This is a genomic window from Streptococcus sanguinis (assembly GCF_020729765.1).
Taxonomy (GTDB): Bacteria; Bacillota; Bacilli; order Lactobacillales; family Streptococcaceae; genus Streptococcus; species Streptococcus sanguinis_Q.
This window is the reverse complement of sequence record NZ_JAJEPD010000082.1, coordinates 1-52,140: the sequence shown is the minus strand read 5'-3', so window position 1 is coordinate 52,140 and position 52,140 is coordinate 1. Positions and strand designations below refer to the sequence as shown.

Below are 52,140 nucleotides of genomic sequence, written 5' to 3'. Positions count from 1 at the left end.
CACCTCATTATCGTCAATAAACCCGAGGGGATGAAAACCCATGCTAATGAACCAACAGAGCTCGCCCTGCTTAATCATGTTTCTGCCTATGTCGGTGAGACCTGCTATGTCGTTCACCGGCTGGATAAGGAAACCAGCGGCGCTGTCCTCTTTGCCAAGAACCCCTTTGATATCTAGGTCAATACCTTGGGCACTTGCATATTGCTCCATTTTTTTCATCAGGATACTCGTGGACATACCCGCTGCACATATTAATAAGATTTTCATTGTCTTTCTCCTTCTCTATTGGAATACAGTTCAATCATCTCAGTGATAAGGTCAATGGCCAAGAGACTCGTCATAAAATGATCTTGTGCATGAACAAGCAATATACTCAACTGATGACCGTTTCCTTGTGCTTCTTCCTGCAATAAATCTGTTTGGGAATGATGGGCTTTTAAAATAACACTATTTGCCTCATCCATTAATTCCTTAGCTGCATCAAATTCTGCTAGTTTTGCTTTTTTTAGTGCTTCAAAAGCTAAGGATCGGGCTGCACCAGAATTGGCAATTAAGGACATGGCAATAATCTCCGCTGAACTATTCCATTCTTCCATACAAACTCCTCCTTTCAATTTGACTTCTTACCCAAAGTTTACTATAGCTCTATTCTACTGTCAAAAGCGTTTATATTTTCTTAATATACAGTTTTCTAGCTTAGTGTATCCATTTTCAAATGCCATTCATACTCAATTTATTATAAAAAATTTAAAGCAACAGTTTCTTGCGTGCTTCACCTCTGGTACTCTGYTATTTTYAARTAGKTCCYTTAATATATTTTAGWACCTATCGTAAAATTAGTGTATAAAAAWTAATCGTTTTTTATGATAATGTATAACACAAAGCTAAAGAGTATAAAAAAKCRYTAAAAWMMGTCTCATTTCCCTMARGGGGTTACTTTCCACAARGGCTTATTATATACTTAATTTATGAARATTATTAGAGAACTCCAAGTCACTTCAGATGAATTTTATGACTTCTTGGAAAGCGAGTTTCTGAATCAAATCAATCAAACTGACAATCAAATAAAAAAGATAGATAGGTTAAAGAAAGGACTTCGTTACTCAAAATTGTCAGACAATGTCTATACCAAGACTGATTATGAGATTCTGGACTATCGTCGCCATGAAACCTATGTCATTCAAATCTCGTCCCACAGTGAAAAAACGATTACTTCCTACAAGACCAAGCCTTGCTCAAAAGGGCTTGAGGTTACGCTAGAACAAGAACAAAATAAATTGACAAAAAATTCAAAAAGCAAGCTCATCAAGTGGATGGGAGAGCTTCTCTACTTTGGTCGCCTTTCGGAAAATCTTTATAAGATTCAAGGGGAAATCGAGAAGGCCAGAAAAGTGAAAACTCAGTAAAAAGCAAATCCAATCCATACCTTCTTTTCTGCGCCCAGATTTTTTATGACTCGCAGATATTCAGATAGTTCAAGGAGTAGATTATGAAACAAGGCATCACACCTCAATATTGGAAACAAGAAAACAACGGTCGCTATTTCACTAAAGAAACTAAAATATTCAGCCCTCTGCCTATTTTGACTGATACCTTACGGGCTCATCCAATAGCAAGAAATGATAGACAACTAGCTTTCCCTGCCATTCATTTCATAGAAGGGATTTCCCGAGAAGTCGGACAAGAGGTCATGCAGTCCTTTTCACTTCCCTATCCATCCGACCCTGAAGCGCACATCGTAAAGATTGCTCAAGACGGCATTTTCGTTTATGCCTTGTCCCAACGCGGCTTATTTTATGGGGTCATTTCAATTATCCAAATGTTGCAGGATGGCTACTTACCTTATGGCTTGGCCTACGACGAACCCGTCTGTTCCGAGCGTGGCCTCAAGGTCTTTTTACCATCTCGTAAGAATATGGATTTCTTCAAGCAATTTGTGGATATGCTTGCTTTCTTCAAGTACAATACCCTCATGATTGAAATCGGCGGTGCTATGGAATATAAAAAACACCCTGAAATTAATCAAGAGTGGATTAAATATTGTGCTGATATGGCTGAATACTCTGGCAAGACCAAAGAAATCCAAGACTATACCTTCCCTTGGTACAAGAATGCCATTCACATGGAGAATGGTGACGGGGAGTTTCTAAGTCAAAATGATGTGAAAGATCTGGTCCTCTACTGCAAGGAACGATTTTTTGAAGTGATTCCTGAGGTTCCCTCTCTTGGCCACTGTGACTATCTGATGCTTGGTCACCCAGAAATCGCAGAAATCCCTGAAGATCCTTATCCGGATACTTACTGCCCATCAAATCCTGCCTCTTATGAACTCCTATTTGATGTTCTGGATGAAATCATTGAGGTCTTTGAACCTGAAGTCATCAATATCGGACATGATGAATACTATTCAATTGCAATGTGTGAGCGTTGCAAAGGGAAGTCTGGAGCAGACATCTTTGCAGAGGACATTATCAAGATTTACGACTACCTTAAGCAGAAAAATGTCCGAACCATGATTTGGGGAGACAAGTTACTGAAAAACGCTATCGTTCCTGATGCAGGGCCTTTTGGTGGAGCAGAAATCATCATGTACACTCCCCAGTTCAAAAAAGATACAGGCAAAAAAGTTGGCATCATGCCGGCAACCTGGCAGGCCATTCACCAGATTCCCAAAGATGTCGAGATTCTCCATTGGCTCTGGAGTTTGGATGAAAAACTGGAAGATGAAGTCTTGGAAGAAGGCTTTAACATCCGTTATGGTAATTTTGAAGGCTATCTCTTTCCACATTGGGCTGAGCACTTGAAGAAGGGCAGCAAGGGAGCTATCATCTCCAACTGGAGCACTTTAAATGAGGTAATCCTGCAGAGAAATGTCATTTTCTTCGGCTTGGCCTATGCTTACGAGATGTTTTGGAATCATGACTATCGCGATGAAGACTATGCAACTATCCGTGATAAAACCTTATCATATCTCTTCCATTACCACTATCCTGACCTGCAAAACCACTCGCGCAGCCTTGAAACACTCGCGCATCCTAGCTGGATTGAAATTGGCTATGCTACAGACTATTTTGTGGAATACCAATGGTTTGTTGATGGCGTCTTCCCTGAAATGGAAACCTATCAAATCGGCAATATCCTACTAACCTATGCTGATCAAACCGAGTTCACTGTTCCTATTATCTTTGGAGAAAACATTGGCAAAACAAGTGTTAACTGGAAACGGTCTACCAATACTAACCCTCTACCTGGCGAACCCATCTATAAGGTAGATGAGCAATTATTTGAAGTCTCGCTTAGCACCAAACCTTATCAAAAAGACGGCCAGACTTTCTTTGCCTTTCCAATCCAAAATCCTTATCCAGAAAAGGAATTGAAGAATGTAGAGGTTCAAACAGAAGCTAACAAAGATTGTCAAATTTTTGTTGATCAAATTGCCTATTATCACTAAATTTGAGGCTTATTTCAAGCTATCAGGTAGAAAGAGCGAAGTTTATTCGAAATCAGAATCATCCAATTCAAAAAAACCAGAAACTTTCTAGACATCAGGTTACTGGACATACTGATTGCTTATCCTATTTGAAACGAAAGGAGGTGGGAGAGTGAGTGAAAAGAAAACATTTCTGAAACAATTCTTACGTCTCAGTCTACCGTTTTCTCTTCAATTTCTACTGGCTAGCGCTGTCAATCTAGCTGATGTTGTCATGATTGGACAGCTAGGGGAAAAACAAATCGCAGCTGCTGGTGCTGCCAACCAGATTTTCTTTCTCTTGACTATTGTACAGTTTGGTATCGGTAGCGGAGCTTCTGTCTTCATGGCGCAATACTGGGGAGCCCAGCGAATTGCTGATATGAGAAAAACCTTGGGATTAGTCTATATGCTGAGCGGACTCATCTCCGCTTCCTTTACCTTAGTCGCTTTACTTTTTCCCAAGCAACTGATTGGTTTTTATATTCATGATACCGAAGCTATTCAGTTGGGCGCCCAGTACTTATCTATCGTCTCCTGGACCTACCTGATGACAGCTATTACAACTTCTCTGGCTACTATGTGTCGCTGTAGTAACGAAGTTTTCTTACCAACTCTTGCAAGTCTCCTATCCATGGCGACCAATATCATTGGCAATGCCGTCCTTATTTTTGGACTGATTGGGTTTCCTAAACTTGGACTAGTTGGTGCTGCTATTGCCACCTTTATAGCTCGATTGCTGGAGCTTTGCTGGTTAGTCTTTGGTGTCTATCGAACAAGGATGGCTGGAGCCGCTAGCATAGCTGAACTCTTTGCCTTTCACAAAGACTTCGTTTATCAATTTTTGAAAAAAACCTTACCAGTCGTCTTCAATGAAGGCGCTTGGTCGCTCGGAACATCGATTGGCTTGGCCATTATCGGACTATTAGGTACTGAAGTTGTGGCCTCTACCCAGATTGCTAGCGCCATTGCCCAAATTGGTTTTGTCTTCGTACGTGGTGCAGGAAATGCCGTAGCTGTTATGCTAGGCAATACCATCGGGGAAAACCAAGTAGAAAAAGCCTTACAAGATGCCAAGCGCTTCTTACTTTTATTACCTCTCATCGGGCTCATCGTCAGCATCCTACTCATCTGGGCCATGCCCTTAGCCCTGAAACTCTACAACTTAAGCAATCAGACAGAGCAGCTAACCATCCTGATGATTCAGTTAAATGCCCTGTTGTTTATCCCAAAAGCTTTTAGTGTTGTTTTAATCGTTGGGATTTTACGTAGCGGAGGCGATACCAACTATGCCTGCCTGCTAGATATTTTACCTGTTTGGCTCTTCAGCATTCCACTTGGCTATGTCCTAGTTAGCCTGCAGGCTCCCATTTGGCTAATCTTTCTTGTGATAAATGGCGAAGATATTCTCAAACCAATCTGGGGCATCCCTCGTGTCTTCTCAGGGAAATGGCTGCATAATCTTGTGCAAGAGCACATGTAAAAAAGCATCTAAATCACAACATTACCACAGAAATCGGAAATGTATATCCCGACTAAAAAGGTAATGAGAGTTAGGTGCTTTTTTATTGGTTTGCGACTCCAACTTACAATTTTATAATTTGCGCAGCATCTGAATTAAAACACTGACCTCTGCGTCATCTACAATAATCTTAAAGCTTCGCTCCACCGTTCGGATGATTTTCCTAACGTGCTTATAATCATCAGGGAATTTTTCGATAACACCAGCAATTTCTTTACTACTCTTCTTCAAGCATTCTCCTGAAAGGGTCCGCTCCACTAGACACGCAATATGAACAAACAAACCTATTGTTTGCTCCTCTGTCAGCTGATAATAAAAATCAAATTCATCTAAAATAGCAGGAAGAATCTTTTTAATCTTAGCTAAGGAAGTATAGACAAATTGATCTTCTAAAAATTGGTAAACTTTCTCATAATCGTAGCTATTGACAGAGGTCGGTACAAACATCAATAATTTATCTAGGTGCTCCTTGGGCTGCTCAAAAACATCTTTAATGGAAATGAAAGGGATACCCATAATTTGAGGGTCGAAAGTTCCAACAAAAGCATGAATTTGATASGTCTTTCTTAAGGCCATCACTTCMTCAATCAACATTTCCTTATTAGCAACTGACAAAGCAATGACACGGTAGCCCAGCTTTGAATACTGATCAAGATAGTGCTTGAGCTGAAGAGAACCGCCTTCGCTGGTATAACAGAGTGTAATGATGATTTTTTCCTGGTCCCGATTTTTATAAAGCTGATTCATTTCCATATGAAAAGCGTGAAAGACACTGTCAATATCATTTTCTATCAAACAGCGCCGTGCAATCCCCATGCCAATCATAGTAATGGGAATTTCAAATTCTCTGATTTTAATCAGAGTTTCTTCTCGAATTTTATCCAGCATTTCCTTAATCGATCCCATATCATAGAGAACGATGACCCCTAAACCTTGGTCTAGCTCCTCAATTTGCTCTTTTAATTTACAATAGCTTTCCTCTAGAGATTCTTCTAATAGAATATCAAAGCCATACACTTGGCTATTTTTAGTCAGCATCTTGGTTGACTCAGCCAAGGACTTGGCAACCCCTTTACCATGCAGAACGTAGAGCAAGATAGGTCGTAGACTATCTTGTTTCTTTTCGGATTCAATAATAAACATGGTTAGGATGACGATTTCATCTATTGGAACMGCTAGTTGAAATCTTGTTTCTAGCTGCCTAGCAAATTTAGAACATTGTGCATACTCTATTGGATAATCCCGAATCACTTTCACAATAGCATCATTATCCAACTGCCGATTTAAAGACCCTTTCTGCTTAAGCATCGCATTGACATGAAGGCTGATGCCGTAATACGCCGTCGAATTAAGCTCTATATTGAGTTCTTTTTGAACAGATAGAACAAAGGCTTGTACCAACTGGATTACTTCAGCAGAAACAATCGTCTCAAGCTGATTAAGATTTTCCAACTCATCTTCTTTCTTAACAAAAGGTTTGTATTCAATATAGCTTTGAATATAGTTTCTCACTGCCTCAAAAACATCATCCTGCTCAATGCCTCTTTCTGATAACTGAGAATATTCTGATTTAATTTTGTTATATAAATCATCCGACTCTTGCTCTGGAAAATCCAGCAATCCCAACTCCTTATCATAAATCAGCACCTTACGTTTGCCAATCAATTCATCAATTTTAACTACATTATGACCACCTAAATGCCGAATTCCTTGATAAGGAATGGGCAAATCGTCATTACTAAGTGTTAAATCTTTTAGATCCGACCTCAGACTTCTTACAAAAGCATTGGCACAAGCAGTTCGAACTGCATATTCTAATTCTTTTATATTGCTAATATTCGCTGATAGGATGAAGGAATGAATGACATCACGCGGCACTTGAATATCATGCGCGGAATTCTTTGATTCAATAGCTAAAAAGTAATTTAGTAACTCTAGCTTTTCACTAATCKGTCGATTCAGATAAGAAGGCAGCTGGATTACAACAGGAAGTTTATTGGATAAATGTTCAGATAGCTTAGCGCTACTTCCGATAATTACCAAACCTTTCTTCTGACGTCTCTTTTGTTCTCCTTCTCTGTGATTCAGCCAGGAAATCAATCTATTTTGATCCGCCGAAGATAGAACTTGTATGTTATCTATAAATAAAATTCCTTCTGCCACTTTCTCAAATACAGACTTCGTCGCCTCTGAGCCAAATAACAACTTCAGCAAATCATCCAGAACATCAATATAGTCTAAGCAGTTAATTTTTTCAAACAACTGAGGTTTACTAATCGCTTGATTTTGAATGGCAAACGCCATCATTTTATTAACGAAGTAAGTTCTACCAGAACCAATCTCGGATAAAATGAGTACAGGAAGGGCATAATTTGGGTATAGAATAGCTGCTTGTGCTAACTGGATGGCTGTTCGCAAACTGCCATTTTCACCTATAATGCTTGGAAAATCCAAGGGATTTTCCACAAATATCTCTTTTAATTGGTATTGAACTGGCCGTGTATTTCCTTTAACGAGTATCCCTTCTTTTACCAATTGATTCAAAATAGTGCTCACATTTGAGCGTTGCATTCCTAAAGCAGCAGCAATTACTTTCGTTTCAAGGCCTTGCTTATTATTCTTTAGTAATTCTTGCTCTAGATATTCTAAGACTAGTGTTTTGGCAACCTTCATATTCTACCTCACTGATATTTTTCTCCCATTATCGTCATTCAATTTATCTTATACTGCAGCTTGATTCACCTACTTAGAGCCTTAGAACTTACTCCCTATCATCCTGTCATTTCCTTATCTAAACATTATAAATTGAAGCAAGAGAATGATAGAATACATAAAAGCCAACTGTTAATGAGTGATATAAACAGCCGGCCTTTTTCTTTATCATTCAGGAATGAAATTCTTTATTCATTCTTTTATCAGAAAACCAAGTCGTAAGGGGACTCCAACTTGTCCGCTAGACTAGCTAGAAACTCCGCTGCGGGCTGACCATCTACGACTTGATGGTCAAAAGTCAAGCTGAGCGGCAGGAATTTTTGCTCGTAGACCTGTCCTTGGCTGTCAAGAGCCAGCGACGTTTGCAGGGCACCAACTCCTAAAATCGCCACTTCTGGTGTATTTAGGATAGGAGTGAAATACTCAATTCCTGATCCCCCGAGATTAGTAATACTGAAGGTTGAACCTGAGTAAAGAGCTGGATCCAAAGTTCCTTTACGAGCTTGATTGGCTTCCGTTTTGATAGCTAAGCCCAAGTCAGCCAGCGTTAGCTTATCCACGTGACGAATGACTGGCACCACTAGACCATCACTAAGTGCCGTCGCAATACCGATATGAATATCTTCTACTTCCTGATATTGACCATTGAAATACCAAGCATTGAGCTGAGGGTGATCTTTCAACGCCTTGGCAACAGCCTTTGTAAGCAGGGTTGTGATGCTGATTTCGCCATTTTCTAGTGGTGAAGTGACCTTATCCTTCATATCCTGCCTAAAGGCTATCAGCCGACTGATATCCACCTTACGATGCAAGGTCACCTGAGCAGATGTCTGGAGACTATTCATCATCCGCTCTGCAATAGTCTTGCGCATACCTGTCAATCCTGCACCATAGTCAACTTGACCAGCATGCTGAAGGATCGCAGAGCTATTTTCAGGTGTTTGGTTTGGAAGCGCCTCTGGTTTATAGTTTTCCACATCCCGTCGGGTAATGCGGCCCTTGCCTCCCGTTCCTGAAATCATGGAAATATCATATCCTTTTTCCTTAGCAATCTTGCGGGCCAGCGGAGTGATGAAAATACGTCCTTTTTCATTTTTTCCAACAGGGCTGGAACTTGCTGCCACAGTTTTTTCAGCTAGCTCTGGCTCTGAACCAACTGCTCCCTTATCACTTTCTGATTTATTCGCAGAGACTTCTTCCGTCTCCATACCTGGAATAGATTCTCCCGCTTCACCAATCCATGCAATTACTTTCTTGCAAGGGACAGTATCGCCCGCCTGACTGATAATTTTTAAAATCACTCCTGCGATTGGCGCCTCTACATCGCTGGTCAATTTTTCAGAACTGATTTCCAAGACAGGCTGACCAGCAGCTACGGTGTCGCCTTCCTTGACCAGCCAGTTATTAATCAGACCTTCGGTCATTGTTAAGCCTAGCTTAGGCATTACAATTTCTGTAGCCATACTTGCCTCCCTTCTATCTCTTCAGATCGTCAATCAATTCTGCAGCAACAGTCAGAACCTTATCAGCATTAGGGATATAGAGCTGTTCCAAATTCACTGCAAATGGTACCGGCACATTTGGCGCGCAGACGCATTTCACTGGGCCGTCTAGATAGTCAAAGCATTTGTCTGTCACAGCTGCTGCAATATCCGTCGCGGTGTTATTGTGAGGGTTTGATTCATCAACGATAATCAGCCGTCCAGTTTTCTTGACTGATTCAAAGACAGTCTCCTCATCCCAAGGAGCTACTGTTCTCAAGTCAATCACTTCAACCGAAATACCATCTTTTTCCAAGCGATCCGCTACCTCATAAGCAACATAAAGCATTTTACCGATAGTAACGATAGTGAGGTCTGTTCCTTCACGGCGGATAGCAGCCTTTCCAATTGGAACTGTATAATATTCTTCTGGTACCTCTCCCTTGATACCATAGAGAGTCTTATCTTCTGAATAAATCACGATATTGTCGTCTTCAATGGAAGCCAGCAGTAAGCCCTTAGCATCGTAAGGTGTTGCCGGAACGACTACCTTGATACCAGGAATGGATCCGAAGAGACCGTAATATGAACCCGAGTGTTGAGCTGCAGCCGAAGCTCCTGCCCCATGCATGGTCCGCATTGTCATAGGAACCTTGGCCTTACCGCCAAACATATAGCGCATTTTCGAGCCTTGCCCCAGAATGGCGTCAAAGCAGAAACCGATAAAGTCATTGAACATCAGCTCCGGTACTGGCCGCAAGCCAGTCAGAGCCATTCCGACAGAGGCTGACACGTATCCGTGCTCAGAAATCGGAGTATCAATCACCCGCTCTCGGCCGTATTTTGGCATGAGTCCCTTGGTCACACCCATTACACCGCCCCAAGCATCTTCGTTTTCTTCTTCCAAGTGCTTGATTGTTACACCGCCAGCAATATCTTCTCCCAGAAGGATTACGGTGTCATCTTTTGCCATTGCCTGATCCAGCGCTTCATTGATTGCTTTCATAAATAACAGTTGTCTAGCCATTTGATCAACCTCCTTCTATCAATCAGCAAATACATCTTCCAGCAGAGACTCGGAACGAGGAATCGGACTGTCTTGAGCAAATTTGATAGCTTCTTCTACATCCTTTCGAGACTCTTCTAAGATGGTATCAAGTTCCTCTTCGGTCAAGAGGCCATGCTCGATAGCGTAGTCACGGAAGACATCTAGAGCATCCACATCAGCCCAGTCTTTTTCTTCACCTTCCAAAGCCTTATACTTCTGCTCATCCCCTTCAAAGTGACCATGATCGCGATAGGTTACAGCTTCAATCAAGGTAGGACCTTCCCCTCTGCGAGCCCGCTCTACAGCTTCCTTGGCTACTTGGTAGACAGCGAATAAATCCTTACCATTAACCCGGATGCCAGGCATGTTATAAGCAGCAGCCCTTTCAGCAATGGTGCCAGATGCTGAAGAATACCATTGCGGTGTTGATTCTGCAAAGAGGTTGTTTTCATTGACAAAGATAACCGGCAGTTTCCAAATTGCTGCCATGTTGAGACATTCATGGAAATTTCCTTCATTGGCTGCACCATCACCGAAGAAGCAGACAGCCACACTATCAGTTTTCAAGTACTTGTTTCGCATAGCCGCACCGGTCGCCAAGCCAAATCCTCCACCAACCATACCGTTAGCACCAAGAATCCCCTTGTCCAAATCGGCAATGTGCATAGATCCGCCTTTTCCTTTTCCAAGTCCAGTCTCCTTACCAAAAATTTCTGCCATCATTCCCTTTAAGTCACCGCCCTTAGCAACACAGTGACCGTGTCCCCGGTGAGTACTGGTAATATAGTCCTTGTCTGTCAGATTGGCACAGACGCCCGTAGCAATCGCTTCCTCTCCAGCATAAAGGTGAACAAAACCAGGAATCTGTCCTGCAGCAAAGAAACGCCGGGTATTTTCCTCAAAATTACGGATATCCCACATGGTTTTATACATGGTCTTGGCTTTTTCTTTGGAAATCTGCTCCACCTCAACTTCGGTAGCATCATGGACTTTTAAATCGACTAGCTCTGATACAGCACTTTGGTTTCTTGTTTTGCTCAACTGTTGTGGTAAATCTTTATAATTTGACATATTTTTACCTCCTCATTAATCGTCCTGAACGAGTCTTTTAGCGACCTCTTGTATTAGTTCTGATGTGGTAGGATGAGCAAAAACTGTTTCAAGAACTTGATCCAGCGTTGCTTCAGCTTGCCTCAGCAAAATCAAATTCTGCAGGAGATCTGTACCGTTCGGACCAACGATGACTGCACCTAGTAGAAGATGGTATTTCTTTTCTGAGATTAGCTTGACATAGCCCTCTGTCTCACCTATAGCAATAGCACGCCCGTTATAAGAGAAAGGTAGCTGTTGGACCTGAACATCATATCCCGCCTTCTCAGCCTCATCCTTGCTGAGGCCAAAAGAAGCTACTTCAGGACTGGTGTAGAGCGAACGGGGGACACCGAGCGGATCAACTGCTTCTTCAGCTCTTCGGCAGATAGCTCTCACAGCTTTTATTCCTTCTGCACTAGCTACGTGGGCAAGCATATAAGATTCCAAGAGATCACCAATAGCATACACATGCTCTTTGGATGTTTCGTAGTATTGATCTACCTTGACAAAATTCCGATCTGTCAAAGCTAAACCCATATCCTGTGCTAGCTCTAGATTTGGTTTGCGGCCAGTAGCGACCAAAAGATGGTCAAAAGCAACCTGCTCATTCTCAAGCAAGACAGAATTACCAGTTACTTCCTTTATCTGCGCTCCCTGATAAATCATCACCCCCATTTTCTTTAATTTCTTTTGAATCACATGCCGCGCTTCAGCTTCTTCGGTCAAAAGAATTTCCGGCGCAACTTCAATAACAGTGACAGCAACACCCAGAGGAGCCATAGCGAAAGCTAGCTCAATTGCGATAACGCCACCTCCGATAATGACTAACTTCTCAGGAAGCTCCCTCAAGTCAAAAAACGTATCCGTCGTTAGATAGTCAACCTGTTTCAACCCCTTAATAGGAGGCACAAAAGGATAACTGCCAGTAGCCAAAATAACATCTTTACCACTGATTTCTTTACCATTGACAGAGAAGGTTCGGTCTTTGACAAACTTGGCCTGACCTTCTATATACTCAATGCCTAAAGACTTAAAGCTAGCATGAATTCCAGATTGCAAACTGGCAACAACCTGATTCTTTCGGTCTACCAATTTCTCAAAATCAATCCTTTCAAGCTTGCTCTCAATGCCATAACGCCTAGCTTCCTCCATTGTCAGCAGCCAATGGCCGTGCTGGAGATAGGCCTTAGATGGTATACATCCTACATTCAGGCAGGTTCCGCCGATAGACTTCTTTTCTACCACAGCCACTTTCTTGCCCAAACGAGCTGCTTCTTCAGCAGCCACATAACCGCCCGGTCCAGAACCGATAATCAAAATATCATAAACAGACAAAACAGGCCTCCTTTCATAAAATGCAAAGGGTGCTCCAACAATCAAAATGATTGCTGTCGACTATAGATACAAAAAGTAACTCATCATTTATTCATATACCAAAGACTCATTTCGGAATCTCAAGATACAGTCTGCTCTGAAAAAGATAAACCTCCTTTCTTCATTTTTCTTTGTCTATATATAGCAAGCGCTTTCTTTTTTGAGAGAATCTTATACCAAATAATTAAAATCCAGTTGCTCATCTTTCATACTGACATAAACTGTCATTTCAGTTGTTTCCTTATTTTCGACCAAATAACGAGCCAAAGGCGTTTCTAGATAGCGCATAATGCTTCTTTGAATAGGGCGAGCACCAAATTCTGGTTGGTAGTTTTTCTGGGCTAAAAAAGCGTAAACTTCTTCGCTCAGATGAAGCTGAATCTTCTGATGTTTCAACCTTTCCTGAAGTTGCCGAACCATAATTTTTACGATATTGATCATATCTTCTGCCCTAAGAGGGTTGAAAATAACCGTCTCGTCAATCCGATTTAAAAACTCTGGTCTAAAGCTATGTTGAAGCAAGGATAGAACTTCATCCTGCGTTTCAGAGGTCAGTCCCTGTTCACTTTTGAGACTTTCCAAAATCTGCTGGGAGCCAATATTGCTTGTCATAATCAAAATAGTATTTTTAAAGTCAATAGTACGCCCTTTCGAATCTGTCAAGCGTCCTTCGTCCAAGACTTGCAGCAGGGTGTTGAATACATCCGGATGGGCTTTTTCAATCTCATCCAGCAAGACAATTGAATAAAGCCTCCTACGAACAGCTTCTGTCAGCTGTCCTCCCTCTTCAAATCCGACGTAACCTGGCGGCGGACCAACTAAACGAGCTACGGCATGTTTTTCCATGTACTCAGACATATCCAGCCGGACCATTTCCAGCTCATTACCAAACAGCCGCTCAGCAAGGGCTTTTGCCAGAGCAGTCTTCCCGACTCCAGTTGGCCCCAGAAAGAGAAAGGACCCAATAGGACGCTTTGGATTTTGAATTCCTGCTCTCGAGCGCAAAATAGCCTCCGAAACCTTTTGAACAGCTTGGTCTTGCCCTACAATTCTCTGGCGCAGGAGCTTGTCTAGATTTAGAAGGTGTTCGCGCTCATTGTCCATGATTCCCTGCACTTTGATTCCCGTTATACGCTCTACTATACTAGCTATATCTTCACGACTGACGTCTGGTCGTTCAGTTTGCGCTTGACCTAGCTGGATTTTCTTAACAGCACACGCCTCATCAATCAAGTCCAGTGCCTTATCAGGCAAATAACGATCTGACAGATAACGAATTGAAAGACTGATTGCTGCCTGCAAAGCTTCGTCCGTCAGCCTAACTCCGTGAAAGTCCTGATAATTTTCCCGCAGTCCTTGCAGAATTGTCAATGCTTTATCTTGATCGGGCTCCTCAATACGAATGCGCTGGAAGCGCCCTTCCAAAGCTTGATCTAGCTCGAAGCTTTCTCGATAAGCAGCAAAAGTTGTGGTGCCAATGATATTAATCTGTCCCTGAGCCAAGAGCGGCTTTAAAAGATTGCCTGCATCAAGAGAGCCCTCTGTCCGACCTGCTGTCACGATTTGATGAATATCCTCAATATAAAGAATAATCTTCCCCTTAGCAGCCAGCACCTCATCCAAAACAGCCTTGAAGCGCTCTTCAAACTCTCCTCTATATTTAGTCCCGGCAATCAGTCCGCCTAGATTTAACTTAAAAACTTCCTTGCCCAATAAATGTTCTGGAACATCATCATCAAGCAGTCTGCCAACAAACCCCTCCATTACCTTGGATTTTCCAACACCTGGAAAGCCTATGAGAATGGCATTGCTCTTGTCTTTTCTGGAAAGGACACGGATAATATCATTGATTTCCTCTTGGCAGCCTATCACCTTCCTACCGGTCTGGTCTGCCAACCATTGATTAAAGTTAATTGCATATTTGCTCAGGGCTTGATAGCGACTCTCTTGACTGGAAGAGACTGCTCGTTTGCCTTGACGAGCCTTATTCAACTTTTTCGCAACTAGCTCCTTATCAATCCCTGCCTGCTTCAAAAAGACAGTTATCGGATTTCGCTGCTGATGAAATAGACTGAGAATCAGGTGTTCTACTGTTACTACCTCGTCCCTCAGTTCCGCCCTCTCGGCCTCCGCATCATCCAAAAGATTCTTGAGACGCTGGCTATACTGACGTCCAAATCGGTTCTTGTCCGTATGTGAAAATACAGGAATCTTGGCTAGTTCCTGGTTGATGACGCTGATAAATTCATTAATATCAAGGTCCAAACCGGTATAGAATTCCAAGGCAAAAGCCTGAGGCTGGGTCAGCACTGTCCAGACATGCGGAATGTCCACTTGATAATTGTGTTTTTGAATAGCTAATTCCTTTGCAGCATTTAGTACTTCTTGCAAAAGATGGGTATAGTGTTCGGTCATATAGTTCCCTCGCTTTTCTTCTGAAAACCAAAGACAACTGCAAACAATATTTTAAAAATTAACCTATTTTAACAAAAAACTTGATTTGATAATCTTATGTCTATTATACCATTTTCACAATCAATATACTAGAAAATATGTAAGCGTTTTACCGTTTTAATCTAATTTTAATAAAAGTTTGTGAAAAAAATAACACTAGCTTATCCTAAAAGGACAAGCCAGCGCTCTTTAAGTTATGATATTTTTAGCCAAACGATTAAGCCGCCACTGAAAGAGAATGCCGCTCGTCACCAAACTAGCAATGAGACCAATCCAATATCCATAAGGGCCTAAACTAGTATAGTGATCTAAGAAGAGTCCCAAGGGCAGCGAAACTCCCCAATAAGCAATCAAACCTAAGTAAAATGGCACCTGAGTATCCTTGTATCCCCGAAGAATGCCCTGCAAAGGAGCCGCAAAAGTATCTGCTAACTGGAAAAAAAGGCTGTAGGTCAGAAAAACATATGTCATACAGATAAACTCGGTATCCGAACCATAGAGAGCAGCCACACGGTCACGTAAGATATAGAGAAAGAGAAAGGTAAATCCAGCAATTCCCAAAGCCGTTAGCCGCCCAAGTTTACAGAATTTCTTAACATCATCAGGACGATTAGCTCCAATTTCATAAGAAACAATGATGGACATTGAGGTTGAAATACTCATAGGAAAGGCATACATTAAGTTTGAAAAATTCATGGCCGCCTGATGGCTGGCAATGATTAAAGATGAAAATTTAGCCATGACCAAGCCAACAACCGAGAAAATCACGACTTCAGCAAAAAATGTTCCACCGATAGGCAGTCCAAGTCGAATGCCTTCAATTAAGCCCTTTTTGTCCAGCGGTCGAATCTTCCAGAGCTCATAGAATCGGACTTTTGGATGTTTGGCTGCTACTAACAAGGATATGAGTAGCAAAACCCAATAAGCCAAAGAAGTCCCAAGTCCGGCTCCGGCTCCGCCCATTTCTGGAAAACCAAATGCTCCGTAGATTAGGGCATAATTGAAAGAGCCATTCAAGGGCAAAAGTAAGAGCATGAGATACATGGAAAGCTTTGTCAATCCTAGAGCATCAAACAGAGAACGGATGGTGCTAAAGAGCAAAAGAGGAATAATACCGATAGCCAGATACCAAAGATAGTTCTTAGCCACTTCTTCTACCAAAGGCTCTAAGCCGAGGTGAGACAAAACCAGAGGAGCGCCCACAAATACCAAGGCAAATAAAATTAGCGATAACCCCAAAGAAAGATAAATAAACTGATAAAAATCTGAAGCAATTTTTTCTTTTTTCCCCTGTCCTAAATGATGCCCGATTATGGGTACCAAGGCTGACACAATCCCTATCAGCAGGTCGAAAAATGGAATCCAAAGACTAGTTGCCATGGAAACACCAGCCAGATGCAGGGTGTCATACTGGCCAGTCATGGTCGTATCGACAAAAGAGGCTGAAAAATTGGCCAGTTGGTAGATCAAAATCGGCAAAAAAATAGAAATAAAGAGCCGCATCCGCTGCTGTAAATTATGAGTTTGGTGCATAGAAATCCCTCAAAAACTTTTTCTACCCAAGTAAAATCAATGAGCTTAGATTTTTAGAATATCAACTATCTTTACTATACTATAAGCCAGACAGATAGTCAAAAGGAAAAGGAAATCATATATCTGCCTCAGTAAAGACAACCCGCCCCTTCTCAAAACCTGCGATACGCGCCAAAGAAAGAACACGATAGCCAGCTGCTTCCAGAAGTTGACGGCCATCCTGAAAGGATTTTTCAATGACGATACCAACTGCCTCAACCTGGGCTCCTGCTTGCTCAATAATGGTGATCAAGCCCTTGGCTGCCTGACCATTAGCCAAAAAGTCGTCAATAATCAGTACCTTATCGCCAGAGTTGAGAAATTTCCCAGCAATCGAAATGGTAGAAGTCATTTGCTTGGTAAAAGAATAAACTTCGGCCGTCAAAATCCCTTCCGTCATCGTGATATTTTTGGCTTTCTTAGCGAAAATCATTGGTAGACCCAGCGCCTCTGCTACGTAGACAGCCGGAGCAATACCAGAAGCTTCAATAGTTACTACCTTGGTAATTCCTGCGTCCTTTACCGCCTCCGCAAAGACCTGGCCAATCTCTTTCATCAATGAAAAATCAATTTGATGGGTCAGAAAAGAGTCAACTTTCAGTATATTTTCACCTAACACTTGCCCATCTCTGAGAATCCGTTCTTCTAATTTTTTCATTTACCCTCCTTTTCACGAACCGTCTTGATTCTAGCAGAAAAGCACGGATATCCGTGCTTTTCCTTTACTCTTTTTCATTTTTATTCTCGGTCTTGTCTTCTTCTCCAGCATGATTGACTGCTTTTTTGAATTCTGAAAACATTTTACCGATAGACTGGCCCAATTCAGGCAGGCGTTTTGGTCCGAAAATAAGCAGGGCTCCCAGAACAATAATGATTACCCCAGGTACTCCGATGTCTTTTAAAAGTCCCATTAATTTCTCCTCGTTGATTTTCTTTGATAAATGATGCGACTGAGCAGGATGCTGACTTCATAGAGCAAAATCAAAGGCACTGTCATAGATAAGTCGCTGATAAAGTCAGCAGGTGTTAGGACAACAGCTAAAACCAGCAAAATGAAGTAAGCGTATCGTCTATATTTTACCAAAAATTTCGGATTGAGCAAACCGATAGAAGTCAAAAAGGACACCAGAACCGGCAACTCAAAAAGGCAAGCAATCGGAATAGTGGTATGAAAGACGAAACTAAGATAATTCTGCGCTGTCAGTCGTGTCTCAAAGAGGCCCTCACCCAGCGACAGCAAAACCTGCAAAATAGCTGGAGTCACAAAGTAAAAGCCGAAAGTCAGCCCCAGAACAAAACAGAGAAAGGTAGCCGGGATATAGGCGAAAACAGCTCGTGCTTCATTGGCTCGCAAAGCTGGTCGGACAAATTCCCAGACCTGATAAACCAAAAATGGCAAGGTTAGGGAAAAAGCGACCAGACTAGCCAGACTGATATAAATCCAAAGGATATCATCCGGCCCCAGCACCAGCAGCTTCTGCTCAAAATTACTGGTCAGCCATCGATAAATATCAGCCGAAAAAAGCAAGCTGGCCAGAAAAACTATGAAGAAGCAAGCCAATACCGCTAGAAAACGCCGTCTGAACTCTGTCAAATGCTCAATAATAGTCTGTTCTTTCTTATCCATGCTACTGCTCGCTTCTCTGATTTTTAATGCTAACATAGACCACTAGCAGGATAAAGAAGGCTTGACTGACGACCACTTCTAGGCTTGGATAAATCCCCATCCAGTCTACTGTCATAAAGCCATTGATTAGGTGAGTCGGTAGGATATTGGTCAGCTGAAGGGCATGGATGCTGACACCCAGCATTTTAAAGGCCAAGGCATATATGAGCCAAGTCAGCCAGAAGAAAATGCTGTGCGGCTTGAGAAGACCAGACGCCTTGCTCATGATAAAGGCCAGCAAGACCAAGACCAGAACAGCCAAGGCGATTCCCAAAAGGAAATCAGTCATAGTGATGCGCGGCAGAATTCCTGCATAAAAGAGGATAGTCTCAGCCCCTTCACGGAAAACTGCCAGAAAGCTAAGAGCAAACATGGAAAGAAAACTGCCTGTGGCTGTTACAGCCTTCATTTGGCTTTCCATAAAGTCATTCCATTTCTCAATAGATGCCTTGCTGTGTAGCCAGATACCAACTAATATCATCATGGCGACAGCGAAAATTCCCACTGCACCTTCAATAATTTCACGATTGGATCCGGAAGCAACTGCTGGGAAAAGAAACTGCAACAAAGCCGCAATCACAGCGCTGGCTAGAACTCCACTTGCTGCCCCGGCATAAACCCATTTGAGTCCTTTCTTCATCTTGGAAGCTTTCAGAGTTGTTATCAAAGCCATGACGATCAAGAGCGCTTCTACACCCTCACGCAGCAAAATCAGCATAGCATCAAAGAAATGATAGGAAGCTGTCGTGTCAATCTGGGACAGCTCACTAATCAAGGATTCTAGCTGCTTTTGATACTTCTCTTCGCTCCCCTTGACCATAATAACAGGCGTCTGACTCTCTACCTTGGTATAAAGTGAAGGATTGTTGACACTGACATCTCCTTCTATCGTTGGCCAAATGGTGATGAACTCTTTCATCTTGGCAGCGGCCTTTTTATCATCTCCGCTTTGAAAGAGACTCAAGGCTTCCTCTAGGAGCTTAATTCCATCTTTCAGCGTCAGATTGCCAGCAGCTTCTTGGACTTTCTCACCTTTGACAAAATTATCAATGGCGGCCTTCAAATCATCAAAAGAAGACTGAATCATGTCAAAGTCAGTAGGCTCCGTCTCAATGGCACTGCGCAGGAATGAAATAGCTGTTTCTACCTTGCCGTAATGGGCTGTGCTGTTGTCTCGCACCACGCTTTCATTGGTGGTCCAGGTGCTATTCATCTTCTTGTATGCTTCTCGTGTCGCTTCTAAATCCTTAGCACTAATGGCTTTTTGTAGATTTTCAAATTTTGGCTCTAGCTTACTGAGAAGCTTCTTTTTCTCAGCCTCTAAGTCAACTGGATTCTGCTCTTTCTCAAATTTCAAGAGGGCCGAAGAGATTTGTGTCAGCTTCTCCTCCGTCACCTGACCCGATAAATCTAGTGCCTTACTTACCTCTTGTCCCGCTGCTGAGTCATGATTAGTCACCTTTTCAAAGTCAGTCTTGATTTCTCCGACTAGCTGCTTGGCTTTTTCCTGGTCCTTCTGCTTGACTGCAGTGCTGGCATCAGTGATTTTGACGAATAAACTGCTGTAGCTATCATCCGCTAAAACCGGCTTAGCTAAAAAGATCAGCAAGAGCCCTAATATCAACAGACTTTTATTCAAATAATTTTTGACCAAGGTATTCTCCTTTTTTCACTCCACCAAAGCAGGCAAACAAGCCACTGCCAATATGCGTGACATATTCATTCATCTTATCTTGAGCGCCTAGATTAGTCAGAACTTTGACAAAGCTATCAGGATCTTTCTGGAAGGAAAGAAAGAGCAGGCCTGTGTCGAACTGACCAGTACTTTCATCAATCCCATCCGAGTACGAGTAAGACCGACGGTATATGGGTTTATCAACCTCCTTGGCCAGACGGACATGTGAATCCTCTGGCAGCAATTTCAAGTCAACCTCATCAAACTCGTCTTTCTTGCCAAAAGGCGCTCCGCTATCTTTATAGCGGCCAAAAGTGTTTTCCTGCTCCTGCAGATTGGTTCGGTCCCAGGTCTCAAGGAACATCTGGATCCGGCGGACAGCCATGTAAGAGCCACCCTGCATCCAGTCCTTGTTGTCGCACCAAATGACCTTGTCAAAATCTTTTTCCTTGGTCACATTGGCCGTGCCGTCCTTAAATCCAAAGAGATTACGAGGCGTTGACATCCGGTCTCCGATAGCAGCAAAGCCTGACTGACTCCACCTCATAGTGATGGCATTTCTGCCCTTGCGGATTAGATTGCGGACTGCATGAAAGGCCACCTGCTCATCATCTGCACAGGCCTGAATGACAATATCGCCACCCGTATATTTTTCTTTAAGCTGCTCCTTTGGAAAAGGCGGCAAATCCCGAAAAGCCTTAGGTCGTTTGTCCGACAAGCCCATTTTTTTCAGAAAAGAAGCTGAGACCCCAAAGGTCAAAGTCAGTCGATAAGGGTTGAGACCAACAGTTTCTCCAGTATCCGTTGGCGGCAAAAGAGCATTGGAATTATCTTTTTTGACCAATTCTCCATCTACCAGCTTCTCACTGTAGGCTGTCCAGTCCTTGAAGAGCTGGATAATGGTCTCTCTATCTGTCGTATGCAAATCCAGAATAACAAAGTAGATATTCTTCTGCATCGGAGTTGTAATACCCGCCTGATGCTCTCCATAAAAGCTGATTTCTTCCTCACCGTCAGCGAATTTCTTATCTTCCTTGGCCTGATTAGCGAAAAAAGCAGATGCACCAGAGACACCCAGTGCAAGACCAGCGCCTCCAATCCCTGCTTTTTTAAGAAATTCACGACGATCCATCTTTTTATTAAACCATTTTTCGTCGTTTGTCATATGATTACTCCCCGTTTAGAATGACTCCCATTTGTGAAAGAGGCTCACCCAGTTTGGTCACAGCTTCCGCCAACTCTTTGGTGTCTTCCTTTGTCAATTCTGTATAGAGCTTGTAGTTTTCTGAGTCAGTCATGTGCTTGTCCAAGAGACCGTTGACATTTTTAAACTCAAGTTCCAAGGTTTTGACAAGTTTCTCATCCTTGTTCTTAATCAATGGCTTAAAGAGCTCAAAAATCTTTTCTGCTCCTTCAATATTGGCCCGAAAATCATAGAGATCTGTATGAGAGAAAACTTCTTCCTCACCTGTAATCTTGCTGGTCGCCACTTCATTGAGCAAGTCAACAGCACCCGTCAACATCATATCTGGCGTCACTTCAACTGTTGCGATTTTAGCTTTTAGCTCCTTGATATCGTTAACTAGCTGATCGGCATAGCTTTCCGTTCCCTTGGTTGTATTTTGTTCCCACATGATTTTTTCGATGCGGTGGAAACCAGACCAGCCTTCTTCGGTCTTGTTTTCGTCCACATAGTCGACTAAGCGGAAGTCAATTTTTACATCTGATTCACCAAAACTCTCAGCAATCGGCTCCGAGCGCTCGTAGGCCATACGGATAAGCGGATACTGCTTTTTAGCTTCATCAAGCTTGCCTTCTTTAAGGGTGTCACGAAATTTCTCCGTATCTGTCAGGAGCTGATCGATTTGTCCTTGGACAAAAGATTTGTAATCCGCTGTCGCCTTGTCCAATTCTTTCTGATTGACAGCAGTTTGGCTGCTGGATGCTTGACTGCTTGAGCCAGTCTTGTTTGAAGAGTTGTTGGCTGCACAGCCAGTCAGTAAAATTGCCGTTGAAAATAGGACGATGCCAAGTTTTTTCATGGTGACTCCTTTGTTTTATCTCTGATATGAGATTATTTCCTGTAAATTATACCAGTTTTTTTCTCATATTTCAAGAAATTGTCTGACAATTTAATCAAAAACTATATATTTAGACAGCTAAAGCAGCTCTTCTTTGACTTTCCCAATCCCCGTCTTTTTCAGCACCAAGTAAATCGTATCCCCCAAATAGAGGCGCGTGCTGCCATTGACCGTTTGAGTCTTGCCCTTGTGGACATTCATGGTAATCAAGACTCCATCTGGCAAGTTTAGCTCATGCACTTGCCGACCGGCAATCTTTTCAGAAACAGGGATTTCAATTAAAGTCGTATCTCCCTGGTCCTCGATACTGTCTGGCAACATTTTTTCCAGCATGGCTTCATAGACTGGCGCTCCTTTTAGCAAATCCATGATAATGTAAGCAGTCAGAGTGACCATTCCCAGAGGCATAAGATTACGAATGTCCCCAACCATCTCTGTGACCAGAATCATGGCTGTCAGAGGAGCCTTGGAAATGGCGCCAAAATAACCACTCATACCTAGGATAATGAAAATTGGAAATTGCTCCTGAGAAATCAAATCTAGCTGCAGACAGACCGCCCCCATTGCTCCACCCAGCAGTGAACCCAGAGCTAGAATAGGCAGGAAAATACCACCTGGCAATCCACTGCCATAACTCATCATGCTCCAGACAAAACGCAGAGCAAAAAACAAGAGCAAGGTTCCTACAGTGTAATGCTCAGCAGTCAAAGATAAAATCAACTGATTGCCCCCGCCCAACAAGTGAGGCAAGAAATAACCAATCGGAAGAATCAGGGCAAAGGCTAGAATAGGATAATAGGCTTCTGACATCATAAATATTCGCCCCAAAAACTGATAAACCAGCTGAATATTCAAAATGACTTTTTCATAAATATAACCTGACAAGCCCAGCAGCAAGCCCATGACTAAGTAGATCCAATACTGCTCCAACCTCATGACCGGGATATTATCCGGCATGTCCAGCACTGGCGTTAGGCCAAACATGGAGAGTGAGACAAAGTTAGCAACTAGACTGGCCGCCAGCGTAGAAACCCAGAAAAAGCGTGAAAAATGACGGTAAACTTCTTCTACTACGAATAGCAAACCTGCAATTGGTGCATTAAAAGCTGCTGCTAAGCCTGCTGCTGCACCGCTGGCAATGAGCGCTCTCTCCTCAGCGGCACTCAAATTCAGAAATTTAGAGACGCCTTTACCGCTCATAGCGCCTAGCTGAATACTTGGTCCTTCCCGCCCCAACATCAGACCGCTGGAAATGGCTAAAATCCCCAATACAAACTTCTTCCAAAGAACACTCCACCAAGAAAGCGACATCAGACCCTTCAGCTCTGCTTCGACCTGCGGAATACCTGATCCCTTGATATTCTTCTCCGACTTTACCAAGCGAGCGTTGAGCAAGACGATGAAAGCATAAAGGAACACCAAAGCCAGTAACCAAAGCATAGACTGCTCACTCCTGTGGTAGATATCCTGCACTAAGTGAAAGATTTTTTCAATCAAAAAGCGAAAAACGCCCACTACTAGTCCAGCAAAAATCCCAACTAAAACACCTCGCAAAACCTGGGATATAATCGAATGAGTTGCGAAATTAAATTCTCTCTTGATGTCGTCCTCACGTGAGCTAGCTTCTTTTGCCATCCCCAATCTCCTCTAAATAGTTACTTTACCACTATTCTAGCACAAAGCAAGCCTGATAAACAGATGAAATATAAATTTCTTATTTCAGTATTCTTTTTAAAGGCTCTATACAAAAAAGTCTGGAAATTTATTCCAGACTCATTTTCTTATTTAGCGCGCAAAGCTGCTTGAGTAATGTAGTTGTATGGTTTGTTGAAATGCGGCAGGAAGAAGAGATCCAGCAAGGCTAATTTATCAATTGTAACCTTTTCCTGAATGGCCAATGAGAACATGTGAATACCCATAGACATATCTTCTCTAGAAACCATCTGAGCTCCAAGAACTACACGTGTATCCTTATCATAGACAATCTTAATTGTAACATCATGATGCTCAACCTTTTCAAGGAAAGTTGGTTTTTGAGTATCTTTAAACTCAACTACTGCTGGGCTGTAACCAAAACGTTTAGCTTTTTCTTCTGTCAGACCAGTTGAAACCATCTTCAAACCAAAGATTTCGATACCGTTAGAACCTTGAACACCATTGGACTCCAATTCATGACCGCAAGCATTATGAGCTGCTACAATACCCGAGCGCAGGGCGTTAGATGCCAAGGCGATGTAGTTTGTATCGTTGATAGAGTTATCATAGACAGTCGCACAGTCACCGATTGCATAAACATCATTGATGCTAGTTTCTTGCTTCTTGTCTACCAAGAAAGCACCATTGCGGAATGTTTCCAGCTTGCCAGCACCAAGACCAGTGTTTGGACGGAAGCCAACTGCCAAGACAACCATATCTACATCGTAGCTAGCCTTATCTGTTACAATGCGTTCTACTTTGCTTTCACCTTCAATAGCTTGAACAGTTTGACCGAAGGCTAATTGAACACCATTGTCTTCAAGGTTTTGACGCATCATATCAGACAAGTCGTGGTCATAGTAACCTGCCAAGCAAGTATCCACAACATCAATCAGAATCACTTCTTTACCAAGACGTTTGAAGGCTTCTGCCAACTCAACCCCAATATAACCAGCACCTACTACTGCCACACGTTCGATATGTTTGCTCTTGTCTTGCAATTTCTCGATAACATCTGCAGCATTTTGATACAGTTTAACAAACTGCAGATTTTCCAAGGTTGACTTAAATTCGCGACTGTTAGGATCCATCTCAGCACCTTTAATCGGAGGCAGAATTGGCTGAGAACCGGTTGCCAAAATCAATTTGTCATATGACTCTACATGCTCTTTACCGTCTACAATAGCTGTAACTTTTTTCGCATCATAATCAATTGACTCAACTGGTGAATTCATATAAACTTTTGCGCCTTTTGCTTCAAAAGTTTCTTTATCTGCATAAAAAAGTCCATCTGGCTTGCTGATTTGCTGTCCAATCCAAAGGGCCATTCCGCATGCCAAGAATGAAATGTTTGAGTTTTGGTCAAAAATAACTACTTCGTTTTCTGCACCATAATTGTCCAACATTGTATTAATACACGCTGTACCTGCGTGGTTTGCACCAACTACAACGATTTTACTCATAAGAATAGTCCTACCTTAATTTATAATTTACTAGAACAGTATATCATCTCCTGTGAGCGTTTACAAGAAATTTGCTCGAAATTTTCAAAAATTCTTGGACTACCTAAAAAGCTGTACCACTGCAGTCTAAATGCCTCAGAAAAACTACCTTTTCCAAAGTTTCATTTTCTGAAAATATAACAAATTTAAGATTGTGAAACCGGTATCTTTTTGTTATAATAAAGTCAGAGAGGTTAATTTTAGAAAGGTTGTGATAATGTGGACTTTGCTTCTCGCTCGCTTCATTTGATGGGGAGTACGATTTGCATCTCTCTCTATCATGAGCGAGCGGAAATACTCTTAGATGAGGCGGTCCAACTGCTTCATGTCTATAAAAATCGCTTCAGTGCCAATGATGAAGACTCTGAACTTATGACTATCAACCATTTGGCAGGAGTTAAAAGCGTCTCAGTTCATCCAGAGCTTTTTGAGCTGATTGAGCTGGGAAAATATCACAGCCTAGCAGAAGGCAGCCACTTAAATATCACGATTGGCCCTCTCGTCCAGACCTGGCGGATAGGATTTTCAGACGCTCATCTCCCAAGTACGGAGGAGATTCAGCATGCTCTGTGCTTGACTGACCCAAACTTGCTTGAGTTGAATCCAGAAGATTGTAGTGTTTTTTTGACTAAGAAAGGCATGAAGCTGGATTTAGGCGCCTTGGCTAAAGGCTATATCGCTGATAAGATTAGGGACTTTTTGCTGAGTCAGGGAGTAACTTCTGCTCTTATCAATCTTGGCGGCAATGTTTTGACAATTGGGCAAAATGCAGTCAGCCAGCGCGCCTGGCGGATTGGCATCCAAAATCCCAAACTGCCTCGCGGCAATCACTCAGCTATACTAGCGGTCACCAATCAGTCAGTGGTCACATCAGGAATCTACGAGCGAACCCTTACAGTTGAAGGGCGGAACTACCATCACATTCTGGATCGCAAAACAGGCTATCCTATCGAAAATCAATTGGCTAGTCTGACCATTGTTTCAGACAAGTCGGTAGATGGCGAAATCTGGACAACCCGTCTATTTGGTGAAAGTCCGACATCAATTCTGTCCCAGATTGAAGAGCAAGCAGGGATTGAAGCCTTGATAATCACCCAAGACAGTCATCTCTTCTGTAGCTCAAGCCTTTTAGAGCAGATAATTCCTGCATCTTAATTCAAAAGTGATGAATTCGCTGCCTCACTATGCGGTAACTCTATCGCTCTAGCTTTTATAAACAATGCCCATTTAAAACGCCCTCTTTTTCTTCAGGTTTTTACTTGCCTTAAGAAAAATAAATGCACCTACGAGGGATTTGTATCTTCATTTCAGAAAGGAAATTTTATGTTAAAACTTATTGCAATTGTTGGAACAAATTCTAAACGTTCTACAAACCGGCAACTTCTTCAATATATGTCTAAGCACTTTGCTGACAAGGCTGAAATCGAGCTGGTAGAGATTAAAGATATCCCAATGTTTAATAAACCTGCAGACAGAAATGTGCCTGAGTTGGTATCAGAAATTGCCGAAAAAATTGATGCAGCAGACGGCGTACTTATCGGTACACCTGAGTACGACCACTCTATTCCAGCTGTGCTTATGAACGCTCTGGCTTGGCTTTCTTATGGTATCTATCCACTGCTGAACAAGCCGGTCATGATCACTGGTGCTTCTTATGGTACTCTTGGCTCCTCTCGTGCCCAATTGCAGCTCCGTCAAATTTTGAACGCTCCAGAAATCAAGGCAAATGTACTTCCAGATGAGTTCTTGCTTTCACATTCTCTTCAAGCTTTTGACCAAAGCGGAGACTTGGTAGATCTTGACGTTGTCAAAAAATTGGATGCTATCTTTGATGACTTCCGTATCTTTGTCAAAATCACAGACAAATTGCGCAACGCTCAAGAATTGCTTCGCAAAGATGCTGAAGAATTTAACTGGGAAAAATTGTAAGATAGGAGACCGAAAGAATGAAATTTGTTGGAATTGTAGGATCAAACTACGAACAATCATATAACCGAAAATTATTGGAATTCATCCGCCGTCAGTTCAAAATTAAATTTGAATTGGAAGTCTTAGAAATCGATGAAGTCCCAATGTTTAACCAGGATGAAAAATGGGATGAAAGCTTCCAGTTGCGTTATTTGTATAACAAAATCACACGTGCAGACGGTGTCATCATCGCAACTCCTGAGCACAATCATACTATCAGCGCTCCTTTGAAGAGTGTCTTGGAATGGCTCTCTTTCGAGGTTCATCCTTTCGAAAACAAGCCTGTCATGATTGTCGGTGCTTCTTACTACGACCAAGGAACTTCTCGTGCTCAAGTTCACCTGCGTAAAATCCTAGACGCTCCTGGTGTCAATGCTTACACTCTTCCAGGCAATGAGTTCCTGCTGGGCAAAGCCAAAGAAGCTTTTGACAATGATGGCAATATCACCAACGAAGGAACTGTGAATTTCCTTGAAACTTGCTTAGATAACTTTATCAAATATGTAGAGGTCGTTTCAAAATTGAAAAAACCAAAACCAATTGAACCTGAAGACTTAGACTGCGGAAAACCAATCGCTACGACAATTACAGAAGTTGATCCAGATGATCCAGAATGGGTAGAAAAAGTCGCTGAAATCACTGGAGCTGTTTCTGGCGATACTTATGTCAAACTGGACCATGGTATCTTGACCGTTAATCAAATTGATATGTTCTTAAAAGCTATGCCATTTGAATTGACATACGCTGATGATAACAACCAATTCCTCTACTACAACAACGCCCACCAAGATCCAGACACCATGTTTGCCAAACGTGTGCCGCCTCAATCAGGTAGCCGCATGTCAACCGTTCATGGCTCTCTTCCACCAGCTCGGATGAAAAATGTAGAGTGGGTTATCGGAACACTTCGCAACGGAAACCAAGAATACGTACGTACAATCGTCCCAGGTTCACCTGCAGGCGTTATCAATACCCACAATTACCAAGCTATGTACTATCCTGACGGATCATACGCAGGTATCAATGAGATTGTCTTTAATTTCCAACCTTGGCTCGACTGGTACTTAAAAGAAACTGGTCAACGTTTGGTTGGAGGCAGCGGACCATTCGCTCCTGCCGGAGGTCATGGAGACGCAGATGCTACTTCTGGTGCTTCTGATGCTGGAGGCGATGGAGGTCATGGAGACGGAGGAGCCGATGCGACATCAGGTGCTAGCGCTTAATTACCTTACAAACTAAAAAAGAATGGATCATAAGTCCATTCTTTTTTGCTTTATTTCATTTCCTTGAAAGCTGCTTCTGCATCAGCATTACTGATAGCTCCAAACTGGATTTTACCGATTTTCCCTTGACTGTCAATGAGGATTTCAGTCGGGATACTGCGAATCTGATAGGCTTGGAAAATTTCTCCTGAAGTATCAAACAGAACTGGTACATCTTTATAACCTTGTTCTTGAAACCATTTTGGAAATTCCTCGACAGATTTCTCTCCTTGGAGACCTGGTGCTACAACTGTCAAGATTTCAAAATCACGATCTGTTTTACCAGCTAATTCGACCAATTCTGGCATACTCTTCTTACAAGGTCCGCACCAAGAAGCCCAGAATTTTAGATAAACTTTCTTGCCTTTGTAATCAGAAAGTTTGACAGTTTTTCCATCCATAGACTGCAGAGTAAAGTCAGGCGCCTCTTGACCGACAGCTGCTTGGGTGACTGTGCTTGTCTGAGTGGTCTCACTAGACGAGCTGCTGGTTGTGGGCATAGTCATAGGCTTCTCTTCCTGTTCCGAGCAGGCTGCCAAAAAGGCAACAGCTGACACAGTTGCTAATAATGTAACGATTTTTTTCATATTTCTTTCTCCTTTTATCCAAAAAGTCCAGACAGGGCATTAAGCTGTCCTAACATCAGCAGAATTCCCATCAGAATAATCAGGGCTCCGCCAATTTTCTTCATCAGGCCCATATAAGGCTTGATTTTATTAAAATACTGCATAACAAAGCTAGACGCCAAAGCTAAGATTAAGAAAGGCAGAGCCATTCCCAAAGTGTAAATCAAGGTCAAAATTGCTCCCTGAAATGCACCATTCCCACCCGAAGCCGCTAAGGCCAAGACTGAGCTGAGAATCGGACCAATGCAAGGAGTCCAACCAAAGCTAAAGGTAATCCCCAGTAAGAAAGCAGACCAAAAATAATGCTTCTGACCGTTCTTTTTGAAAGTCAAACTCTTTTGAATCTGTAACTGGCGAATATTAATAAGCTCCATCTGATGCAGACCTAGCAGAATGATGAGGCCGCCCATCACATAACGAAAGGTCGGACTGTAAATAATAGTTCCTAAAAATCCAGCTCCAAAACCAAGCAAAAAGAAGACTGTTGAGATGCCTGCAATGAAAAAGAGTGTTCTAACCACGCCTTGCCAAGCAAGCTCCCGGCCAAATACTTTCAGGGTCTTGACCTCCTTGTCATCCAATAAAATGCCAATATAAACCGGCAATAAGGGAAAAATACAAGGGGAAAAGAAGGACAAAATACCCGCTAAAAAAACTGAAACAAAAAATAAAGGTGATTCCATTTACTCTCCTCTAACTACTTACGTAGAATATACATTCACTTATCATTATAAATGAATCTTATAGATTTTTCACAAATCTGCTACGGTAATTTTCTTGCAAACATTGTGTGACTCGGAAAAGAGAAAATTTCGCTTGATGAACAGCAAAACCTGTACATTTTTTCAAACAGTAAAAAGCCGGAGAAAATTCTGCCGGCTTGAATATTTTAAAACTTAATAGATTTAATCATCTGTAACTAGCGGTAAATAAAGACTAATCCGAGTGAATTTATCTGGTTCGGACTGGATTTCCATATGGTAGTCGTCTCCGAACTGCAATCTCAAGCGTTGATCGACATTTTTCAGACCGACACCGCCTAAGCGAGGGAGAGTCATGTCCGTAGAGTCGCGGAGTTCAAAACCACGGCCGTTATCATAGATAGACAGTATCAGCTGCCCCTCTTCTGCTGCTGACGTCACCCGAATCATGCCTTGTCGGTCAATTTCCTTGATACCATGGTAGATGGCATTTTCAACCAAGGGCTGGAGTACCAGCTTGGGCAATTTATAATCAGCTAGAGATTCATCCTCTTCAATCTCATATTGGAGCTTGTCACCATAGCGCTGCTTCTGGATAAAGAGATACTGACGAACGTGGTCAATCTCATCTTTGAGAGCAATCTGTTCATGTCCTTGATTGAGCGCCAAGCGGAAATATTGAGCGAGTGATTTCGTTACCTCAACAACACGCTTGCTGTCATTAAACTCAGCCATCCAGACAATCGTATCCAAGGTATTATAAAGGAAATGGGGATTGATTTGAGCTGAGAGAGCTCGGAGCTCATAGCGGCGGACATTTTGTTCTTCAGCCTTGACAGCTTCCATTAGTTGTTCAATTTGGTCCAGCATTTTATTGAACTGCTGAGCCAAGTCAACCAACTCTAAAGAACCCTTAGCTTCCGCTCGCAGATTTGAGTCGCCTGCCCCAATCTTCAGAATAACAGCTTGTAGATTCTGAAGAGGCTTAATCCACAAACGCAGGACAAACCAAATACCAGTCAAGCACATCAGGAGTGCTAAAACGCCCATTCCTATAAAAGAATAAAGCATCTGTGACTGAAGCATCTGTAATTGCTCTAAAGAGGCAACGCCAATTAAAGTCCAGTCGCTGTCTGCGATATCAATCTGGTAGACAAAAGCCTGCTTCTGGTCTGCATAACCATCCTTGACCGAGATATAGGGCTGCATAGCTTTCATTTCCTGACTGGAGGAATAAACACTTTTCTTAGGATGATAAACAAATTCATGCTGGCTATTGACAATAAAGCTAAAGCCCTTCTTCCCTAGCTGAAGCCGATCCAGATAGGCTTTGAGACTCTTATAGCCGATATCCAGACGCAAAACACCAAGATTCTGTCCTGCTTCATCCACTACTTCCTGAGTGACGGAAACAACCCACTTCTCCTTCTCTGATGATAGAGACTCCTTGCGAGCAGGAGTCAAGACAGGCATGGCTTTGGTATGGACAGCTTCCTGATACCATTTTTCATTCATCATATCAGAAGATGTCTGCATGCTAATTTGAGAATCTGTTGAGACCACGCGCCCGTCCTTGGTAACCAATACTGCTGACACCAAATCCGGATCTGTCTCAATAATGGTTTTCATCAAAGCCTGTACTGACGTTTCGCTGCTTTCTTGATTCTGAGCAAACTTCCGAATCGTTTCTTCCTTGCTCAGTGTGGAGGTGGTTTGTTTTAATTTTTGCAAATAGGAAGCAATGAACTGTCCGCTTTGCTCCATGCTATTATGCGTCGTCCGCTCTGTCAGCTGCCGAATAGTCCCCGAGCTAGTCTGATAGTAGAGGCTTCCAACAAAGCCCAAGAGTAAAAGAACCAGCAGAAAAATATAGACAATCAACTGGATAAGAAGCGGATATCGTTTCATTTCTCCTCTCCTTTTTTAAACTGCCGAGGTGTCAGCCCGACCACCTGCTTGAAGCGCTGAGAAAAATAGTTCATATCTTCAAAACCTACCTGCTCTGCTATTTCATAAATCTTCAAATCTGTAGTCAGGAGTAAGAGTTTTGCTTTTTTCATCCGCTCTTGGATCAGATAATCTTGAAAGGGCAAGCCTAGTTCTTTTTTGATAAGAACGCTAAGATAGGACGGACTAAACCCTAATTGGAAAGCCAAACTTTTCAGACTTAATTCTGAATCAGCAAGACGCGCATGAATAGCATCTTCCAACTCAGAGTGCTGTCCCTGATCAACCAAGTTTTGAATCTGTGCTTTTTTACGTTCCTTATCAAGCTTGGTCTGCACCTTGGCCAACATTTCCTCAACATCATCCTTGGAAAATGGCTTGAGAAGATAGTCATCTGCGCCTAGTTTAATGGCGGTCCGAGCATAGTCAAAATCATCATAGCCCGTCAGAAAAACGATATGGCACTTAGGAGCCTGGTCTCTGACTAGCTTGGCCAGTTCGAGGCCGTTCATCTGTGGCATGTTGATATCGGTCAGCAGGATATCAGCAGGATTTTCCTGAAATTTCTGCCAAGCTTCTATTCCATTTTCAGCCTGGGCAATGACTTGCATGCCAAACTGCTCATAGTTTACCAAGGACGCAATCCCCTGTCTTACTAGATACTCATCCTCTACAATCATAATTGAATACACAAGATTCAACTCCTTATTTATACTGGATTTATTATAGCAAATTTTCAATCAAAATGCTCTTAAACATAATCCAAAAGATAACCGTAGCCCTTCTCCTCCATTTCAGCTTTTGGAATGAACTTGATTGACAAACTATTAATACAATAGCGTAAGCCGCCCTTGTCCTTAGGACCGTCTGTGAAAACATGGCCCAGATGGGAATTTCCAACCCGGCTACGAACTTCAGTCCGTGTCATGTTGAAACTCTTGTCTTCTTTGTAAGTTGCAACATCTGGACTGATAGGACGGGTGAAACTCGGCCAACCACAGCCTGAGTCAAACTTATCCTTTGATGAAAAGAGAGGCTCTCCCGTCACCACATCCACATAGATACCAGCATCGAACTTATCCCAATAGCGGTTAGAAAAAGCCCGCTCTGTGTCATTCTTTTGTGTGACTGCGTATTCTTCAGGAGAGAGCTTAGCCTTAATCTCTTCATCGCTAGGCTTAGGATAACGACTAGCTTCAATAACAGGGTAGGCAGCTTGATTGACATCGATATGGCAATATCCATTAGGATTCTTTTTTAGGTAATCCTGATGATAATCTTCTGCCTTGATAAAGTTTTTTAGAGGTTCTTTTTCGACGGCCAAAGGCTTATCATATTTCTTTGCAACTTCATCAAAGACCTGGTTAATAGTCTCAAGATCAGCTTCGTCAGTATAGTAGATGCCTGTCCGATACTGGGTACCCTGATCATTTCCCTGCTTGTTTTTAGAAGTTGGATCAATAATGCGGAAATAGTGAAGTAAGATTTCTTTGAGAGATATCTTTTTTACATTATAGGTGATTTTTACCGTCTCAGCGTGACCAGTTTGAGAGACCAATTCATACTTGGTCGTGTCGCCCTTACCATTTGCATAGCCTGATACTGCATCAAGTACACCTGGCACACGAGAAAAGTACTCTTCTACTCCCCAAAAACAGCCACCGGCCAGATAAATCTCCCGCTTGTCCTCTTCCTTGACATCTTCTGTCTTTTGTTTGGCTACCGCTTCTGTCTTGCTCATTGAAGCTTTCTTAATCTGTTCAGGAGATGATTGCTTACCATTCCCCGCAATCACATAGACCAGTCCAAAGCAGACAAGCAAGCCAAGCAGAACCAGAAGAATTTTCCATTTGCCTTCCATGTTCATTACTCCTTTCTACTTGATTTCTTTTAGTGTTTTCTCAATATCTTCCTTGCTCATATAGCCAATATGCGTCTTGGCAAGAGAACCATCACTGCCTACGAAAAGAGCAGATGGATAGGATCGAATACCATATTCTTTCAGCAATTCTCCCTTGGTGTCCATGAGAACTGGGAAGTCTTTGTAATCCAAAGATTTGTACCATTCCTTGAAATCATCAGCAGACTTTTCTCCATTAAAAGTCGGAGACACCACCGTCAGCACAACATAATCTTTTCCTGACTGCTCCTTAGCCAAATCATTGGTATCTGCAAGGGTGGACAGACAGATAGAGCACCAAGAAGCCCAAAATTTTAGATACACTTTCTTGCCTTTGAAATCAGACAGCTTGTAGGTCTTGCCGTCCACTCCTTGCAGACTAAAGTCTTTGGCCATCTTGGTAGATTGCTCAGAATCAGCTTTTGTTTGCATATTGCTTTTATCACTTTTAGAAACTTCCGAGTTCATCTTCTGATTTGAACAGGCTCCCAAAAAGCCGACACAAAGCAGACTGATAGTCAATATTGATAACTTCTTCATCGTTTTCTTTCCTTTMAAAATAAGGAGAAAGCCGACAAAACTGACGACTTTCTTTCCTATGGTGGAATTCTTATTTGTCAGATGACATTTCGGATGAATCTTTCATGTCATCCTTCATGCTCGAATCGCTTGATTTCATATCATCTTTCATGTCAGACTTGCTGTCGGACATCATAGAAGAGTCCTTCATGTCATCCTTTTTCATTTTATCATCAGACATGCTGGAGTCTTTCATATTCTCCTTCTTCATATCGTCTTTTTTCATATCATCTTTCTTCATCATGCTACTGTCATCCGTCTTCTTCATACCAGAATCTGACTTTTGATTAGAGCAGGCAGCTAGGACAAAGATACTAAGTGCAGCGATTGTAAGTGTAGTGATTTTTTTCATGATGTGTCTCCTTTAATTATATAATTTTTATCCAAATAATGATGCTAAAACGTTTAGATTTCCAAGCATTAGCAAAATTCCCATGAGAATGATGAGTGCTCCGCCGATTTTCTTAAGCGTTCCCATATAAGGTTTGAGTTTTGCAAAGCGCTGTAATACCCAGCCAGAAGCCAAAGCCATTGCTAGAAATGGAAGCGCTAATCCAAGTGTATAAACCAACATAAGCAAGCCTCCCTGAAGAGCGCCGTTACCGCCAGAAGCTGCAATTGCTAAAACAGAACTCAGAACAGGTCCCACACAGGGCGTCCAACCAAAGCTAAAGGTAATCCCCAAGAGAAAAGCGTTAAGAAAGTCACTTCTTTTACTATTCTTTTTAAGTTGGATGCTCTTTTGCTTTTGCAGCTGCTGGATATTAATGATTCCCATCTGGTGAATTCCCAGTAGAATGACAATACCGCCCAGAACGTAGCGAAACCAAGGGGCATAGAGGACTTGTCCAAGTGCACCAGCTCCGTAGCCCAAAACTAAGAATACAGTTGATAAGCCAGCTATAAAGCAGAGCGTCTTAACTAGACCATACCAGGAAATATCTTTTCCCATAAACCGAACTGTTTTCGGCTGATCCGAATCCAGCAGAATTCCTACATAAACTGGCATAAGCGGTAAAATACAGGGCGAGAAAAAAGAGAGAATCCCCGCCAGAAAAACAGAAATAAAGAACAAAAAACTTGTTGCCATTTCAAAAACCTCTCTATCAATTTCTGACTCTAGTATAAAATAAAAATCCCCCTAAAAATAGAGAGATAGATTTGAAAAAACTTGAATTTGATGTTATCTTTGCTAAATCAAGAGTTAAAAATGTTTATCACTTATTGTGGATTTATGTTAAGTTGAGAGTAAATGTAAAAGTGCTTCCTAGACCACACTGGCTTTCGACCATTATTTCCCCACCCAGCTGATGAGCCAACTCACGAGCAATAGCAAGGCCCAGACCATGCCCACCAGTCTTCATATTACGAGAAGTTTCCACACGGTAAAGGCGTTTAAAAATCTTATCCAAATCCTCAGGAGCAATACCCCGTCCTTCATCCTTCACACTGATTGTCAAGATTTGATCAGTTAATTGAGCCACTATCTCGATTTTAGTTCCAGGGTCGGAGTACTTAAAGGCATTATTTATCAAGTTGACCAAGATACGGGAAAGTTTATCGTAATGGCTCTTAATTTTTGCTGACTCGGGAGACACTTGAATGTAGATGTCCCGCTCCTCCCGCTCAATCAATAGTTGAAATTCACTCATGACCTCAATCAATAGCTGGTCTAGAAAGACTATTTCAGCTTCTCCATCTGATTCTATTCGAGGTTGGGCATTAAGAGTCAAAACATCCAATTCTTCCACCAATTTATTCAAACGCTCTGTCTGACGGCTAATCGTGGTCAAGTAATGAATCTGCTCCTCTTCTTCGATCACTCCATCTAAAATCCCCTCCACAGTCGCCTGAATAGAGGTAATGGGAGTTTTAATATCGTGAGAAAGCTGGGCAATCATCATTCCTTTTTCTCGTTCACTTTCATCAAGCGACTCAAACGTTTCTTGCAAATTATACGACATATCGTTAAAAGCCTGACCCAACTCTTGAAATTCGATAGGGCCCTTGGCGTCAATCTCTGTACTAAAATCTTTGTCAGCAATATTCTGAGCCTGTTTTTTCAGATGCCGAAGGGAAGAAAATACTGGCGATAAAAGAAAGAGACTGACTGCCGCTCCTATAAAACTAGCAATCAATGTCATTCCAACTAGGAAATATATCTCGCTTTTTACAATCAACATTCGCTGGACTGCCCAGAAAACGAGTAAAATCGTTAGTAGGCTAGAAATTAGGTACCCTACTAGAATGTAACTTTTTAATTTCATTTTCCACCTCGTGATCTTTCCATTTTATACCCAAGACCCCAGACAGTTTTGATGGCAGGAGTGTTTGAGCTGGCATACTTGGTCAATTCCTGTCTCAGAGCATGGATATGAACATTAAGTGTATTGGTATCATCTACGAAGTCTTCCTGCCACACCTTCTCGTAAAGCTCCGTCTTTGAAAAAACTCTCTCAGGATTACTAGCTAAAATCCAAAGTAGTTCAAAGGACTTCACTGTTAATTCCAAAAAACACTCCCCGATACGAGCCTCATGAACCACATGATTCATCATCAAGTCACCGAGCTCAATTTGTTCGATCTCACCTCCACGATGAAGTCGGCGCAAAATATTATTGACTCTTAGAACTAGCTCGCGTGGACTAAAAGGTTTGGCTATAAAATCATCTGCTCCTAAGCTCAACCCATAAATTTTATCTTGCTCGCTGGTCTTAGCCGTTGTAAAAAGAAAAGGTTGATCAGGTACTATATACTGAACCTCACTGATAAAGTCATAGCCGTCCATATTTGGCATCATAATATCCGTGATGATCAGGTCAACAGATTTCTTTCTGAAAAGATCTAATCCCTCAACGCCATCTCGAGCCACTAAAACTTGGTAGCCAGCCTGCACAAGATAGCGCTTTTTGATATCCAGAATATCCATCTCATCATCAACAAGTAAAATTGTCTTTCCCATTGCCAATCTAATCTCCTCATAAAAACAGTGTTATACTGGCTTTAGTATAACACTATTTTTAGTAATTTTTAAATAATTTGAACCTTACTTAATCTTTTTGTTTTTCTTTCAAACCTAGAAAGCCAAGAATTCCTGCCAAGGCTAGCCCGAAGAAACCAATTGTTGCTGTAGAAGTCTGGGCTTCACCAGTTTTTGGTAACGAAGGCTTATCATTTTTTTTCACCATATCTGCCATCGGATTAGAAGTGGGATGTTTCTCCTTCAGATCAGCTGTATGGTGATCCACTTCTTTCATACCCTTAGCTGTACTCATAGAATCTGTTGTAGAAGGTTTCACATTCATTTGTTCTTGTTGATATGGTTGTGCAGACATTTCTTTTCCATACAGCCGAATTATTACTTGGCGAGTTGCGATAAGATTAGTCAAATCTGGTTTACCATCTTTAGCACCATAGACTTTGACAGTCGCTTGATAAGCATGAGTGCCATTAATGCGAAGTTGGTCAAGAAGGGCTTGTCCGTCTTTACCTGTAGTATTGCCGTTCAAATCCACTTCGTAGAAGTATTGACCTTTCGCCAAGCCTTCAAGTGGCAAGAGGGCTGGATTGTTCGCTTTGCCATTGTCTGACCAAGGAGCCTTGTCAGAAGATTTGAGTAAGAGACGCGTCAACATGCCGTCTCCACCGAAAGCTTCATACGGAATAACTTGATTAACACCTGCCAAGAATGGACCAGGAACGTTCGCTTTTTCTAAGTAGCTGTCTGGGACATCAATATGGTCTTTAATATTTTTGGTGACTGAGTCTTTGACTGATCCTTTTGAAACAAGGCCTTTTAAACTAACAGTTACATTTTTGGTCGCTACAAGATTGGTCAAATCTGGTTTACCATCTTTAGCACCATAGACTTTGACAGTCGCTTGATAAGCATGAGTGCCATTAATGCGAAGTTGGTCAAGAAGGGCTTGGCCGTCTTTACCTGTAGTATTGCCGTTCAAATCCACTTCGTAGAAGTATTGACCTTTCGCCAAGCCTTCAAGCGGCAAGAGGGCTGGATTGTTCGCTTTGCCATTGTCTGACCAAGGAGCCTTGTCAGAAGATTTGAGTAAGAGACGTGTCAACATGCCGTCTCCACCGAAAGCTTCATACGGAATAACTTGATTAACACCTGCCAAGAATGGACCAGGAACGTTTGCCTTTTCTAAGTAACTAGCTGGGACATCAATATGGTCTTTAATATTTTTGGTAACTGAGTCTTTGACTGCTTCTTTTGAAACAAGGCCATTTAAACTAACAGTTACATTTTTTGTTGCTACGAGATTAGTCAAATCTGGTTTGCCGTCTTTGGCACCATAGACCTTGACAGTAGCTTGGTAAGTGTGAGTTCCGTTAGCACGAAGTTTTTCAAGAAGGGCTTGTCCGTCTTTACCTGTAGTATTGCCGTTCAAATCCACTTCGTAGAAGTATTGACCTTTCGCCAAGCCTTCAAGTGGCAAGAGGGCTGGATTGTTCGCTTTGCCATTGTCTGACCAAGGAGCTTTGTCAGAAGATTTGAGTAAGAGACGTGTCAACATGCCGTCTCCACCGAAAGCTTCATACGGAATAACTTGATTAACACCTGCCAAGAATGGACCAGGAACGTTCGCTTTTTCTAAGTAGCTGGCCGGAACGTCTACTGAGTCCTTAGTATTTTCTTCGACTCCTTTTCTAACTTCATCTGGAGTCTTTACCGATTGAGAAGTAGCCGCTTCACGATCTTGGTTTGAAACTTCAACAAGAGTTGCCTCCGGTTTAGCTTCTTCTTTTTGATTGCTAACTTCTGCCATAGTCTGTTCTTCTTTTGGTTTTACCATTTCTTCCTTAGGAGATAGGCTAGACTTATCTAGAGAAATAGTTTCATCAACCTCTTCCTTAGGAGCTGACTGATTTGCAGGTAGAGCCGAATCCATTTCTTTTTTTAAAACTGTCTCTGGCAACTTATTCTTTTCTAATAATGACGAATCTTCTTGAAGAACTTTAGTAGGAGTTGAGGTGAGATCATCTGCATGTACGGTATTTGGTTGACCAACAAGCAAAAAGAAACCACTGGAAACAACGACGGAAGCCACACCCACACTTAAACGACGAATTGACCAGCGGGTATATTTTTGATTTGAATTGAATTTCATAAGATTCTCCTTTAGGTTTGTTTTTTTATGACTTTAGTATAATCTCCTAAGATTAAAAATGGTTAAGAAAAAGTTAAAATTTTTCTTAAATCTATCTTATAAAAGGATTATATTGTCCTATTGCTCATAAAAAAAGCTTGAATTCCTTCGCCATAAATTCCCTACTATAATTGACAATGAGTCAAAAAAATCCACCACATTGTGGTGGATGTTATCTATTAGCTCTCCATCTCAAAACGCTCACTCTCCTGCTTGTTTGGCAAAAAGAGAGAAAGTAGGATTCCAACTAGAGCCGGCACCAACCAAGGCAGAGAAGCCTGAGCAAATGGAAGTGAGTTTATAATATCACTTACCCTAGTGATATGGAACTGCTCCCCAAGAACACCAGCAAAGGAAATCAGAGTCACAGCTGCAACCGTCAATTGCATACCGATTTTGGACAGTGGCAAGAATTTATTGACAATGACAATCAGAACGATAACAATGGTAATTGGATAGAGAATTTGCAAGACTGGAACAGAATATTGAATAATAGCATTAAGCCCAAGATTAGCAATCGCAAACCCAATCAAAGCAAAGACCGTGGCGTACACTTTATAGGATACTTTAGGGAAAGTTTTATGGAAAAATTCCCCAGTTGATACAATAAGTCCCGCTGTTGTGGTGAAGCAAGTCACAGTGACCATAGCTGCAAGGAAAATCTGTGCTGTAGGTCCAAAGATAGCCTGTGTCGCCTGCGACAGGACATAAACACCTGGATTGCCTTTGGCAATAATCTCAGCTGGAACTGGGAAATGATTACCCAGAAAAGCCAAACCGATATACATGGCGCTAAAAGCTAGTGCCACCACTATGCCAACGACCCAAATAGTTGAAACATACTCCTTTTTATTCTTGAAACCTAGCTGATTTAGAGTCGTTACTGCGATTACGCTAAAGGCCACGGAAGCCAAGGCATCCAAAGTGTTATAACCTTCCAAGAACCCTTGCCCAAAAGCTGACGCAGAATAAGCTTGCGAAGCCTGCTGAGGAGCATTGGAGCCGTATTTCAAAGCTCCTAGAATCACTAAGATAATAATCAAAACTGCAAAGACAGGCGTCAGAATACGCCCAATCCGATCCAAAATCTTAGATGGATTCAAAGAAATCAGATAAGCAGCCGCAAAGTAAAGGGTCGTGAAAACAATCAATCCGATACCGATCATATTTTTAGACAGCATAGGAGCGATACCAACTTCATAGGCTACTGTCGCAGTCCGCGGGATAGCAAAGAATGGCCCGATTGACAGATACAAGGCTACAAGATAGACAATAGCAAACCAAGGCGCAATCTTCTGAGAAATCTCGTGGATATAGCCCTTGGAATTGAGCGTTCCGATAATCAAAGTCAGCACAGCAAGCCCAACCCCAGATAGGACAAATCCTGCAATAGCCGGCCAAAAATGCTGGCCAGATAATGTTCCAAGCGAAGGCGGGAAAATCAAATTCCCAGCACCGAAAAATATTCCAAATAAAAGCAAACCTGTCAAAGCACCTTTTTTAATCACGAGAATCTCCTTTTAAATTTTTCATGCTTTATCATTATATACGGAAATACCCCGCTCCGCAAGGCTTTTAACTTTTCATGGTAAGTTAGTTTAAAAAACGAAATAAATCGAAATATTTTTGAAGATTTTTAGCAAATCCCTGACTTATCCACAGATTTAAGGTTTGTTTTAAAGTGATATAAATAAGTTTGTTTTAAATCGTATACTTTACCAACCTATCTCTATCTTTTTTTGATGGTTTCCTTTCTTTAAATATATATGCTCTACTGTTGCTGAATGCGAGAAAAATACAATATTGTACATCCTGATCCAAAACAAAATAAAAGAGATTTTTCATRGTAAAAAGGTTGAGACATCCTATCTCAACCTTTTAAAAATGGCTATAAATCATTTAGCAATCTTTACACATCGCTAAATCTTCTGTACTTAATTTCGAATTCAAAGAAGTTCTTCTCTTGCAGCATATGGAAAATATCTCGATAAGCCTCCTCATCAAAATGATGTCCCAAATACAGGATTTCAAAGCTTAATCCTTCATATTCCAGAAAGGCATTAGTCGTTCGRAAGCCATTACGCTTATAGAAATCCATACGTGCTTGACGTTGCTCTAAATTATCACATTCTTCATCGACACGTTCTACCTCTAGAACCATGGTCTTTTGATAAAACTCTGTCAGTTTATGAATAATTTCTCCCCCATAGCCATGGCTGCGAAGGTGTTGCATAATCGCAAAGAAGCTGACATAGAACATTTTTTCGTTATAAACTGCAAAAGCAAAACCAACAAATTCTTCCTCATTGTAGAAGGCAAAGAAATGAGACCGTTCATCGTTTGTATAACGAAGAAATTCGCTGATAGGCACCCTTTCCTCTACAGGAAAAGCCTCGTGGTTTAAGGCCTCCACCTTATCCAAATCGGGAAATTCTGCTGTAATAATTTGACTCGTTAAAGACATTGCTACCTCACTTTGCTTATATTCTAGCAGTTATCAAATAATTTAGCAAACCTTTTAAACTTCTTCCGCTTTTTTAGAAAATTGGCTCTGATAAAGGTCATAATAAAATCCTTTATCAGCCAAGAGGCTCTCATGATTACCTTGCTCGATAATCTGACCATCCTTGAGCACCAAAATCTTATCCGCTTCTTGAATGGTCGACAGTCGGTGTGCGATGACAAAACTGGTCCGACCCTGCATGAGTGTTTTCATAGCCTTCTGAATCAAGAGCTCCAGCCGTGTATCGACAGATGAGGTCGCTTCATCCAAAATCAAAATCTTAGGATTGGCCAAAAGAGCCCTCGCAATTGTAAGCAACTGCTTCTGACCAAGCGAGATATTGCTTGATTCTTGGTTCATTTCCATGTTGTAGCCGCCTGGCAAGGTACGGATAAAATGATCCACATTAGCAGCCTTGGCTGCCTCTACAATTTCTTCATCAGTGGCTTGCAGATTGCCAAAGCGAAGGTTTTCCTTAATAGTCCCCTCATAAAGCCAGGCATCCTGCAGCACCATACCGAACTGTTTACGGTAGTCCTGACGGGACAGTTGGCGAATGTCATGCCCATCAACTGTAATCGCGCCTTTGGTCACATCGTAGAAACGCATAAGCAGGTTGATCAACGTGGTCTTACCAGCACCAGTCGGACCAACAATGGCGACCATTTCTCCAGGTTTGACTTCCAGATTGAAATTCCGAATGAGCGGCTTGTCTGCTACATACTGGAAGTCCACATCCTTGAAGCTAACCTGACCTGTCAGATCTTGCTCCAGCTTTTCTGTCTTATCATTGACTTCGTCTGCTTCGTCCAGTACTTGGAAAATTCGATCCAAAGAAGACTTGGCACTCTGAAGCTGACCTGCCAGCTGAGTCAGGTTTTGAATAGGCTGGTTAATCTGCCAGACATATTGAACAAAAGCCTGCATATTCCCGACTGTCAAGCGCCCTGCAATAACCTGAAGACCGCCCAGCAGAGCCAGCAAGAGGTAGGTCAGATCTGAAATAACATTCAAAACAGGCATCATCAAACCCGAGATAAAGCTGGCTTTAAAACCTACTTTCTGCAAGTTTTGCGTAATTTGACGAAAATCCTCCTGGGAGCTTTCTTCTCTGACATAAAGCTTCAAGATATTAAAACCAGTCAAATTCTCCTGAACAAAGCCATTCATAGCTCCCAGTGCATCTGCCTGCTGTTTAAAGTAAGGCTGGGATTTCTTCACGATAAAGCGAGCACTAAGGTAGGTAATCGGAATCGAAATTACCACAATGATACCCAACTGCAGATTGAGTACTAATACCATGACGATAACCAACATTAGAGTAAAGACTGCGTTGATAACCTGCAGAAAGGACTGCTGCAAGGCATTTGAAACAGCTTCGACATCGCTGGTAAAACGTCCCAGCAAATCACCAAACTGATGTCTATCAAAGTAAGAAACGGGGATGCGATTAATCTTATGACTAAGTTCATTGCGCAAGTCACGAATGGTAGCCTGCACTGCATTGGTCATAAAGTAATTAGAATAGTAAGAACCGATTTCATAAATAATCGCCCGCACAAAATACAAGACCATGACCCAGCCAACATAGGACACATTAATTTGGGCGCCAGCTACTCCCTTTGCCATATCCAGCAAATTATTTGTCAACTCTGTAATGGCTAAGCCTAAGACAAAGGGCTCGACGACACTCATGACGACGCTGAGGATTTTGAGGAAGATGGCAAAGGCGACTGCAAATTTATAAACTTTTAGGTAGCTCCACAGGCGAGCAAAACTAGATGTGTTTTTCATATCAGTCTCCTTTCTATTCCTCTGTCAAAGCTTGATTCTTCAGCTGCGAATCCGCAATTTCACGATAGATATCATTGGTTTCCATCAGTTCTTCATGCTTCCCGCGCCCGACGATTTCGCCCTGATCCAAGACGATAATCTGGTCAGCGTCCATGATGGTTCCTACCCGTTGAGCTACAATCAGCACCGTTGCCTGACCTGTCACTTCCTTGAGACGACGACGAAGCACTGCATCCGTCTTATAATCCAGAGCAGAAAAAGAGTCATCAAAGATATAAATATCCGGCTTTTTAACCACTGCACGGGCGATAGAGAGCCGCTGCTTCTGCCCTCCGGATAAATTACTGCCTCCCTCAGTCAGATGAGTCTCAAAACGCTCTTCCCGGCTCTCGATAAAGTCCTTGGCTTGTGCAACCTCAGCTGCCTGACTAAGTTCTTCCTGACTAGCCTCTTCCTTTCCGTAGCGTAGGTTCGCTGCGATAGTTCCGGTAAATAGCAGAGCCTTCTGCGGAATAAAGCCAATCTTCTGACGCAAAGCCTTCAGATTGTATTCACGGACGTCCACACCATCCACTAAAATCTTACCTAGTGTTACATCGTAAAAGCGTGGAATCAGCTGCACCAGCGTTGACTTCCCAGAACCAGTAGAACCGATAAAGGCAATAGTCTCACCCGGCTTAGCCTTGAAGGAAATATTATGCAGTACAGGACTCTCTGTCTCACCCGGATAAGCGAAGGTTACATTGTCGAACTCCAGATAACCCTGCGTATCTGTCTCGGTTACACCATCTTCATTAGGATTGATTGAAATGGGCATGTCCATGACTTCCTTGAGCCGCTGGCTCGATACCGCTGTCCGAGGATACATGGTAAAGAGATTGGCCAAGAAGAGGAAGGACAGCAGCGCGTGAAAGCTGTATTCGATAAAGGCAACGAGATTTCCGATTTCAAGACTGCCGTCCCGCAAGGGGGCTAGGGCAAACCAGACAATGGCCACAATCATGGCAATAATAATCTGTACAAAGAGCGGCTCAGTCAGACCAGTCAGCTTAAAGAGCTTATTGGAGTTTTGCGCATAGACCTCATTTTTATCAGCAAAACGCTTCTCTTGAAACTCCTCTCTTGCAAAAGCTCGAATAACGCGCAGACCAGTCAGATTTTCCCTTACATACTGATTAATCTTATCAAGGGTCTTCTGCTGCTTTTCAGACAAGGGCTTGGTTTTAACCGCTACATAAATGACCACGACTGCCAAGAAAGGCACTGAAACAGCTACAATCCAGGCCAGAGATGGACTGGTCAAGAAAATCATGAGAATGCTGGACAGCATCATCATGGGAGTAATGACTCCCATTTTCAGAGTTTGCTCTGCAAACTGCATAAGCACAAAAGCATCCGAAGTCAAGCGCGTGACCAAAGACGACACACCAATTTGCTCATACTCATGATGAGAATACTCTTGCAGCTTGGCATAGAGATCATTGCGCATGTCTTGCACCATGGTCGTCGTTATCTTCCCGGCCGCATAAGCCAGAACGATTCGCCCCAGTACCCCTAAGATAATAACTCCAAACATGACCCAAGCCCAGAAAAAGAGCCGGTCTGTCTGCTTAGGATTGATTCCCTCATCAATCATCCGAGCCAGCACCGTTGGCAACCCCAGATTAACAATCACAAAAAAGATTGCCGCCACAAAGTCCAAGACTAGCCACTTAGGATATCTCTTCAAATAAGACCAAATGTATAACATAAGTCCTCCTTCACCATCTATTCAAAAATAACTCACTCTAAAGTACTCAGTACCTTTAAAACACAGAAAAGAGCGCGCAAATGCACGCTTTAATACAAATATTATAACAAAAATATGAAGTAGGGTAAAGGTCATTTCAGACTTTTTTCTGTTTATTATCAATCTCATAAATGACTGTCAGCAGTAAACTGCCTGAAAGCAGACTGGCTACAGTTTTAATTGCATGACTTATATAGAAAAACAAACCTAGTTCTCACTAGGTTCGTCATTTCTTATCTGCAAGAAGGTCTGAATTTAAGAGTAATTCAAGCTCTGCCCTAACATTTCAGACTTGCAACTTTGCAGACCATTTGACAGCTCAAACCAATCACTTCTGGTTTTCAAAGATTGATGTTCTGAAATCTTTAGTTTGATCAAGGTAAGCTTTGAAGACTGCTTTTTTAAGCTTATGGACAGCACTGTCATGTTCTGGTTTATAGCCGCTCCAAGAATACCAATTGTCATTTGCATCTCTGAGAACTGCTTCATCCATCAAGGTTTGCAACTCTTCTACAGTACTTATAGTCTTGGTAGCATAACTTGTCCATGGTTGTCTTGTATCATCAAATGTGACCTTGTTCAGACTGTCGAACTTATTTTTACGTTCTTCATACATAGCCTTCTTAAACTCAGTCCAATTTTTGAACTGACCATTGAAGACCTTGCGTAAAACCAAGTCATCTGTTACCAGACCTCTGGTCTTACCATAGATACTGATGGTTTTTCCGTTTTGCTTGGCATCATCTTCATACTGATTAGAGATATAAGGGACCATGCCTTCTTTGAAGCCCTTAGCTGCCAGAAGTTCATAAGCCATACGCCGTCCCATAAGATCTCCAGGCGTTCCTTTTTCACTGCTTAAAGGAGAATAAATCGGAGAGAAGAGTTTAATCGTATGGTAGCCATTTCTTTCTACATCACCATTTTTGTACTCACGCGCTGAAAGAATGTCATTTTCAATGAGGCTGTTGAATGAATTTAATTTTTGCGCATCCGCCATTGTAATATTTTTTATCACATTCGTTGCGTAAACATCATTTCCATCAGCATCTCGGGCATATTTATTCTCTACTTTTCTCAGAGCGTTCACTTTCTGCACATCGGACAGACGGTTAACGATTGACAACCCTTCTAGATACTCCAACATATAAATGACATCAAACATGTTATGAACATAGTTTTTCAAATCATCCGCATTTTGGAATCGTTGAGTTGGATCCAGGACTTGCAAACGAGATTTTTCAGTCGCATCATTCTTGTCATATTTGAGAATTGAGTTGACCGTGATTGTCGCATCATCCGGATGATCCGGTGCTTGCAACAAGCCCTTAGCGAAGAATTCTGGACCAAGTCCGCTTCTTCTTCCATATCCGCCTAAATAGATCTCATTATCAGAATCATGCGTCATTTCATGGGTATAGGTAATGGCTCCGTCCTTGTCCAGCATCCGATAGCCCATGTAGTAAACACTGTCCCCAGTAGCGTAAGCTCCGTGCTTATTGTGTACGACCTTGTTTCCAACAGGTCCAAAGAAATACTTCATAGCCGGATTAGAACTGTCAAATTGCACTTCCGCTGTAGCCTTGCCGACAGTAGTGTCATCACCAAACTTATAGGCATCATAGAGCAAGATATTTCGATAGAGTTTTTCACGGCCCTGCTCGTCTAATATTCTGTACCAATAATCATAATGGTCGCGTTGACGTTTTGCGGTTTCCTGAGCATTATCCTCAACAAACTTATTGAGTTCTGCTCCTGCTCTGTGCTCATTATTTCTATATCTGTCATAGGCACCAAAACCAAGACTGGATATAGTCGATATGATAAAGACAGATCTTTCAGGCATCGTCAGCAATGGCAAGACCATATTTCGGTATTTCCAAGTGTCGCTGGTAATTCGATCATACACCCCGATAGAATACTTGCTGCCAGCCTGCTCTTGTTTGACCCTCACCTCATTAATAGCTGATTTTTCTTCAACGATATAAGCCTTGGTTTGCTCTTTAAACCATTGATTATTTGTTTTGTTTGGTAAAAATACTTCCCGGTAATTGGCAAGCGTGCTAAACAAATCTTTTGTTGCATTATTGTTTGCAAGGCTGATGCTATAAGCATCAACATTGTTCTTGGCCAGAAGATTGTTAAAGCCTGATTTACCTAATTCAATGATCGTGTCTAGCGGTGATACGTTGCCCTTACCAAAGAAATCCATGTGGTACATGACTAAGTCTTTGATATTCACGTCACCATATTTAAAGTTGTACCAGCGCTCTAAATAGGTCAAACCTAGAAGCAAGGCTTCCTTATTGCGTTTGATTTTATCAACGACGTAACCATTAATCGTTTGATTTTCGCTGGCAATAACTGCATCAGCCGACAAAAGTTTTTCCAGTGTATTTGCTAGATTTTCCTTTGTTTTGGCAAACTGCTCTTCTAAGTATAATTCCGTCAGTGAAACGCCTGAAGAAATACCTAGGGTGTTTCTGATAGCCTCTGACTGATAATCGACCGCTCTCAAATCAGGCAAAACTTCATTGATGATTGAATTATGATTATGCAAGAATTGATTTGGCGTATAGATGAGACCTGCATCGCCCACACGATATTCTGCTAACTTACTAAAGTCAGATTGGTAGGTGAGATCTAGCTTTTCAGATGTATGATCCTTATAATGAATCAAGAGCTTATTAGCTGCCTCTTTATGCGAAGCGATATCTGTAATCACTTCATTATCCTTCATCATGACTGCAGATAGGACTTCTTTTTCATACAAAGCGCTATCTTCTTTTACCAGATTACCGTATTTGACAATGGTTGCCTTATTATAAAACGGCAGCAATTTTTCAATATTCTTATATGCTAAAGCTCGACTGGCTTGATAGCCTTCAACCTTAGAAAAATCGCTTTCTTTATTAGTGCTAGTCAGCAAGGTTTCGACTTTCGGTACAGAAAGAGAGTTAATTTCAGATTTCTTGCTTGCAATTTGAGAAGGATCAAGGATTGTTCCTCTCTCTTCGAGTGATTCCTTGGTGACAACCTCATCCTTTTCAAGAGTCACTTTGTAGACTCTGTTGTCTTTGTTGCTATACGAGTCAGTTATCCTCATTCCTCGATAGTGATAGCCACTAATCGCATTCCCGTTCATAACATTGACATCGCTAAGAACATTGTGCAATCTTCCAGCATGTCTCTCTTCGTTAGAGTCTCTATCCCACAAGTAGCCAGCCACACCAGCAATACTTCCAAAGCGTTTCACATTATTAATGTTGCCCTCGGCATAACTATTGCTGATAAGCGCATTCTTCTCAACAAGACCTGCAAGGCCGCCGACAGTTTGGTTTGTACTATCCGCATTTGATGAGATGGTAATTGTAGCTTTTGACTTATCAACTACTGCATTGATGCCAGTCAGTTGACCTACTAATCCTCCGATATTGTATGGTGCCTTCGTTTCATAGGAGTTGATAATTCTTCCCTTGAAACTGCTGTTCGTAATCTTAGAATTATCATCCTTCCAAACCAAGCCACCAATGCCACTTTCGCCAGCAAGAACACCGTCTACATGGACATTGTTAATCCTTGTTGCATTATTTGCTTCATTTGCAAGGGCACCAACATCAGTTTTCCCTGAGATATTTACATCTTTAAGAGCCAGATTTTCTACAGTAGCAGCGCTTAAAGTATCAAATAAAGGCTTCTTCAAATTATAAATAGCATAATTTTTTCCGTCTTTGCTGCCAAAGAGCTTACCAGTAAATCTACCCTTTATATAACTACTAGCGGCATTTTCTAGTTCGACCTCATTGGCATTCAAACTAGCACCTAAATAATAGGTTCCTCCAAGATCATTATTTATAGCTTGAACCAAGTTACTAAAGGAAGTAAAGTTTGTGACTTCTCTCTCTGCCTTCTTGGCTAGATAGAAAGTAAAATTGTCCACGTACTTATTGTCAACGTCCTGTTTTAATTTTTCAGCACTTGCTGTAATTTTATAAACCGGCTGACCATCTTTCGTGCTATCGACTATTGAAGAAATCGGCAAGAAGACATCTTTAAATTTAGATGATTTCACCTTCACAAAATAATTCTCTTGATTGGTTGGATTAGCATCCAGAGAAACGTGCTGCTTGTACTTCCCATCCGTTAGACTATACAACTCCACGTCAGATACATTTCTTAACTCGATATTTTTTTCTGGTTCTTGCTTCTGCTCTTTAGGCTCTTGAGCTTTTTCAGTAGGATTTTCCGCTTCTGGCGTTGCTGGTTCGATATTTTCAGTATATTCTTGCGGAGGCTCTACCTGCTCAGGCTCAACAATCGCTCCAGCTTGAGATCCTGTGTATTCAGGTAATGAAGCCACTTGTTCAGGTTCAACGATTGCTCCTGCTTGGACTCCTGTGTACTCTGGTAATGAAGCCACTTGTTCGGGTGCTACTACTGCACCTGCTTGAATTCCTGTGTATTCTGGTAATGAAGCCACCTGTTCAGGTTCTACTACTGAACCTGCTTGAGTCCTCGTATACTCTGGTAAAGGTGTAGCTTGTTCAGGTGACACTACTGAACCTGCTTGAACACCGGTATATTCAGGTAATGGAGTAACTTGCTCAGGTTCTACTACTGAACCTGCTTGAGGTCCTATGTATTCAGGCAATGGAGCTACTTGTTCTGGCTCGACTACCGCGCCTGCTTGAGGTCCTGTGTATTCAGGTAATGAAGAAACTTGCTCAGGTTCTACTATGGCCCCGGATTGGATGCCTCCAATCTCCGGTTCAATTTGTTCAGGCTCAACGATGGCTCCAGATAGTGTACCTGAATACTCAGGCAAAGAAGCCACCTGCTCGGGCTCAACGATTGCACCGGATTGGACGCCTGTGTACTCAGGTAATGGTGCGACTTGCTCAGGTTGAACCAAGTTAGAAGTTACTGGTTTTTCACTAGGTGCTTCAAGCTTTTTAGTGCCTTTTTCCACTATTTGAGGAGTCGCTTCCTCTATTTTAGTTGAAAGAACCTCTCTTGAAACTTCCGCATTATCTACAGTAAAAATTCGAACGACTTCGATTTTACGGCCTGGTTTGCCTTCTTGTTTTACTCTTACAGTCCCCTCGGCTAAATCCGGATTTTCTTGTATTTGTTCTTCATAGGCTATCTCAGTTTCAACTGTCTCTTCTTTGTATAATAGTTCAGGCTTAGCTACTCGGCCAGACAAAACTTCATCTTGAGGCTCAATTGTATTGACACCAAGAGTTTGATTTTTCAGCCCATTCTTATCGAAAGAAACAGAATAATCTAGCTTCTTATTTTGGTTTAAAGCTTCTTTATCTAGATTAGCATTCTGCTGATTATCAGTAATTTTATTGTCTAATAATTTTTTAATCGATTCGTCTTTTATATAGCCAACATAGGTATAGCCCGAAATCTCATCCGGTGAAGGCAGACTTTCCCCAGCCGAGACTTGATATTCCGCATTATACTTTAGCAAGATCCCATTTTCCAGTGCATCGACAGATAGTATCAAACCTCCTCCGACACTAGCACCCACCAAAACAGTCAATAGGAACTTGCTTTTAACCTTTCTTTTTGACACAAGAAAAAAAACCAATCCTATCGTCGTTAACAGACCAGCCGTCATCATAGTATTGGAATTGTTACTGTCGCCTGTATTAGGTAACGTTTTTGCTCCAGCATTTGAGTTTAACCTGTAGACAAGATAGTAAGTCTCCTCATTGCCTTCAGGCATTTTAGGAAATCCACTTACAATCAACTCCTTTTCTTGCAGAGTTATTTCAGTATCTGTCACGTATTTATAGTGTACATTCACCTTTTCCTGCGCTTGAACAGAGTCAACCCCAACGATAGAAACAAAAAACAAACTAGAAATAGCAGCCGAAACAAGCCCGACAGCTAATTTCCTAAAAGCAAACCGAGTTTGCTTCTCCCCAAAAAACTTTTTCATAAAATCCCTTTCAAATTATTCTAAAAAAGAATAACAAATCCTTTAAATCAGAGAATGAGCAACAGTAAGCCATTGCATTCATTCATCTGGATCCCCCTAATAAAAATCTCCTAATCAACAATTTCAGAAGAGATTACAAACAGTTTAGATAATCTTGGATTATCAATTTACCTACCAAATTCCTGCCAGAGTTGAAAATTGAGGAATTAACCCACTAATACTGGGAGAAAATAGGATTTGCAAATTGTTACTCTTAAATAATAGAGTTTCCAATCATAGAAATCAACCAAGTCGAAAGACTTGGTTTTTTTGTATCCMAAAATCATTTTTATGTTAAAACGCTAACAAAAAATAGGATTGTATGATATAATTTAGACAGATTATTGCGATTTAGGAGATATTATGAATAAGATAAAAATCATCAGCAATCCTTATGAAAAAAGGGTTTTATTTGAGCGTTGGAATAATCAGCTGAATTCATGGACATTTATTGACGAAGATAGTAATTCTAATAGCAAACTGATTAGTAGTGAGTATCAAATTGGATTTTTTCCTTTTAAAGTTTATGAGATTATAAATCAAATAATTACTGAATATTCTAATCCCG

39 protein-coding genes and 2 pseudogenes are annotated in these 52,140 nt (G+C 41.8%); 8 read left to right on the top strand and 33 right to left on the bottom strand.

Going from position 1 to position 52,140, the window contains the following annotated elements; translation table 11 throughout:
* Positions 1 to 168 (top strand): annotated as a pseudogene (locus K4H96_RS11010) (pseudouridine synthase); the annotation flags it as partial.
* On the opposite strand, the pseudogene K4H96_RS11005 reads toward K4H96_RS11010, so the two are convergent.
* Both K4H96_RS11005 and K4H96_RS11000 read right to left on the bottom strand, forming a co-directional pair.
* Positions 160 to 267, bottom strand: a pseudogene (locus tag K4H96_RS11005) (PTS sugar transporter subunit IIB); the annotation flags it as partial. The pseudogenes K4H96_RS11010 and K4H96_RS11005 sit on opposite strands and share 9 nt — an antisense overlap.
* On the bottom strand, positions 264 to 596 hold the full coding sequence (locus K4H96_RS11000) for a PTS lactose/cellobiose transporter subunit IIA (RefSeq protein ID WP_002895529.1): 333 nt from the start codon (positions 594 to 596) through the stop codon (positions 264 to 266). The gene K4H96_RS11000 and the pseudogene K4H96_RS11005, both read right to left, overlap by 4 nt.
* 372 nt (positions 597 to 968) lie before the next feature.
* Here K4H96_RS11000 and K4H96_RS10995 point away from each other — a divergent pair, with 372 nt between their 5' ends.
* The 3 genes from K4H96_RS10995 (at position 969) to K4H96_RS10985 (ending at position 4,952) form a co-directional block, all read left to right on the top strand.
* Entirely contained in the window at positions 969 to 1,406 is a 438-nt protein-coding gene (locus K4H96_RS10995; RefSeq protein WP_223336862.1) for a DUF3284 domain-containing protein, read from the top strand.
* An 83-nt stretch (positions 1,407 to 1,489) separates the two neighbouring features.
* Positions 1,490 to 3,451: a family 20 glycosylhydrolase gene (locus tag K4H96_RS10990; RefSeq protein WP_223336861.1), complete on the top strand. Its 1,962-nt coding sequence runs from the start codon at positions 1,490 to 1,492 to the stop codon at positions 3,449 to 3,451.
* A gap of 115 nt (positions 3,452 to 3,566) precedes the next feature.
* Positions 3,567 to 4,952, top strand: a complete 1,386-nt coding sequence (locus tag K4H96_RS10985) for an MATE family efflux transporter (protein ID WP_223336860.1) — start codon at positions 3,567 to 3,569, stop codon at positions 4,950 to 4,952.
* Between the two features lie 111 nt (positions 4,953 to 5,063).
* Here the strand turns inward: K4H96_RS10985 and K4H96_RS10980 are convergent, their stop codons facing one another.
* The 15 genes from K4H96_RS10980 to nox all read right to left on the bottom strand — a co-directional run bounded on the left by K4H96_RS10980 (position 5,064) and on the right by nox (position 25,304).
* A complete protein-coding gene (locus K4H96_RS10980) occupies positions 5,064 to 7,664 on the bottom strand; it encodes a PRD domain-containing protein (protein ID WP_227956528.1) in 2,601 nt (866 codons plus the stop codon).
* A gap of 242 nt (positions 7,665 to 7,906) precedes the next feature.
* Positions 7,907 to 9,166 carry a dihydrolipoamide acetyltransferase family protein gene (locus tag K4H96_RS10975; RefSeq protein WP_223336858.1) on the bottom strand — a complete coding sequence of 420 codons (1,260 nt, stop codon included), beginning with the start codon at positions 9,164 to 9,166 and terminating at the stop codon, positions 7,907 to 7,909.
* 13 nt (positions 9,167 to 9,179) lie between these two features.
* On the bottom strand, positions 9,180 to 10,211 hold the full coding sequence (locus K4H96_RS10970; RefSeq protein WP_223336857.1) for an alpha-ketoacid dehydrogenase subunit beta: 1,032 nt from the start codon (positions 10,209 to 10,211) through the stop codon (positions 9,180 to 9,182).
* A gap of 18 nt (positions 10,212 to 10,229) precedes the next feature.
* Positions 10,230 to 11,303, bottom strand: a complete 1,074-nt coding sequence (locus K4H96_RS10965; RefSeq protein WP_223336856.1) for a thiamine pyrophosphate-dependent dehydrogenase E1 component subunit alpha — start codon at positions 11,301 to 11,303, stop codon at positions 10,230 to 10,232.
* A 15-nt stretch (positions 11,304 to 11,318) separates the two neighbouring features.
* Entirely contained in the window at positions 11,319 to 12,659 is a 1,341-nt protein-coding gene (gene lpdA, locus K4H96_RS10960; protein WP_223336855.1) for a dihydrolipoyl dehydrogenase, read from the bottom strand.
* A 210-nt stretch (positions 12,660 to 12,869) separates the two neighbouring features.
* Positions 12,870 to 15,113 (bottom strand): ATP-dependent Clp protease ATP-binding subunit, encoded by a 2,244-nt coding sequence (locus K4H96_RS10955; protein ID WP_223336854.1) that lies wholly within the window; start codon positions 15,111 to 15,113, stop codon positions 12,870 to 12,872.
* Positions 15,114 to 15,341: 228 nt separating this feature from the next.
* Entirely contained in the window at positions 15,342 to 16,685 is a 1,344-nt protein-coding gene (locus K4H96_RS10950) for an MATE family efflux transporter (RefSeq protein ID WP_223336853.1), read from the bottom strand.
* Positions 16,686 to 16,800: 115 nt separating this feature from the next.
* A complete protein-coding gene (locus K4H96_RS10945) occupies positions 16,801 to 17,382 on the bottom strand; it encodes a xanthine phosphoribosyltransferase (protein WP_223336852.1) in 582 nt (193 codons plus the stop codon).
* A gap of 64 nt (positions 17,383 to 17,446) precedes the next feature.
* Positions 17,447 to 17,635, bottom strand: a complete 189-nt coding sequence (locus K4H96_RS10940; protein WP_002897604.1) for a twin-arginine translocase TatA/TatE family subunit — start codon at positions 17,633 to 17,635, stop codon at positions 17,447 to 17,449.
* Positions 17,635 to 18,351 (bottom strand): twin-arginine translocase subunit TatC, encoded by a 717-nt coding sequence (gene tatC, locus K4H96_RS10935; protein WP_223336851.1) that lies wholly within the window; start codon positions 18,349 to 18,351, stop codon positions 17,635 to 17,637. The genes K4H96_RS10940 and tatC overlap by 1 nt, the downstream gene beginning before the upstream one ends.
* A 1-nt stretch (position 18,352) precedes the next feature.
* Complete coding sequence (locus tag K4H96_RS10930; protein WP_223336850.1) at positions 18,353 to 20,044, bottom strand: FTR1 family iron permease; 1,692 nt, start codon at positions 20,042 to 20,044, stop codon at positions 18,353 to 18,355.
* A complete protein-coding gene (gene efeB, locus K4H96_RS10925) occupies positions 20,022 to 21,230 on the bottom strand; it encodes an iron uptake transporter deferrochelatase/peroxidase subunit (protein WP_223336849.1) in 1,209 nt (402 codons plus the stop codon). The genes K4H96_RS10930 and efeB overlap by 23 nt, the downstream gene beginning before the upstream one ends.
* 4 nt (positions 21,231 to 21,234) lie before the next feature.
* The gene (gene efeO, locus K4H96_RS10920) at positions 21,235 to 22,107 is read right to left on the bottom strand and encodes an iron uptake system protein EfeO (protein ID WP_223336848.1); all 873 of its coding nucleotides are present in this window, start codon (positions 22,105 to 22,107) and stop codon (positions 21,235 to 21,237) included.
* Positions 22,108 to 22,224: 117 nt separating this feature from the next.
* Positions 22,225 to 23,781 (bottom strand): ClC family H(+)/Cl(-) exchange transporter, encoded by a 1,557-nt coding sequence (locus K4H96_RS10915; RefSeq protein ID WP_223336847.1) that lies wholly within the window; start codon positions 23,779 to 23,781, stop codon positions 22,225 to 22,227.
* 146 nt (positions 23,782 to 23,927) lie between these two features.
* Positions 23,928 to 25,304: a H2O-forming NADH oxidase gene (gene nox / locus K4H96_RS10910; RefSeq protein WP_223336846.1), complete on the bottom strand. Its 1,377-nt coding sequence runs from the start codon at positions 25,302 to 25,304 to the stop codon at positions 23,928 to 23,930.
* 258 nt (positions 25,305 to 25,562) lie between these two features.
* On the opposite strand from nox, the gene K4H96_RS10905 reads away from it, so the two are divergent.
* The 3 genes from K4H96_RS10905 (at position 25,563) to K4H96_RS10895 (ending at position 28,534) form a co-directional block, all read left to right on the top strand.
* Positions 25,563 to 26,498, top strand: coding sequence for an FAD:protein FMN transferase (locus K4H96_RS10905; RefSeq protein ID WP_223336845.1), 936 nt, complete (start codon positions 25,563 to 25,565; stop codon positions 26,496 to 26,498).
* A gap of 168 nt (positions 26,499 to 26,666) precedes the next feature.
* The gene (locus K4H96_RS10900) at positions 26,667 to 27,272 is read left to right on the top strand and encodes an NADPH-dependent FMN reductase (protein WP_223336844.1); all 606 of its coding nucleotides are present in this window, start codon (positions 26,667 to 26,669) and stop codon (positions 27,270 to 27,272) included.
* Between the two features lie 17 nt (positions 27,273 to 27,289).
* Entirely contained in the window at positions 27,290 to 28,534 is a 1,245-nt protein-coding gene (locus tag K4H96_RS10895) for an NAD(P)H-dependent oxidoreductase (protein WP_011836934.1), read from the top strand.
* Positions 28,535 to 28,584: 50 nt separating this feature from the next.
* Here K4H96_RS10895 and sdbB read toward each other — a convergent pair whose 3' ends face one another.
* The 16 genes from sdbB to K4H96_RS10815 form a co-directional block, all read right to left on the bottom strand.
* The gene (sdbB, locus tag K4H96_RS10890) at positions 28,585 to 29,160 is read right to left on the bottom strand and encodes a thiol-disulfide oxidoreductase-associated lipoprotein SdbB (RefSeq protein WP_125401645.1); all 576 of its coding nucleotides are present in this window, start codon (positions 29,158 to 29,160) and stop codon (positions 28,585 to 28,587) included.
* A 14-nt stretch (positions 29,161 to 29,174) separates the two neighbouring features.
* Positions 29,175 to 29,882, bottom strand: a complete 708-nt coding sequence (ccdA2, locus tag K4H96_RS10885) for a thiol-disulfide oxidoreductase-associated membrane protein CcdA2 (protein ID WP_223310256.1) — start codon at positions 29,880 to 29,882, stop codon at positions 29,175 to 29,177.
* Between the two features lie 222 nt (positions 29,883 to 30,104).
* A complete protein-coding gene (locus K4H96_RS10880; protein ID WP_223336843.1) occupies positions 30,105 to 31,808 on the bottom strand; it encodes a cache domain-containing sensor histidine kinase in 1,704 nt (567 codons plus the stop codon).
* Positions 31,805 to 32,539 carry a response regulator transcription factor gene (locus tag K4H96_RS10875; RefSeq protein ID WP_223336842.1) on the bottom strand — a complete coding sequence of 245 codons (735 nt, stop codon included), beginning with the start codon at positions 32,537 to 32,539 and terminating at the stop codon, positions 31,805 to 31,807. The genes K4H96_RS10880 and K4H96_RS10875 overlap by 4 nt, the downstream gene beginning before the upstream one ends.
* A 59-nt stretch (positions 32,540 to 32,598) precedes the next feature.
* Entirely contained in the window at positions 32,599 to 33,708 is a 1,110-nt protein-coding gene (gene msrB / locus K4H96_RS10870; protein WP_223336841.1) for a peptide-methionine (R)-S-oxide reductase MsrB, read from the bottom strand.
* Positions 33,709 to 33,723: 15 nt separating this feature from the next.
* Positions 33,724 to 34,287: a redoxin family protein gene (locus K4H96_RS10865; protein ID WP_223336840.1), complete on the bottom strand. Its 564-nt coding sequence runs from the start codon at positions 34,285 to 34,287 to the stop codon at positions 33,724 to 33,726.
* 70 nt (positions 34,288 to 34,357) lie between these two features.
* Entirely contained in the window at positions 34,358 to 34,678 is a 321-nt protein-coding gene (locus K4H96_RS10860) for a hypothetical protein (RefSeq protein ID WP_061591807.1), read from the bottom strand.
* A 27-nt stretch (positions 34,679 to 34,705) separates the two neighbouring features.
* On the bottom strand, positions 34,706 to 35,416 hold the full coding sequence (gene ccdA2, locus K4H96_RS10855; protein WP_002895561.1) for a thiol-disulfide oxidoreductase-associated membrane protein CcdA2: 711 nt from the start codon (positions 35,414 to 35,416) through the stop codon (positions 34,706 to 34,708).
* 142 nt (positions 35,417 to 35,558) lie between these two features.
* Positions 35,559 to 36,593 carry a HAMP domain-containing sensor histidine kinase gene (locus K4H96_RS10850; RefSeq protein ID WP_223336839.1) on the bottom strand — a complete coding sequence of 345 codons (1,035 nt, stop codon included), beginning with the start codon at positions 36,591 to 36,593 and terminating at the stop codon, positions 35,559 to 35,561.
* Positions 36,590 to 37,288: a response regulator transcription factor gene (locus tag K4H96_RS10845; protein ID WP_011836929.1), complete on the bottom strand. Its 699-nt coding sequence runs from the start codon at positions 37,286 to 37,288 to the stop codon at positions 36,590 to 36,592. Before K4H96_RS10845 ends, K4H96_RS10850 begins: the two co-directional genes overlap by 4 nt.
* An 88-nt stretch (positions 37,289 to 37,376) precedes the next feature.
* The gene (locus tag K4H96_RS10840; RefSeq protein WP_223336838.1) at positions 37,377 to 39,455 is read right to left on the bottom strand and encodes an SSURE domain-containing protein; all 2,079 of its coding nucleotides are present in this window, start codon (positions 39,453 to 39,455) and stop codon (positions 37,377 to 37,379) included.
* A 218-nt stretch (positions 39,456 to 39,673) separates the two neighbouring features.
* Positions 39,674 to 41,002, bottom strand: a complete 1,329-nt coding sequence (gene brnQ / locus K4H96_RS10835; protein ID WP_061591810.1) for a branched-chain amino acid transport system II carrier protein — start codon at positions 41,000 to 41,002, stop codon at positions 39,674 to 39,676.
* Between the two features lie 401 nt (positions 41,003 to 41,403).
* Entirely contained in the window at positions 41,404 to 41,958 is a 555-nt protein-coding gene (locus K4H96_RS10830) for a GNAT family N-acetyltransferase (RefSeq protein WP_061591811.1), read from the bottom strand.
* Positions 41,959 to 42,012: 54 nt separating this feature from the next.
* A complete protein-coding gene (locus tag K4H96_RS10825) occupies positions 42,013 to 43,791 on the bottom strand; it encodes an ABC transporter ATP-binding protein (protein ID WP_223336837.1) in 1,779 nt (592 codons plus the stop codon).
* 13 nt (positions 43,792 to 43,804) lie between these two features.
* On the bottom strand, positions 43,805 to 45,541 hold the full coding sequence (locus tag K4H96_RS10820) for an ABC transporter ATP-binding protein (protein WP_223336836.1): 1,737 nt from the start codon (positions 45,539 to 45,541) through the stop codon (positions 43,805 to 43,807).
* Positions 45,542 to 45,908: 367 nt separating this feature from the next.
* Positions 45,909 to 51,533: a ZmpA/ZmpB/ZmpC family metallo-endopeptidase gene (locus K4H96_RS10815; RefSeq protein ID WP_223336835.1), complete on the bottom strand. Its 5,625-nt coding sequence runs from the start codon at positions 51,531 to 51,533 to the stop codon at positions 45,909 to 45,911.
* Positions 51,534 to 51,935: 402 nt separating this feature from the next.
* On the opposite strand from K4H96_RS10815, the gene K4H96_RS10810 reads away from it, so the two are divergent.
* Positions 51,936 to 52,140, top strand: a 205-nt coding sequence (locus tag K4H96_RS10810; RefSeq protein ID WP_227956527.1) for a hypothetical protein, incomplete at its 3' end; no start/stop codon positions are given.

Bases quoted from the DNA above. Each gene is read 5' to 3' on its own strand.
- K4H96_RS11000 (WP_002895529.1), bottom strand. From the start codon at position 596: ATGGAAGAATGGAATAGTTCAGCGGAGATTATTGCCATGTCCTTAATT.
- K4H96_RS10990 (WP_223336861.1), top strand. From the start codon at position 1,490: ATGAAACAAGGCATCACACCTCAATATTGGAAACAAGAAAACAACGGT.
- K4H96_RS10975 (WP_223336858.1), bottom strand. From the start codon at position 9,166: ATGGCTACAGAAATTGTAATGCCTAAGCTAGGCTTAACAATGACCGAA.
- K4H96_RS10970 (WP_223336857.1), bottom strand. From the start codon at position 10,211: ATGGCTAGACAACTGTTATTTATGAAAGCAATCAATGAAGCGCTGGAT.
- K4H96_RS10965 (WP_223336856.1), bottom strand. From the start codon at position 11,303: ATGTCAAATTATAAAGATTTACCACAACAGTTGAGCAAAACAAGAAAC.
- K4H96_RS10955 (WP_223336854.1), bottom strand. From the start codon at position 15,113: ATGACCGAACACTATACCCATCTTTTGCAAGAAGTACTAAATGCTGCA.
- K4H96_RS10950 (WP_223336853.1), bottom strand. From the start codon at position 16,685: ATGCACCAAACTCATAATTTACAGCAGCGGATGCGGCTCTTTATTTCT.
- K4H96_RS10945 (WP_223336852.1), bottom strand. From the start codon at position 17,382: ATGAAAAAATTAGAAGAACGGATTCTCAGAGATGGGCAAGTGTTAGGT.
- K4H96_RS10940 (WP_002897604.1), bottom strand. From the start codon at position 17,635: ATGGGACTTTTAAAAGACATCGGAGTACCTGGGGTAATCATTATTGTT.
- tatC (WP_223336851.1), bottom strand. From the start codon at position 18,351: ATGGATAAGAAAGAACAGACTATTATTGAGCATTTGACAGAGTTCAGA.
- efeB (WP_223336849.1), bottom strand. From the start codon at position 21,230: ATGACAAACGACGAAAAATGGTTTAATAAAAAGATGGATCGTCGTGAA.
- efeO (WP_223336848.1), bottom strand. From the start codon at position 22,107: ATGAAAAAACTTGGCATCGTCCTATTTTCAACGGCAATTTTACTGACT.
- K4H96_RS10915 (WP_223336847.1), bottom strand. From the start codon at position 23,781: ATGGCAAAAGAAGCTAGCTCACGTGAGGACGACATCAAGAGAGAATTT.
- nox (WP_223336846.1), bottom strand. From the start codon at position 25,304: ATGAGTAAAATCGTTGTAGTTGGTGCAAACCACGCAGGTACAGCGTGT.
- K4H96_RS10900 (WP_223336844.1), top strand. From the start codon at position 26,667: ATGTTAAAACTTATTGCAATTGTTGGAACAAATTCTAAACGTTCTACA.
- K4H96_RS10895 (WP_011836934.1), top strand. From the start codon at position 27,290: ATGAAATTTGTTGGAATTGTAGGATCAAACTACGAACAATCATATAAC.
- sdbB (WP_125401645.1), bottom strand. From the start codon at position 29,160: ATGAAAAAAATCGTTACATTATTAGCAACTGTGTCAGCTGTTGCCTTT.
- ccdA2 (WP_223310256.1), bottom strand. From the start codon at position 29,882: ATGGAATCACCTTTATTTTTTGTTTCAGTTTTTTTAGCGGGTATTTTG.
- K4H96_RS10880 (WP_223336843.1), bottom strand. From the start codon at position 31,808: ATGAAACGATATCCGCTTCTTATCCAGTTGATTGTCTATATTTTTCTG.
- msrB (WP_223336841.1), bottom strand. From the start codon at position 33,708: ATGGAAGGCAAATGGAAAATTCTTCTGGTTCTGCTTGGCTTGCTTGTC.
- K4H96_RS10865 (WP_223336840.1), bottom strand. From the start codon at position 34,287: ATGAAGAAGTTATCAATATTGACTATCAGTCTGCTTTGTGTCGGCTTT.
- K4H96_RS10860 (WP_061591807.1), bottom strand. From the start codon at position 34,678: ATGAAAAAAATCACTACACTTACAATCGCTGCACTTAGTATCTTTGTC.
- ccdA2 (WP_002895561.1), bottom strand. From the start codon at position 35,416: ATGGCAACAAGTTTTTTGTTCTTTATTTCTGTTTTTCTGGCGGGGATT.
- K4H96_RS10850 (WP_223336839.1), bottom strand. From the start codon at position 36,593: ATGAAATTAAAAAGTTACATTCTAGTAGGGTACCTAATTTCTAGCCTA.
- K4H96_RS10845 (WP_011836929.1), bottom strand. From the start codon at position 37,288: ATGGGAAAGACAATTTTACTTGTTGATGATGAGATGGATATTCTGGAT.
- K4H96_RS10840 (WP_223336838.1), bottom strand. From the start codon at position 39,455: ATGAAATTCAATTCAAATCAAAAATATACCCGCTGGTCAATTCGTCGT.
- K4H96_RS10825 (WP_223336837.1), bottom strand. From the start codon at position 43,791: ATGAAAAACACATCTAGTTTTGCTCGCCTGTGGAGCTACCTAAAAGTT.
- K4H96_RS10820 (WP_223336836.1), bottom strand. From the start codon at position 45,541: ATGTTATACATTTGGTCTTATTTGAAGAGATATCCTAAGTGGCTAGTC.
- K4H96_RS10815 (WP_223336835.1), bottom strand. From the start codon at position 51,533: ATGAAAAAGTTTTTTGGGGAGAAGCAAACTCGGTTTGCTTTTAGGAAA.